The sequence below is a fragment of the Pectobacterium sp. IFB5596 genome (assembly GCF_021432585.1).
In the GTDB taxonomy this organism is placed as follows: Bacteria; Pseudomonadota; Gammaproteobacteria; order Enterobacterales; family Enterobacteriaceae; genus Pectobacterium; species Pectobacterium punjabense.
In genome coordinates, this window is record NZ_LXFY01000032.1 from 173,015 (window position 1) to 218,615 (window position 45,601).

Here is a 45,601-nt window from a genome sequence, read left to right on the forward strand (position 1 = left end):
ATAATTACTCCAGCGAAGATACGTTTGGCTCCACCGGCTTTAAAGCAGGCGGCGAATGGAACTTTGGCATCCAGATGGAAACCTGGTTCTGATGATTGGCTAGCCTTGGCGTCGATGACACGCTAATCGACGCCAAAGAAACGGTATACACAGAGGAATAACATGGATATCAACGCAACTGCCTCCGCGCTCATCCCCTTACTTGGCGGAAAAGAGAATATCGCCAGTGCTGCCCACTGCGCCACTCGCCTGCGTTTAGTGCTGAACGACGACAGTCTGGCAGACAAAAAAGCGATCGAGAACGTTGATGGCGTTAAAGGGTGCTTTCAGAACGCCGGACAAATGCAAATTATTTTCGGTACCGGTCTGGTGAATAAGGTCTACGCTGAATTCATTAAAGCCGCTGGCATCAGTGAATCAAGTAAATCCGAAGCCGCCTCGATCGCCGCGAAAAAGCTTAACCCGCTGCAAAGACTGGCGCGTCTGCTATCGAATATTTTCGTCCCTATCATGCCGGCGATTATCGCTTCCGGCCTGTTGATGGGTCTGCTAGGTATGATCAAGACCTACGGCTGGGTTGATGCCAGCAGTGCGATCTTCGTGATGCTGGATATGTTCAGTTCCGCAGCCTTTATTATCCTGCCTGTTTTGATCGGTTTTACCGCGGCACGGGAATTCGGCGGCAACCCCTATCTGGGCGCAACGCTGGGCGGTATCCTGACGCATCCGGCGCTGACCAATGCCTGGGGCGTCGCAGGGGGCTTCCAGACCATGCATTTCTTCGGCATGGACATCGCCATGATTGGCTATCAGGGCACCGTGTTCCCGGTACTGCTGGCCGTCTGGTTCATGAGCATCGTGGAAAAGCGCCTGCGTAAAATTGTACCCGATGCGCTGGATATCATCGTCACGCCTTTCCTGACGGTCATCATTTCCGGCTTCGTCGCGATGTTGATCATCGGCCCGGCTGGGCGCGCACTGGGCGACGGTATTTCTTTCTTACTCAGTACGTTGATTACTCACGCTGGCTGGTTAGCCGGGTTGCTGTTCGGCGGCCTTTATTCCGCCATCGTCATCACTGGCGTTCATCACAGTTTCCATGCCATTGAAGCTGGGCTACTGGGTAACCCTAGTATCGGCGTCAACTTCCTGCTGCCAATTTGGGCGATGGCGAACGTAGCGCAGGGTGGCGCGTGTCTGGCGGTCTATTTCAAAACGCGTGATGCCAAAACCCGAGCCATTGCCGTTCCCGCAGGGTTGTCTTGTCTGCTGGGCATCACGGAAGCCGCGATATTTGGTATCAACCTGCGCTTCATTAAACCGTTCCTGGCCGCACTGGCTGGCGGTGCGCTCGGTGGCGCGTGGGTGGTCTTCAATCACGTCAATATGACGGCCGTCGGGCTAACCGGTTTTCCGGGGCTGGCCATTGTGCAAGGAGGATCGATGCTTAACTACCTGATTGGGATGTTCATTGCGTTCGGTGCCGCCTTTACCCTGTCCTTATTGCTGAAATATAAAACGGATAGCGAATAATGAAGGAAGTCCACTTATTAAAGCGCATGGCGCACGCCCTGATGTCAGGCCACTCACGGAAACAGGAAGACCCGTATCGCCCGGAATGGCATCTATCCCCGTGCGTAGGCCTACTCAACGATCCGAACGGATTTATTCATCACAAGGGGCGTTACCATCTGTTTTATCAGTGGAACCCTTTGTCTTGTGCCCACGGAGCGAAATTCTGGGGGCACTGGAGCTCCACCGATCTGGTGAACTGGAAGCATGAGCCCGTCGCACTGGTGCCGAGCGAAAGCTATGAAAGCCACGGCTGCTACTCCGGTTCTGCCGTGGTGGATCAAGGGGCAATCATGCTGATGTACACGGGTAACGTGAAATACGACGATGGCTCACGCACCGCGTTTCAATGCATGGCCCGTGAGAATCCTCACGGTGAATATGACAAGTTGGGAGCCGTGCTGACGCTTCCTGACGGCTATACGGGCCACGTTCGCGATCCTAAAGTGTGGCGTCATGACGCTCATTGGTACATGGTACTCGGTGCGCAGGATCTCGATCTTCAGGGAAAAGTCCTGCTCTATCGTTCTACCGACCTGCTGGCATGGGACAAGATCGGCGAGATCGCCGGTTCCCGTTTAGGTGGACTTGGTGATTTTGGCTATATGTGGGAGTGTCCAGACCTCTTCCCGCTGGATGGCAAAGATGTACTGGTTTGCTGCCCACAGGGTGTTCCTGCCGAGGAAGAACGCTACCTGAATACCTTCCAGGCTGGCTATTTTATTGGCTCGCTCGACTACACAAGCGGTGCTTACCCACATCAGGAATTCCACGAACTGGATCTCGGTTTCGAATTTTACGCGCCACAAACCACGCTGAGTGAAGATGGGCGACGCTTGCTATTCGGCTGGATGTCGATTCCTGACGATAATGAGTTTTTTGAACCGACGATCGAATACGGTTGGATTCATACCATGACCTGCCCGCGTGAACTCACACTGCATGGCAACCGCGTTTACCAGCGTCCTGCTCGCGAATTGCAACAGTTGCGCAAGCAGCATTACCGTTGGCAGGGTGTCGCAAACTATGCATCACCGCTCCCCATTAGTCGCGCGGAAGTGCTCGTCACCGTTCAGGGGGAATTCCAGTGCAACCTTGCCTCGCAGATTGTTCTCTGTTGGGACGGTGAACGCGTAACGATGAGCCGACACAACCGTCGCACCGGGGAACCCGAACACCGCTATTGGCGCGGCGATCTAAGTCAATTGCAGATACTGTGCGATCGCTCCAGCGTTGAAATTTTTATCAACGATGGCGAAGCCGTGATGTCTGCACGCTATTTCCCAGAAAGCGAGGCGACGATCACGTTCAGCGGCTCTGGGCGATTAACGCTACAACACTGGCTGTTAGCGCCATGCGTGATAGAATAACTTCCCTTTTTTCTGATAGCAGACCTCGCGGTGAAACCGACTAAACGCATAACAATCAGTGACATCGCCGCGCTGGCCGGTGTATCAAAATCCACCGCCAGTCTGGTGCTTAATGGCCGCAGCAAAGAGTTTCGCGTTTCTGATGAAACCCGAGATCGCATTTTAGCCGTCGCGCACGAGCAGCGTTATCAGCCAAGCATTCACGCACGTTCGCTGCGTTCCTCACGCAGCAACACGCTAGGGCTGGTCGTGCCGGAAATGACCAACTACGGCTTCGCCGTGATTTCCCGCGAGCTGGAGATGCTGTGCCGTGAAGCGGGGTTACAGTTACTGATTGCCTGTACCGACGAAAATGCCAGCCAGGAGATGATGGCGGTCAACAGCCTGGTACAGCGTCAGGTCGATGGCTTGATCGTCGCTTCCAGCCTATTGAGCGATACCGAGTATCAGAAGATTAATCAGCAGTTGCCCGTTATACAATTTGACCGGGTGATTGGTGATTCCACACTGCCAATGGTGATTTCCGAAGCGGTGGAATCCACAGCGGAAATGGTCGAACGTATCGCCCGCCAGCATCGTGATGAATTCTATTTCCTTGGCGGCCAGCCGCGAATTTCCCCGACTCGCCACCGGCTGGAAGGCTTCCAGCTTGGGCTGACGCGAGCCGGTATCGACTGCCAGCCGGAGTGGATTATTCACGGTAGCTACCACCCCAGCGCGGGTTATGAAATGTTTGCTCAGCTGTGTGCAACGCTAGGGCGTCCGCCAAAAGCGCTGTTTGTTGCCGCCTGTGGCCTGATGGAAGGCGTGCTGCGCTATATGAACCAGCATAACCTGATGGAAAGCGGTATCCGGCTGTGCTGTTTTGACGATCACTATCTGTTTGATTGTTTACCGCTGAAGATCGATACCGTGGCACAGGACTGCGAAAATCTGGCACGTAACAGCTTTGAAATGATTACGAGTTTGATTGCACAACAGCCGCTTGAAGAAGATCGACGCTATATCCCCACGCGTATTCACTGGCGTCATCCTGACTCACGGGCATAGGCCAAAGCAGTTCTCAATCCGCACTTCGCCGGTTGTCTCATTGCGAGCGGGTCTATGGCGTCTTCTGCTATTAACACCAAATATTTCCGTCCCGACAGCTTGACCGATCGGGAAGTTAAGGGTTGCATTGATAGCAATAATGCGGAATCATTTTGTCTAAGCATTATGGTCAAGGAAGACGCTAAGGTTCACCTGAATGATAAATAAGGCAATTAATAAAGCACCGCTCAGCCAATCAGCACCCCGCGGCTTTCCTCAATCACCCTGCTTTCAAAGAAAAATTGCAATTTCATCTGTCTTCCTTAAGCAGGATAGTTCCGTGCTACGCAAGGCAGATAGTTGCGATCGAAGAGGGCATCACTTCTTCAAAAATAAACATCACCACATGTAACGCATCACCCCAAGGCGTCTAACGATAGCCCTGATGTGACTGCATAATCACGATACATCACGATCAAAGAAAAGGGAGTTCACATGAACGTTCGCACTATCCGTACACCCGTTAGGCTGGCAGCGTTGATTGCCGCCACCATCGGCTTAGCGGCCTGCGAAGACAAACCCGGCGGAGCAGATGCCCCCGCCCAGTCCGCTTCCACCGCCGCCAACACCGCACCCGCACCGGCGGCGAAACCTCAAGTGGATGCTAATCAGAAACTCAATCTCTACATCCAATGTTTCAACGCCACCCATGAGCGCGCTCACAAAGCGATGGAGCGGTACACATCCTGGGTGAAAGACATGAAGTCAGGCCCTACGGGCAAAGAGCGCGTCATTTACGGCATCTACTCAGTATCGGAATCCAGCCTGAAAAACTGTAACGAACCTCTTATCAACGCAGCCCAAAGCGAGCCCGCCATGCCAGCGCTGGATACCGCTGCCAAGGACTACTCCACAGCCGTCATCACCTGGGGCCAGACGCTACAGGAAGCCTCAACTTACTACAGTCGCGAGAACTATAAAGATGATGCAATGGCACGCGGCAAGGCGATGCACGGCGACATCGTCAAACACTATGCGGCATTCAACACGGCCAGCCGCCAGTTCAATCAGGCTCTGGAAGAAGCCAACGATGAGCGCCAACTGAAGCAACTGGCAGAAATTGAGAAGAGTGAAGGTCGTCAGTTCAATTACTGGTATATGGCTACCATGCTCAGCGCCAAACAGCTGGTGAACATGCTGACGCAGGATAACTTCGACATCAACACCGCCACAGCCCGGCTCAAAGCCTATGAAGACAACGCTGACGCCCTGATCGAACTGGCCAAGCAGCCCGACGCCGCAAAACCCGCAACATGGTCCGTAATGGATTCACCATTGGAAAATTATCGCGTGTCCGCCAAAGAGCGCCTGCGCCGCGTGCGCGATAAAACCCCCTACAGCCAAGGTGAGCGCCTGCTACTGTCCAAGAACTCCGGCTGGATGGTGGATGGCAGCGCCGATAAGCTCATCAAGAACTACAACTCACTGGTGGAAAGCAGCAACCGCCTGCGCTAACTCATGCGAGCACGTTGCATAGAAAGATGACCGCGCGGCGAGTTAACCCTGCCGCGCATCTTGGTGAAGAGTGCGGGAAATAGTGCCTTGGTCGCTTTTTTGCGTGCAGAGCTTGCGGCGTTCTCCAGCATTCGCACGGCAATGACGTCATTCTGAAATAAAAAAAGGAATGCGGTTTGAATCTTCATCCCGCATTCCTTCTTAAAACATCTCTCGTAATCGTTATTTAGCGGCAGCGGTTTCCGCACCCACCAAGCCAACCTTGAGGTAGCCCGCTTTACGCAGCGAATCCATCACGCTCATGATAGTTTCATAATCAACGCTTTTATCCGCCTGAAAGAAGATAGTTGTTTCTTTGTTGGCGCTGGTTTTCGCATCCAACACCTGAGCCAGAGACTGCTCGTTAATCGCCTCTTCCCCCAGAAACATTTGCTTATCTGCTTTTACCGTCAGATAAAGTGGCTTCTCTGGACGCGGCTGCGGTACTGCTGATGATGCTGGCAGATCGACACGAATGTCCACCGTTGCCAGCGGTGCCGCCACCATGAAGATGATCAGCAGAACCAGCATGACGTCAATGAACGGCGTGACGTTGATGTCATGCATTTCACCGTCATCACCCGCGTCCTCCTTCAAATGCATCGCCATGACTTAACCCACCCGCAGTTTATGCGCTGCTGAAGACGCCCGGTTATCGTTGCTGGCGGCAACGTCAAGATCGCGGCTTTGCAACAGCAACACTTGTGCCGCCACATCGCCAACCGTCGCTTTGTAGCCAGCAATCGAACGAGCGAAGACGTTATAGATAACCACCGCAGGAATCGCAGCGACCAGACCAATCGCCGTCGCCAGCAGAGCTTCTGCAATCCCCGGTGCAACCACCGCCAGGTTAGTCGTTTGCGTCTGTGCAATACCGATGAAGCTGTTCATGATGCCCCATACCGTACCGAACAACCCCACAAACGGTGCAACTGCCCCAACCGTTGCCAGATAGCCATTGCCACGTCCCATATGACGCCCGGTAGCCGCCACGCGACGTTCCAGACGAAACGCGGTGCGCTCTTTAATCCCGTTGTTGTCATCCGAACGTGCGGAGAGTTCCAGTTCGTTCTGCGCATCCACCAATAGCTGTTGCGCTACACTGCCTGGTTTGAACGCCTCCGCCGTTTCCAGCGCATCGTCCAGCGTTTTCGCCTGTTCCAGCGCCAGATACTCACGGCGCAGGCGACGTTTTGCGCCAGACATTTCAACGCTTTTACTGAAGAAAATCGCCCAGGTAATCACGGAAGCCAACAGCAAGCCGATCATCACCGTTTTCACCACGGCATCAGCATGCTGGTACATGCCCCAGACGGACAAATCAGTCTTCATCAGGTTATTCGTACCCGGTGCAGCACTGGCCGGAAGCGTGAGCGCGGATGCTGGTGCATCGGTTGTCACGGGGGCAGAAGGGGATGCAGCAGCAGGCTGAGCGGCTGGCGCTGCATTCTCTGTCGATAACGGCGTCGTTGCCGGCGCTGCAAACGCATTTCCACTTAGTCCCGCCGTACACAGCAGGATAACCAGCACGCTACGGGAAAATGCGCTGAACGCACCACGTTTTTTTTGCCAGGTTGATAACACCTGTTGAGTTGTATTACTGACAGCCGTCTTCACGCTGTGCCTCCACCATTCGTTCTGTACAATAACGTGCACATACCCGCAGGTATTAATGCCGCAATAACGCAGCCTGAAATGATACCAAACCCTGAACGAATTGATAGTCGTTCTCATTATTATTTACGCCAGATAACACACTTTTTCTTGCGTTCTGACAGGGTTTTTAGGGGTATTACCTGCATATCGCTGGGAAATGCATAAAAAAATCATGAAACATAGCATCCAGAAATATATCTCAGGAGAGAACCGCAGGTACTCACTTAGAGCACAGCGTTATACCGCTAGGTTTTTGTGATCGACATTAAGTTATCACACCATTTCATGGTGGCTGGCGATAGGTTCAATGAAATGAATAGAAACACAAACACACAATAAGATAAATAAAAACACCGTGTTACGTATATTGAGATTGGGGAAATAGGAACAAAACGCCTATAAAACAGCATTTCATATTAGCTTTTTCTTTTGTGACACGAGTCATTCTACGAAGTTGTATAATAGGTTAGCTTAACTCATAGAGAATGCCGACGCGCACCACGATAATATCCCATACAATGATGCCGTCGTCTCACCACTGTACCACCATAAGTTATTCTATTTTTTCATAGGTTTATTTTTTCAATCACCATTTGATTATCGATAATGTCACCCTACCTCTGGAGATAATTCAATGAAGCTGTCGAAAACATTGATCGGCGTTTGTCTGAGTTCTACTGTACTCCTGATGAGCCAAGCGATTCAGGCGCAACAAATTAAAGCCTCCGATGTTCACCCTGAAGGATATCCGAATGTCGTCGCCGTACAGAAAATGGGAGAGAAATTAAAAGCTGCCACAGGTGGCAGACTGGAAATTAAAACCTTCCCTGGCGGCGTATTAGGTGATGAAAAACAAATGATTGAGCAGGCGCAGCTCGGTGCCATTGATATTATTCGTGTATCAATGACGCCCGTTGCCGCTATTTTACCGGAAATAGAAGTCTTTACGCTGCCCTATATTTTCCGTGATGAAGATCATCTGCATAAAGTACTGGATGGAAAAATCGGGCAGGAAATTGGTGACAAGATTACTCAGAACAGTAAATCAAAATTGGTTTTCCTAGGCTGGATGGACGCGGGAACGCGTAATTTAATCACCAAGCAGCCAGTAGCCAAACCAGAAGACCTCAAAGGCATGAAAATTCGCGTCCAAACCAGTCAGGTCGCTCTCGCAACGCTGAAAGCCATGGGCGCCAACTCCATCGCCATGGGCACCAGTGAAGTCTTTAGCGGCATGCAAACCGGCGTGATTGACGGCACTGAGAATAATCCGCCAACCTATGTCGCACATAACTACATGCCTGTTGCCAAGAATTTCACCTGGAGCCGCCACTTTATTATTCCTGAGCTGTTCCTGTACTCCAAAACCAAATGGGACAAGCTTTCCAAAGAAGATCAGGATCTTATCCTGAAGCTGGCGAAAGAAGCGCAGCAAGAACAGCGCGTGCTGTGGAATGAGTATACTCAGCAATCTCTGGATAAAATGAAGGCCGGTGGCGTTCAATTCCATGAAATTGATACCGAGTACTATTTCAAAGCTACGCAGCCTGTACGCGATCAGTTTGGTGCCAAATATCAGGATCTGATTAAAGCCGTCGCCGATACCCAATAATCAATATCTCATCTCAGCGGATAAATAGCCTGCTATTTATCCGCCACCATGAATAGCCTCATATTAACAATTATCCTTCGCTGCTCATTTAGCGAAGTGAATATAGGTGGCGCAATGGCACAGTCTTATCACTTAAGTATGGATATACTCTATCGTATTGCCATGTGGGTTTCTGGTCTGGCGTTATTAATTATGACGCTAATAATTCCTATCGGCATATTCGCACGTTATGTTTTAAATTCAGCCTTATCCTGGCCAGAACCCATTTCGATTATTTGTATGGTGACGTTTACTTTTGTAGGCGCAGCCGTCAGTTACCGTTCTAGCTCACATATTGCAGTCAGCATGTTTACCGACAGATTGCCAGAATCCGGTAAGAAGATTTGCGCTCACCTGTCGAATATCCTGATGCTCTTAATCAGCCTGTTTATTCTCTATTACAGCACCGTGCTTTGTATGGAATTATGGGAACAGCCCGTCGCAGAATTTCCATTATTAACCGCGGGTGAAAGTTATTTGCCGCTGCCTATCGGCTCGTTCATCACCGTGCTCTTCATCATCGAAAAAATGTTTTTCGGCCCGCAGGATAAACGCCCTGTGGTCATGCTTGGCAGTTCTTAATTCGGAGCCAATACCATGGATGCATTTATTCTTGTTGCCACGCTGGCTGTGCTGCTTGCGGTCGGCGTTCCTGTCGCCTACGCGGTAGGGTTGAGCGCGATTGTTGGCGCTTTCTGGATCGATCTGCCGCTTGAGGCAGTCATGATTCAGATTACCAACGGCGTGAACAAATTTTCGCTGCTGGCGATTCCCTTCTTTATTCTGGCTGGGGCCATTATGGCCGAAGGTGGCATCGCCCGCAGGCTGGTCAGCTTCGCGTATATTTTTGTCGGCTTTATTCGCGGCGGCTTATCGCTCGTTAACATCGTCGCATCGACATTTTTCGGTGCAATATCCGGCTCTTCGGTGGCAGATACGGCTTCAATCGGTTCAGTGATGATCCCGGAAATGGAGAAGAAGGGCTACCCACGCGACTTCTCTGCCGCCGTCACTGCCAGCGGCTCCGTACAGGCGATTCTGACACCACCCAGCCACAACTCTGTCATCTACTCGCTGGCAACCGGTGGTACGGTTTCGATCGCCTCACTGTTTATCGCAGGAATTCTGCCCGGCCTGCTGCTCAGTCTGACCTTGATGGTAATGTGCGTCGGTTTCGCGCATCGACGAGGCTACCCGAAAGGCGAGCGCGTACCGTTCCGTCAGGCGCTGAAAATCTTTGTCGATACCCTGTGGGGGTTGATGACCGTGGTCATCATCATGGGCGGTATTCTGTCCGGTATTTTTACCGCGACCGAATCTGCGGCCATTGCCTGCCTGTGGTCCTTCTTCGTGACCATGTTTATCTATAAAGACTATAAATGGTCAGAACTGCCCAAGCTGATGTACCGCACGGTAAAAACCGTCACGATCGTCATGATCCTGATCGGTTTCGCTGCCGCATTCGGTGCCATCATGACCTATATGCAGTTGCCCGCCCGCATTACCGAGTTTTTCACTTCCATTTCGGATAACAAGTACGTCATCCTGATGTGGATTAACATCATGCTGCTGCTAGTCGGTACGCTGATGGACATGGCGCCGCTGATCCTGATCCTGACCCCCGTACTGCTGCCTGTCGCTCACTCACTCGGCATCGATCCAGTACATTTTGGTATGATCATGCTGGTTAACCTCGGGATCGGCCTGATTACACCGCCGGTAGGGTCGGTACTTTTCGTCGCCAGTGCAGTCAGTAAACAGAAGATAGAGCAAGTCGTTAAAGCGATGCTGCCCTTCTACTGCGGACTTTTCTTTGTACTGATGCTCGTCACCTATATTCCGGCTATCTCGCTCTGGCTGCCCAAATTCTTTGGCGTCCATACGGGGTAATTCCCCCCCAATCGCGCCATGTTCTTCGTAGCAATGCAGAAGAACCTGGCGCTTTTCTTACCTGAAATATTTTCACCTACCTCCAAGCTTATCCCATCAAAATTGATGAAAGCCCCTTTCGCTGCGGGAATGTCAGCGATAGAGAACATTTTTCCGTGATGACAAAAGCCACCCACACGCCGCTCCAGCCGTGATAACGTAGACCTCACAAATCGAATTCGAATAAATCCCATTATGCTCCGCGATTCCCATGCGCTCACTGCTGGGAATGAGCTGGCGTATTACGTCATTCAGCAGGACTGAACAGAAAAGGTGATAGTGGCTATGACAAGCAAAAAAACGGCAACCGCGTTAGTCGCCGCAGGACGCAGCAAGAAATTCACCCATGGCTCCGTAAACCCCGTTATTCAGCGCGCCTCTTCTCTGGTATTCGATACCGTACAGGATAAGAAACACGCCACCATTAACCGAGCCAAGGGGGCGCTATTCTATGGTCGCCGAGGCACGTTGACCCATTTCTCGTTTCAGGAAGCGATGGTGGAACTGGAAGGCGGCGCAGGCTGTGCGTTGTACCCTTGTGGTGCCGCCGCTATCTCTAACGCGATCCTCTCTTTCGTTGCGGCAGGCGATCACATTCTGGTTACAGAGTCAGCCTATGAACCCACACAGGATTTCTGCACGAAAGTGCTCAGCAAGCTGAACGTCAGCACCACCTATTTCGATCCGCTCATTGGTGCCGGGATTGCCGAGCTAATCCAGCCGAATACCAAAGTGGTCTTTCTTGAATCGCCGGGCTCTATCACCATGGAAGTCCACGATGTGCCAGCTATTGTCCAAGCCGTGCGCCGTATCAATCCCGAAATCGTTGTCATGATTGATAACACCTGGGCTGCGGGCATTTTATTCAAAGCGTTCGACTTCGATATTGATATCTCGATTCAGGCCGGTACGAAATATATCGTCGGCCATTCCGATGCCATGATCGGTACGGCTGTCGCTAACGAACGCTGTTGGGCGCAACTGCGCGAGCATTCTTACCTGATGGGACAAATGGTGGATGCCGATACCGCCTACGTCGCCAGCCGTGGTCTGCGTACATTGGGCGTCAGGCTCAAACAACATCAGGAAAGCAGCATCCGCATTGCGAAATGGCTGGCGGAACGGCCAGAAGTCGCCGTCGTTAATCACCCCGCGTTACCAGGGTGCAAAGGACATGCGTTCTATGTACGTGATTTTAACGGTTGCAACGGTTTGTTCTCCTTTGTGTTAAAAGAGAAATTAAGCAAAGAAACGTTGGCGCACTATCTGGACCATTTTGAGCACTTCAGCATGGCGTATTCCTGGGGTGGCTTTGAGTCTCTGATTCTGGCAAACCAGCCGGAAGAACTGGCAGCGCTCCGCCCAGTGAGTGGGGTAGACTTTACCGGCACACTTATCCGGTTACATATTGGACTTGAAGACAGCGACGATCTGATCGACGATCTGGCCGCGGGTTTCAGCAGGCTACGTGCCTAGCACGCTCAGCGTTGTCGGGCGATAGGAAACAAATTACAGGAAGTGTGACGGCCATAAAACCGCCGCGTCTTGATTTCCCCTGCGGCGCGGTGGGTAATGCGTTATGATAATCATGAGTCAACGCTTACCAAAAACGCGTTACCTTAACCAAAATTTAGCATTAAGCCTTGCCGTATTATCACAATACGACAAGGCGTTTGCCCCATATCGACTTTAGGGCTTGATAGACACTTGATAGACAATAGATTTCAGGTAACTCAGCGTTTCATCGCCGCAGCCTGGGAAATAGTGAATATCGTCACTGGCGGGAAGTAATATGAGTGTGGTTCACGACATTATTCAGGCGCTCTGGCAGCAGGATTTTAGTGCATTGGCCGATCCCCACGTCATTTGGGTGATTTACGGCATTCTGTTCACGACGCTGTTTCTGGAGAACGGCCTGCTACCTGCCTCTTTTCTGCCCGGCGATAGCCTGCTGCTGCTCACCGGAGCCATGATTGCCAAAGGCGTGATGAGCTTTTTCCCCACGATGATTCTGCTTACCATCGCCGCCAGTCTCGGCTGCTGGCTCAGCTATCTTCAGGGCCGCTGGCTGAGCGATACCCGATTGGTAAAAGGCTGGCTGTTACAGCTCCCTGCACATTATCACCAACGTGCGCATCATCTATTTCACCGTCACGGCCTGATGGCGCTGCTGGTTGGTCGTTTTTTAGCGTTTATCCGCACGCTGCTGCCAACAATGGCGGGGATTTCCGGGTTAAACAATACGCGTTTTCAAATTTTCAACTGGCTCAGCGGGCTGCTGTGGGTCGGTGGAATTGTCACGCTCGGCTATGCACTTAGCCACATTCCGCTGGTCAAACGCTATGAGGATCAGGTGATGACCGCACTGATCCTGCTGCCGATTATTTTACTGGTCAGCGGCCTGATCGGCATGGCTGTTGTGGTATGGCGTAAAAAGCGCACCGTCGCCTAATCGGGTAACCGTGCGATTTATTACCGTATTCCGCTTTCCTCAACCACCATATTACTGGCCTTTAATCTCGCCACTTCATCACCCGGCGTCGCGCCAAAGTAGCGTTTAAATTCCCGGCTAAACTGCGACGCACTCTCATATCCGACGCGAGCGGCTGCAACGCCCGCTCTCAGGCCATCGTTGAGCATCATCCCCCGTGCTTTATGTAAGCGGTAGGATTTCAGGTACTGCAACGGCGATGTGTTGGTGACCGCCTTGAAGTTATGATGAAACGCAGAGACGCTCATGTTCACCTCGGCGGCCAGCTGTTCCACATTCAGGCTATCGGCGTAGTGATTCTCAATGCGTCGCAGCGCTTTAGTGATTTGGCTGAAGTGCGTGTGCCGATTCACCAACGCCTGCAATGCCGAACCGCTTTCGCCACAGAGCATATGGTAGATAATCTCGCGCACAATCGTCGGACCCAGTACTCGAGCATCACGTGGGTTATTCATCGCATCCAGCAGTCGCTCAACGGCACACAGAATCTCATCGGTCAGCGGTGCGCTATTCACTCCGCACGAGCAGGAACAGGGGCGGATCGCGCTGTCATCATCACCGATGTCGATCAGCAAATCCTGAAGCATTTGGATATCGATGCGGATTGCCATCCCCACTAGCGGGTTCTCAACGCTGGCTATCGTTTCACATTCGAACGGCAGTGGAACGGTCATCAACAGATAATTTTCCGCGTCGTACTGGAACGTTTTTCCGCCCAGATAGCCAATCTTTTTCCCTTCGAAAATGATGACAATCGTCGGCTCATACATCACCGGTACTCGCGGATGGTGCTGTTCCGTATACAGAATTTTGACCTGAGGCACGAGAGAAGGCGTGACCCAGCTTTTGGCTGAACAGCGTATGGCCTGTTGCACGATGCGTTGCCGCGCGGTGAGTAGCTGTTCTGTTTGCTTCTGAACGATTTGTTTCTGAACGATTTGTTTCTGAACTTTTTGTTTCTGAACAAGCCGCTCGCATTGGCTCTCCGTCGACATGCCCTCGCCTTTCGTCAACACGCCTTGGTTTTCAATCAACACGCCTTGGTCTTCAATCAACATAGTGTTATCTCACTACCGTTATTTTTTCCTGTCTGAAGCCTTTCTCCTGACAGTAGAAATAAAATGACACACCCGTGAATTATTATCACCCTTTTCTCCTGTATTTTGTAGAAATAGGCAATAACCAAACAGGAATGTGCATTGAACGTCTTCCCTGGGTTGATGACAATAGTGAGCATACATTTGCCCACTATTACTCGGGAAAAGACATGAATAAAACGATTGAACTGTTTACGTCACATCGCAGCGAACGTAGCTATCTTGATAAACCCATTCCCGATGACGTACTGGATGCCATTGTTCAATCCGCCCATCTGGCACCAACGTCCGTGAACTCTCAGCAAGTGTCTCTCATCATCACCCGCGACCCAGAACGCAAGGCACGCATTGCCGAACTGGCTGGCGGACAACCGTGGATTGCCAAAGCCCCCGTATTTATTACCGTAGTGCTAGATATGCACAAAACGCAGGTCGGGATTGCCATGAGCGGAAAACAGCAACACGCACATGAAAGCATAGAAAGCCTGATCGCAGGTACAACCGATGTCGGCATCGCGCTTGGCACGTTGATGGCAGCCGCCCGCTCATTTGGGCTGGGTATCGTCCCGATTGGCGGTATTCGTCGTGAGCCGCAGGCAATGATCGACTTTCTGGCGCTTCCTGAATTGACGTTCCCCGTCGCAGGCGTCGCTATCGGCTATGTCGATACTCCCGCATACCAGAAGCCACGCCTGCCGCTGAATTCATTCCGCCATGATGAAACCTATCATCAGGATGTTCTGCCTGCGGCGATTGAGCAATATAACCACACGCTGGTGACACACTGGCAGGAAACCGGCCGCGCAGACGGCGATAACTGGGGGGATAACACCGCCAGCTACTACCAACACATCTACTTCCCGAAAGTCTTACCCGCAATCCTTCAACAGGGCTTTAAACTGGAAAAATAACCTATGCTAAATTTCACACTCCACACCCCGACCAAAATTCTGTTTGGCGAAGGCCAGATTGCTGAATTAGGCAAAGAAATCCCTGCCGATGCCCGTATTCTCATCACTTACGGCGGCGGCAGCGTGAAGCATAATGGCGTGCTGGATCAGGTCTATCGCGCATTAGAAGGCCGCAACGTACGCGAATTTTCCGGCATTGAACCCAACCCGACGTATGAAACGCTAATGAAAGCTGTCGAGGTTGTTCGTGCAGAGAAGATTGATTTCTTGCTGGCGGTTGGCGGTGGCTCTGTGGTTGATGGCACAAAATTTATCGCGGCTGCCGCAGACTATCAGGCTGCGCAAGACCCGTGGCATATTCTGCAAACCGGCGGTGCGGAAATCGATCGCGGCATCGCGATGGCAGCGGTACTCACTCTGCCAGCGACCGGTTCAGAATCCAACAATGGCGCGGTCATCACCCGTAAATCAACCAACGATAAGCTCGCCTTCCGCTCGCGATACACGCAGCCGCTCTTCGCCGTACTCGATCCGGTGGTGACTTACACCCTGCCCGCTCGCCAAATTGCGAACGGCGTGGTCGATGCATTCGTTCATACCGTTGAGCAGTATCTGACGTATTCCGTCGATGCCAAAGTACAGGATCGTTTTGCGGAAGGCTTGCTGCTGACGCTGGTTGAAGAAGGCCCGCGTGCGCTGGCTGAACCGGAAAACTACAAGGTTAGAGCCAATGTGATGTGGAGCGCCACCATGGCACTGAACGGCCTGATTGGCGCAGGCGTGCCGCAGGACTGGTCAACCCACATGCTGGGGCACGAATTAACGGCGCTGCACGGCCTCGACCATGCCCAGACGCTGGCTATCGTCCTGCCCGCCATGCTGACAGCAAGGAGAGCCCAGAAGCGTGACAAACTGCTGCAATACGCCGAGCGCGTCTGGAACCTGCGCGACGGTAGCGAAGACCAGCGCATCGACGGTGCGATTGCCGCTACGCGTGATTTCTTCGAGACAATGGGCGTGCCGACCCGCTTCTCTGACTATCAATTGGATGGCAGTTCCATTCCGACGCTGGTTGCCAAACTCAACGAGCACGGCCTAACCGCATTAGGCGAACACCGTGACATCACGCTGGAAGAAAGCCAGAAGATTTACGAAGCGGCGCGTTAAGCCTCTTAGTCCTCAATAATTCGAGTTACAGGAGAACACGCTATCGTTTAAATCACATATCCCCCCTCAATGCTGTGTCTGTTAAGGGGAGCCGCTCAGCTAATACCGATCGCTTAAGCCTGTTATGAGGGGAAACACAGGGGAAGGTTCCCGCAGGGAGGCTTCACCCCTGTGGTCACCCCGTGTATCTCGATGCTTAAACGATCTGCATGAAGCCAATCGGCTCCCTTTATCATCCGACCACACATAGCCAGCGAATTTTTCTACTAAACTGAAACCATATGCCTGTTCCTGCGAGGGATCACGTTCCCCTCTGTCCGTGATATGAACAGGTCGCCCATCCAGTTAAGCCTATGATACGTTTATGGATTAACGGATATAAAAGGAGAATGAGATGACGCAACCGAAAGTGAAGCTGGCGGACGGCAATATCATGCCCCAGTTGGGCCTTGGGGTCTGGCGAGCAAGCAGTGAGGACACGGTGACCGCCGTGACTGAAGCATTGTCCATCGGTTATCGGGCGATCGATACCGCCGCGATTTATAAGAACGAGGAAGCGGTCGGTCAGGCGCTGAGTTCCGCAAATCTACCGCGTGAAGAGGTGTTCATCACCACCAAACTCTGGAATGGCGATCACACCGATCCCCAAAAGGCGCTGGAAGAAAGTCTGCGGAAGCTTCGGTTAGACTACGTCGATCTCTACCTGATTCACTGGCCATTACCGCAACAGAATACTTTCGTAGATGCCTGGCGCGGGCTCATCAAGCTTCAGGAACAAGGTCTGGCGAAAAGCATCGGCGTCAGTAATTTCCATATCCACCATTTACAGCGGTTAAAAGAAGAAACGGGCGTCTTGCCTGTCATCGATCAGGTCGAACTGCACCCGCTTCTTCAGCAAAAACAGCTCCACGCTTGGAATGCCACACACCATATTCAGACTGAATCCTGGAGCCCGCTGGCGCAGGGTGGCGAAGGGGTCTTTGATCACCCGATTATCCGCAAACTGGCGATGAAATACGGGAAAACACCGGCACAGATTGTGATCCGCTGGCATCTGGACAGTGGGTTGGTGGTGATCCCTAAATCGGTGACACCTGCACGTATCAAGGAAAACTTCGAGGTGTTCGATTTCCGTCTGGATAAAGACGAGCTGGGTGAAATTGCCAAGCTGGACAGTGGAAAACGCCTGGGTTCAGATCCTGACGAACCGAGAAACGACTAGCCCGTCTTTGATGCCAGCATTCCCCCTGCTGGCATTTTTTCTCTAGTCAGCAAACTGAATCTCATACACATCGCTACGGCAATGTGCCTCGCTATATTCCAGCAATTCACCCTGTTCGTTGTAAACATGCAGTTGGCAATACAGCACAGGAGCGCCCGCTACGATACCAAGACGTTCGGCAACCTCTTCTGCGCAGGGCATTGCTTTAAAGCGATAGCGTTTTTTGTCCGGCGTGATCCCACGCGCCACCCAATATTGATAGAGAGACTGCTCAAGCGTCTCGGGGTCGGGTAAAAATTTTTGCGGTATCCAGGTCGTTTCCAGCGAGACGGGCTCGCCATTGCTGAGCCGGACGCGTCGCAGATAGGTCACGGCCTCGCCTTCCGGCAGAGACATTTTCGCGGCGATTGCAGCGGGAGGAACCTGTATTACCTTCTCCAGCCAGAGGCTGCCAGCAACACCGCCTTGCTTCAGCACCAGTGCGGTGAACCCTTCGTCTTCAGCACTCAACGCATAATTAAGCCGTTGGGCAACGCGAGTCCCAACCCCCTGCTGGCGAACAATCATCCCCTTCTCTTCCAGCAACGACAAAGATCGGGAAACCGTGACTCTCGATAATCCCAACTGTTGCGCAATCAATCTTTCCGCAGGTAAGAACTGGCCTGATAACGTCTTCCGGCGGCCGATTTCTGATTCAAGCAACGACGCAAGCTGCATATAGCGGGGGGCCGACGACGCCCCAGCAAGCTGATCCCTGACCCAAAGCAGTAATTCCCGCATAGCACAGCCTTTTCAATAACGCAGCATTCTGGCTACGTATGAGTTAAAACAGAAGTGAACCTGATTCCATGACGCCACGAAATACTCTGATTCTGAATTTGTTGTAATAAAAAATATTTTTATGACGCGTTAAACCCAGTATCCGAATCCGAAATATTCCCTTAGTACAGAGCAACATCACTCTATAAGGTATCGTCCGCACAGCTCCGCATCTTTAATTTTGGTGTGTCTGAATAGAAGTGGATCACATTAAGAAACAAACGAGGGTGGGTGATATTGCCGTTACATCCGTAACGGCGAAGGATTGTTGGCAGGATAGAGACTCACATCGCCGTCTGTACGATAAGCTGTCCCGTCGAGCCGCGATCGGCCAGCTCCAGCGTCTGGCTGTAATAGAGGAAAGGGAACGCCATTGAGGAAGGCTGCATGAAATACACCAGCAGTTCGACATCGTTATCCACCCATACCGTATCTTTCCAGCCGCTGTCTTCCACCGCGGGTGGGCGACCATTCGCGCTGCGCACCAGAAACTTGACGCCCTGAATGTGGAAAGCCTGCGGCGTGTCGGCGTGGATAATCCAGCGTTCACAGCGGCCAAGCTGAGTTTGCACATCGGCACGCGTCATGTCCCACATCGCGCCGTTGATGCCGGGCAGACTGTCACCCAGACGGAATTCACGCGTGCGACTGATGCTACCTTCAATGATGTTGTCGGCCAGCAAACGCATCGGTAGGTTGTCTGTGACTAATGGCAACAGCCCCGTCGGTTTAAGCGTAACAATTTGGGTGGAAATCAGGATACTGGAAGGCTCAAACAAGCCGCGCAGGCGATCCATAATCCCAGCTGATTCACCTGCCGTCAGCGTGACATCTTCGCCTTGAGACATATCGACCAGTATTTCACGTCGTTCTCCGGGCGCGAGCGACAGTTGGTTCACCGCCATTGGCGCGGGCAACAGCCCTTGATCGCTGGCGATCACATGCATCGCTCGGCCATCACTGAGTCGCATTACGTAACGCCGGGAGTTCGACGCGTTCAACAATCTCAGGCGAACCCAGCCGCGAGAAACTTCAACAAAGGGGTTTTGGACGCCATTGACTAACAGCGAGTCACCGACGAACCCACCATTAGAAGGTGGGTTATAGAGAGGGACGCCAAAGTTATCCAGTCGTTTATCCTGAATAATCAAGGGGAAATCATCGACACCGTAGTGATTAGGCAGAGGCAGAGATTTGCTGGTGCTGTCTTCCACCAACCACAGCCCTGCCAATCCATTATAAATATGGGGTGCCATGCGGTTCGGTGTATTCGCATGATACCAGCAGGTCGCCGCTGGTTGACGAACCGGCAACACCGGTGACCAATCGGTTCCTGGAGAAATAATGCGAGCCGCCCCGCCCATCAACGGCCCTGGCACCTGCAACCCACCAATCGTCATCGCGACAGGCTCATTCAGGCGATTGCTGTAAATTAGCTTAACATCATCGCCGTCATAGACTCGCACCGTCGGCCCTAAATAACGGCCGTTAATTCCCCAAATGGACGTCTTACGATCGCCAGAAAATGCCCAATGAGCACGCTGCATCGTCAGAAAAAGCGGCTGGCCTCGGCGCGACTCCAGTAATGGAGGTATCGGCAATGCGATGGGATTCCCACTGGCTTTCGCTGCTAGTGGCGTCATACCCGCACATAACGCAAGGCCCGATGCCTGAATAAACTGACGTCGGCTGAGTGACATAATGACTCCGTAAATCCAATAAACCGTAAGCAAAGTTTATCTTCCGATTCGTTCTTGAATAGACAATCGGAAGAAATAATCGAGTAACTCGGTGGGATAATTTTATTTTTTGTCTGCTGCTTCGCGCGCCGCGACTTCCGCATCCAGTTCCGCAATCTTGGCCGCCATCACATCATGGCAATGTGCAGCCAGCTCGCGAACCTGCTCTTTGGTATATGCGCGGGTATCGATGGGTGGCAACATTTCTACGATAACGAGTCCGTTATTCCAGCGGTTCAACTTCACCTTATTACTGGTCGTAGAAACGCAAATCGGCACAACCGGCACTTCTGCGCTAATCGCGGCATGAAAAGCACCGGTCTTGAATGGCATCAGGCCACGCCCACGGCTGCGTGTCCCTTCAGGGAACATCCAGATAGAGGTATTACGCTCTTTAATATGCTTCACGACCTGAGCGATGGTGCCATGCGCTTTGGCACGATTTTCACGATCAATCAGCAAGTTACCCGTCAACCAGTAGAGGGGTCCAAAGAACGGAATCCACAGCAGACTTTTTTTACCGACGGTGACAGTACGAGGCTGAACCGCGCTGGAAACCGTCACCATATCGTAATTATTCTGATGATTCGCGATATAGATGCAATTGCCATAATGCGCCGCTTCTTCCGGTATCCGCATTTCTACTTTCAGGCCAAACACCACGGACAAGCGGCCAAAAAGACGACCGAAAGTTGCCACATGACGGGGATTTCGAGGGCTGAACAGACAGTAAAACAAGCCAAAAATACAGATCAAAATCGAAAATATGACAACAACAAAAAAACGCAAAATGGATAACATAGCAACCTCATTAGCCAACAGCCGCCGCTAGTATAGCGATTCCGCGCGAAAACACACGGTGATTCAATTTGCTGCGGGATAGCAACCGGAAACCAAAGAAAGGCGGTAAACACCGCCTTTCTACATGCACAATGACAATAGGGAGGCGTTATTCTTCGCTGCTGCCAGTATCGGCCTGCTGCGGCGCATCCACCTCAATCCGATCGATGCGTTGCAGCCCACGCAGTAGCGTACCTTTCCGTCCACGCTCGCCCTGATACTTCTGAAGCTCGTTTGGACGCAGCACCAGCTTACGCTTACCGAAATACAGCGTGACGGAAGCCTGTGGTGGCAGCAGATACAGCCAGGTCAGACGGTCTTTACCTTCCGCAAAGTCAGCAGAAGAGATGGACACGATCTTGTTGCCCTTCCCTTTCGACAACTGTGGCAAATCAGAGACAGGGAACAGCAGCATTCTGCCTGCGGCAGTGATCGCCATCAGCAGGTTATCTTCTCCTTTGATCTCGATCGGTGCTAATGCCTTCGCATTATCCGGCAGCGTAATAATCGCTTTGCCTGCGCGGTTGCGTGCGACCAGATCGTTGAAGGTACAGACAAATCCATAGCCCGCGTCCGACGCCATCAGCAACGGCTGATCGTCTGCGGCCATCAGCACCTGTTCAATCGTCGCGCCCGGTGGCGGCGTGAGTTTGCCCGTTAACGGCTCGCCCTGACCGCGTGCGGAAGGCAGCGTGATCGGGTCCAGCGCGTAGCTACGGCCGGTGGAGTCAATAAACACTACGGGTTGATTGCTCTTGCCTTTCGCAACGGCGCGGAAACTATCGCCCGCTTTATAGCTCAGCCCAGTAGGATCGATGTCATGCCCTTTGGCACTGCGTACCCAGCCCATTTCCGACAACACAATGGTAACGGGTTCTGACGGCACAAAGTCATGCTCGCTCATCGCCTTCGCTTCGCCGCGTTCATGCAGCGGCGAACGACGATCGTCGCCATAGGCTTGCGCATCTGCCTGAATTTCTTTCTTAATCAGATTGCTGAGCTTACGTTCTGACGCCAGCAGCGCTTGAAGTTGATCGCGCTCTTTGGCCAAATCGTCCTGCTCACCGCGAATTTTCATCTCTTCCAGCTTGGCCAAGTGACGTAATTTCAGTTCCAGGATCGCTTCAGCCTGAGTTTCACTCAGGCTGAACTGGCGCATCAGTACGGGCTTCGGCTCGTCTTCCGTGCGGATGATATGAATCACTTCATCAATGTTCAGGAACGCAATCAGCAAGCCTTCAAGGATATGCAGGCGCTTGAGCACTTTTTCCAGACGGTAGTTCAATCGGCGACACACGGTGTCGCGACGGAATACCAGCCATTCGCTCAGGATCTCAACCAGCCCTTTCACGCTAGGACGACCATCCAGACCGATCATGTTCATGTTAACGCGATAGCTCTTTTCCAGATCGGTAGTGGCGAACAGATGATTCATCACCTGATCCATATCGATACGGTTCGAGCGTGGCACCAGCACCAGACGAGTTGGGTTCTCGTGATCGGATTCATCACGCAGGTCTTCCACCATCGGCAGCTTCTTCGCGCGCATCTGGCTGGCAATCTGTTCCAACACTTTGGCACCAGAAACCTGATGCGGCAGTGCGGTAATCACCACATCACCGTCTTCTTTCTTCCAGACCGCACGCATCCGCACCGAGCCACGGCCATTCTGGTAGAGTTTGCGCACTTCATCGCGTGGCGTAATGATTTCAGCTTCCGTCGGGAAATCCGGCCCCTGTACATGTTGGAGCAAATCGTCCAGCGAGGCCTTCGGGTTTTCCAGCAGCATGACGGCTGCCGCAGCAACTTCACGCACGTTGTGCGGCGGGATATCCGTTGCCATCCCGACAGCGATCCCGGTGGTGCCGTTCAGCAGAATATTCGGCAGACGTGCAGGCAGCATCTTCGGCTCTTGCATCGTGCCATCAAAATTCGGGGTGTAATCGACCGTTCCCTGCCCTAACTCTGACAGCAGCACTTCCGCGTATTTGGACAACCGCGATTCCGTATAACGCATGGCGGCGAACGATTTCGGATCGTCCGGTGCCCCCCAGTTTCCCTGACCATCCACCAGCGGATAGCGGTAAGAGAACGGCTGCGCCATCAGCACCATCGCCTCATAACAGGCACTGTCGCCGTGCGGGTGGTATTTACCCAGCACGTCACCCACGGTACGGGCGGATTTTTTAAATTTGGCGCTGGCATTCAGCCCCAGCTCGGACATCGCATACACAATGCGACGCTGCACAGGTTTCAGGCCATCGCCAATAAACGGCAATGCCCTGTCCATGATGACGTACATGGAATAATTCAGATATGCATTTTCGGTAAACGTGCGCAGCGCAAGGCTTTCTGCGCCGTCATGAGTCATCTCACTCATTTATCTCATTTCCCTCACATCGCGGCGCGATGGTTACGCTTTCCGGCACGCCATAGTGGCGGTATGTTTGGCGGGAATAGTACCTTATCTGATGAGGTGATGTCACAGGGAACAGTTAGCAGGAAACTGCGTCACAGGAAACGATGTTGTTCTCAGAAAACCCTCGCGCCAGGCGATGGCCGGTGTGAATCCAACGCTACCGAAGCAGGCGGCTAGCAGTAATGGTGGACGCTCGGATGATCGGCAGTAATCGTCTCGCCATAGACGGATATTGACGGTTGGTTTGGTCGCAGCATGGGTTTCCCCTTCCGGCCAAGCAGAATGCGCTCAACAGCGACCTCAAAAGACGCCCCTTCAAACCAGAATGCCTCATGTATAAAGCTCATCCCGTAGCAGGCACCCGCGCTATCCATCAGCAAGGCAGCGTGCGAATGATGAGTCTCACCAATGAGAATCAGCGTCGTATTCAGAATACCTTGCCACTCAAGTAGCGTTTCATCCTCCTGCAAATCTACGCTGCTGCCAAAAATAATATCACCACTGGCGCACTCTTCCCCTGCGCCGCACTGCCCGACCGTCAACCCGCTGAACGCGTGCAGGATGTCAGCGGCCGGATGATTCTCTGGCACAAACGGCGGGATTGGTTGCGGTTCGACATGCGGCCAGCCTGACGCGTGAAACAGTGGAAAAACAGATTGGGGTATTTCAATAAACATCGTTAGTCACCTTGCATCATAGGATCGCCGTACTGCGACGCTAAACATAGTGAAATCAGCACGAACATCACTCGTGTTAGCGATGCCGTTCTTCATTCTTTCCATAGATAGCAATCACGTGGCAAGCATGAAACGTAACCGTCTGACCGCATTGCACACAGTCGCTTCCCGTAGGCTCGTTATCTAAAACCCCTTCGTAAAACGCTGGGTGCTTTTTCGTCACGTTGACCCACATTCTTTCTACTGAAAGATCGTCAGAGCCCGCCGTTTCCTCCATCCGGAAGATCAACTTAACAAAATCTCCGGGTTCCAGCGATTCACGCATTGCTTTGGCCGGAATCCAGAACGAATCTGGGTATTCGCGGTTAATCGCTTCGCCATCGTCCAGCTCGTAGCGATCGGTTTCGTAAGTCGGTAATTTCATTACACCTCATTGATACATCACGCAGACACAGCCTGCTTTAGAGTTTGCTAGCCGACAAACCGTTTCATTAAGAATTATTCATCATCATTGCCGCAACAAACGATAATGATTAACATATTGATAATAATTATCATTACCACATGATAATTAATGTTATTCGCCGTTTTGCATTTCCCTTGCAGACGTTAGCTACCAGCACGCCATGTTTCCTCAACGCCGCTGGCCAGAACAACCTTATAGCAGAGTATCATTATGTTAATTAACAAGAATTTAAATAAAATTCTTCTCACCGGCATCTTGACTGGCGTCGCGCTGAACAGCATGGCAGCGGATAGCACCACAGGCAACAACGCACTCAACGTGAAGAAGCAAGACAATCCAGCGGCTAAAACGGAACCGACGGGTGACGTCATGACTGTGCACGCACCTGAAGTTGAGAAAAAAGCGGGCTCATCAGTTGCAATCACAGCCAATGACATGCAGAAAAATGGCGGTAACGATTTTGGCACCATCATGCGTTACCAGCCGTTAATCAGCGCAACGGGCTCCAGCGGCGGTAGCAATACGGGGAAAAGTGGCTTCGACCGCGGTGGCTACACGGGCTACAACATTCGCGGGATAGAAAGCAACCGTGTTGCGATCGATACCGATGGCATCGCTCTGCCTAATGCAACAGGTCGTAGCTACGCCAGCCGCGCCGGATTCAATACGTTCGGTATGGGACGCGACTATATCGATCCTTACCTGTACAGCCGCGTTGATATTGAGTCAGGCGTCACCTCCGCAGAAAATACCATCAGCGCACTCGGAGGCAGCGTCTCATTTCGACCAAAATCTGCCGATGATTATCTGAAAGCGGGTAAGCAAGACTACTTCGGTCTTCAGAGTGACTTCGACTCTGCCAACCATGGTTGGCATAACGGCATCACCGCCGCAGGCGGGGATGCCGAACTGCGCGGCATTGTCGTACTCAGCCGTCGTGACGGCCAGCAAACGCGCAATAACAGCGACGAGATCGCCGCTTACCCTGCCAACTGGCACTCTAACGCCATTTTGGCGTCCGGTATTTGGCAGGCCAACGACGAGCATCAACTCACCGGTACGCTGGATTATTATCATAAAACCAACCACACCCATTACGATTACTGGGGTAACTTGCCAAGCGGCAACAATACCATTTACGGCACGGCGCAACAGAGCAGCGAGACACGCCGTTGGAGCGCCAGCCTGAAAGATCGCTGGACGCCCGTTAACAACACGCTGGTTGATCTGGTTGATAGCCGCATTTACTTCCAAAACAGCGAATCACACGACAATACCTGGTTACCAGCGACAACAGGAATGGCGGCAGCCGATAGCCACCGCGTCTATTCTGATTACAATGTAAAAACGTACGGCTTCGATACCCACCTGGTGAAAAGCTGGGATCGTCACGAGTTTAGCTGGGGTCTCAATGCCAGCCAAACCAAGACAGAGCGTCCATTCAGGCAATCGCCTAACCAAACGGGTGCGAATAATATCATGCAGCCAGAAGCCGATAGCGACAGCTACACCGTCGGCGGCTTCGTGCAAGATACTATCTCTTGGGATCTGGCCGGGCACGCCTTCTCGGTTGTTCCAGCCGTGCGCGCCGTCCACCAGCGTACCAAACCGACCAATACGGTTCGCCTGAGCGGTGACGGTAGTGTCATCAGTGAATCCGATGTCAACAGACTGTACGGCAAAGCCAACAGCGATACGCAAATTCTGCCTTCACTGAGTTTCCTCTACGACATCACCCCAACGCTGACAACCTATTTGCAGTACCGCCGCGGCGCACAGTTCCCCGATGCCAGCCAGCTTTATGGCAGCACCAATCTTGACGCCAACTATGCCGGACCGTTTCAATATGCCTTTATCGGTAATAGCGACCTCAAAACAGAAACCAGTAACAACGTAGAATGGGGATTAAAAGGCGAAGCAACGGAGGGAATCACATTCCGTACGGCGCTGTTCTACAACACGTATAAGAATTTTATCGCCAATACCCGCTACCGCCGTGCTGCTAACCCCGATAAATTTACCAATGTGCCAAACAATATCAATACGATATTTCAGGCAGAAAATCGTGATAAAGCCTACATCTACGGCGGTGAAGTCAGCAGCAAAATACAGTTAGGCACCTAGTTCCCAGCGGTTGATGGGCTCAGCACCACGCTGGCGTTTGGTTATACCAAAGGCCAATCGCAGTCCCGCTACCTTGGCGACCGCTATGTCGATCTCGACAGCGTAGCCCCGATGAAAGCGGTTGTTGGCATCGCCTATGACGATCCTTCACAGCGCTACGGTGCCGCTCTGACGTCAACCTTCCAGAAAGGGAAGCAGGCGCAGGATACCAATCGTCAAAACTACACCAATGCTGGCACAGCAATCACCGCTTCGACTGCCGAATATATGCGGATTCCCGGCTATGGCATGGTGGATCTAACCGCCTACTATCGCGTGACCAAAGACGTGAAAATCAGCGGTGGCGTGTATAACCTGACGGACCGTAAATACTGGGATTACCTGAGCAGCCGTCAGATCGAAACCGATGACCGACAAGGGCAATACGATCGCGCGCTGTCTACCGCGCCCGGCCGTTCCTTCCAGCTTGGTGTGAATGTGGACTTCTAATCGGCACGATGCGCTGATTTACTGAAATAAGGCGATGTTCAGTTCGGGCATCGCTACCTTATCAGGCAAGAAAGCGCACCACGGCTTTCTTGCTTTTTTTATTTCCCCTCGCTCTGACTTGCTCATATTCTTATTTTCACTGCATTTTTTAACGAAACAATTAATATGCAGGTGAGATCACAATTATTACCCATGATAGCGTGATCGCGATCCCAATTAATATCCACTCAACACCCTGTTTTATTTTTGTCCTATTCGGCGGACAGCATTTAGTATTGTCCCTATCGACTATCACGACTAGATTAATCACTACAGCACGCTATTTAAATAAATGCACAGAAAAATAAAACAGGGAATCATTTAGAAAAAATTATCAATTCGATGAGCATCAGAAAATCTAAATACGCATGAGGGTAATATGATGCAGCCACTCACCTCCCGTCAGAACCGTTTATTGAAATATCTGTTACAACACCAGGGATATGTAACGGTTAAAGATATTGCACAGTACCTCGATGTGTCGGAAAAAACCGTCTATCGTGATATGCAATTTGTCGAAGCCTTCCTTTCTGTCTGGAATATTTATCCAGACAAAAAGGTTGGTGCGGGAATCATGTTAACCACGGATGACGATCGACACCGCGCATTGCTGGAACAGCAAATTGTCGTGGACGACGGGGATACCGATGCGCTGATCAACAATGCACGTCGCGTCAAAATTGCCTCGCAGCTGTTAAGTGACACGCCTCATGAAACGTCTATCAGCAAGCTGTCAGAACGCTATTTTATCAGCAGCGCCTCTATCGTTAACGACCTGAAAATCATCGAAAGCTGGCTACATCCACTGGGGCTGACGCTGGTGCGCAGCCAGAGTGGCACGCACATTGAAGGCAGTGAAAATCAGGTACGTCAGGCAATGGCCTCGCTCATTAATGACGTCATGCACCACAAAGAACCCGGCCCGCTAAGCCATTCTCGTCTCGACCCCGGCAGCTATAAAGCGCTGATTAACTATTTCGGCGAAGAAGACGTGTCCTTCGTCGAATCGCTGTTACAGGGCATGGAAAGACAGCTTTCTTATCCGCTCGGTGAGCCCTATTACATCAATATTTTCACGCATACCTTAATTATGATGCACCGTATTGTGCAGGGAAAAGCGTTAATGATGGCGGAAGAATCCGTTCATCAGCAGATTGATAATCGTATATTCTCCATCGCTCAAAATATGGTGAGCCAAATAGAGCAGCGAGTCGAGAGCACGCTACCTTCGGATGAAGTCTGGTTTATTTACCAATATATTATTTCTTCCGGCATTGTGATGGAGGAACGGGCGAATAACCAACTGTTTCGCTATCAATTCTCTAACGGTGAATCGCGCAGAATCACGCGCGCATTGACGCAGATATTTTCTGATTTAATTAATATCGATTTGCGCTCGGATAAGTTATTACATGAGGGATTACTTATTCACATCAAGCCGTTGCTTAACCGTTTAAAGTACCAAATACATATTCGAAACCCGTTATTAGACGATATAAAAAATGAATTTATCGATATTTATGACATGACTCAGCAGGCAATGAGCGAAGTCTGTCAGCGGTTCCAATTAAAACCGGTCGCTGAGGATGAAATTGGCTATCTGACCATTCATTTTCAAGCCGCGCTGGAACGCAAAATTGCCCATAAACGTATTCTGGTGGTGTGTTCCAGCGGCGTAGGAACATCACATCTATTAAAAAATCGTATCCTGCGTGCATTTCCTGACTGGATTATTGTTGGCGTGATCTCTGCCAGTAATATGCAGACGTTTTGCCAACAGGAAGAGATTGAGTTGATTATTTCTACGATTCATCTGGAAGAGCAACACATTCCTGTCGTCTATGTTTCCGCCTTTTTTAACGACGATGACATTAAGCGTGTTACCGAAAAAGTTATCGCTAATCAGCTGCATCAGGCCGTCCCTCACTGATTCTCGGCCTAACGTTAATTTTTCAAATTTATAGATGAGGTGTGATAAATGGATATCAATAAAATATTGAATGCCAATCGCGTGAAGCTCAATATGTCCGCGACTAATAAAGATGAAGCCATTAATGAATTAACCGATCTGCTGTATGCCGATGGTGCCATTACCAATAAACAAGATTTTATTCACGATGTCTGGTTACGTGAAGCGGAAGGGTCAACCGGTTTTGAAAACCATATTGCGATCCCTCATGGGAAATCCTCCGCCGTAAAACAGACCACGCTCGCGATTGGCCGCACCCGTCAGGATATTCCGTGGGAAACGCTGGACGGTAGCCAGGTTCGCTGCATTATTCTTTTTGCCGTGCGTCTGGAAGATCAGAACACGACACATATTCGCCTGCTGTCTCAGGTTGCCAGTGCGCTGGCCGATGATGAGGTGATTGCTCAACTGCTGGACGAATCCGATCCCCATAAAATTATTCGGCTGTTTAGTCAGTATGCAGAAACAGCGCCAGTCACTCCGACATAAAACGAGGCTCAAAATGAATATTGTTTGTGTTGCCGCCTGCACGGCAGGCATTGCGCATACTTATATCGCACGCGAGAAACTCATTAAGGGTGCCAACGCCTTAAATTACACTATCAAAGTAGAAACTCAGGGAACTATTGGTACAGAGAATGAATTAACGCCTGATGAAATAGCCGCAGCCGATGTCGTTATTCTGGCCATCGATATAAAAATAACAGGCGAAGAGCGATTTAAAGGTAAGCCTATTGTTCGGGTAAAAACGGAGGTCGTTATTAAATCTCCGATTAAATTTCTGGAAAAAGTCGCTAGTTCTTTAGCGGGTGCCTGAATATCTCAATTTCGGGGTAATAATTATGAACACCAGAAAAATCACCGTTGGACAGGAAATAAAGCGGCATCTTCTTACCGGTATTTCCTGGATGATCCCGCTCATTGTCGCCGCCGGGATCTGTATTGCCCTCGGGCAGGTTATCGGCGGCCCGGACGTCGGCAAGCAAACCGGCAGTATTGCGTGGATGCTCAATCAGATCGGCGGCTGGGGAATGGGGTTGATTGTGCCGCTGATCAGCGCCGCGATCGCTTACTCCATTGCCGACCGCCCCGGCTTCGCTCCCGGCCTGATCGTAGGTTTTATCTGCGGTCAGATTCAAACCGGCTTTATCGGCGGTATTCTCGGCGGCTTCTTAGTCGGCTACACCGTGCTACTGCTGCGTCGCTACATCAAACTACCCACCTCGATGCAGGGGCTGATGCCCGTCATGATCCTGCCGCTGCTCAGCACCATTATCGCCGGGCTGCTGATGATGACGTTTATCGGCCAGCCCATCGTCTGGCTGCAAAAAGCGCTGATTCATCTACTGGAATCCATGCAGGGCGGCTCGAAATTCCTGATGGGGGCGATTTTGGGGGCGATGGCAACCTTCGATTTCGGCGGACCGGTGAACAAAACGATGTCGCTCTTCGCGGACGGCATGCTGGTCGATGGTATCTACGGACCTGAAGCCGTCAAATTTGTCGGCTCAATGATTCCGCCCTTCGGCATCACGCTGTCCTTCCTGCTAACCCGCTACAAATACACCCGCGCAGAAAAAGAGGCGTTGAAAGCCGCCTTCCCGATGGGGATCTGCATGATTACCGAAGGGGTGATCCCGATTGCCGCACGTGACCTGTTCAGAGTCGTTGCCAGTTGCGTCGTTGCCTCCGCTATCGCGGGCGGACTCATCATGGTCTGGGGCGTGGAGGCACCCGTGCCACACGGCGGCATGTTTGTCGTCCCGCTGTTTACCAAACCGCTGATGTTCTGTCTGGCGCTCGGTATCGGCACGGTCATCTGCGGCGTAATGCTATCGCTGATTAAGAAACGCGTGACGCAGGCAGATGAAGAGTTCGACGACGTTGACGACAGCAACGTGCGTGACGAAGACATTAAATTCACTCTCGAATAACAGGAGCCGCCATGTATGCCGCAATGAAAGCCCTCATTGATGACGCGTATCAACGGCAGTATGCCGTGCTCGCCATCAACTGTTTCAACCTGGAGACTGCGCGTGCGGCCATTGCCGCCGCCGAGCAACAGCGTGCGCCGCTGATCCTGAATGTGTATCAGGGTCACAGCGCACACTTTCCGCCGCATCTCGCGGTGCCGCTGGCTAAAGCGCTGGCCGAACAAGCCACCGTTCCCGTGGCGCTCAGCCTGGATCACGGTACAGCATTCAGCCTGATTGGTCAGGCGTTCCGCGCCGGTTTTACCGGACTGATGATCGATGCCTCCAGCCATCCGCTGGCGGAAAACATCCAGCGCACACAGCAGGTAGTTGCCATCGCCACAACTGCTGGCGTCTGTGTGGAAGGTGAACTGGGTCATATCGCCGACGCGCCGGTCTACGACCAAGAGGACGCCGCGGTGAAAATGACACAGGTGGAAGACGTCGTTCCCTTTATCCGCCAAACCGGTATCGACCTGCTTGCCGTGTCGGTCGGCACCGCCCACGGTATGTATCCGCCGGGTGTGACGCCACGAATTGATTTTGAGCGTCTGGAAGCATTGCATCGGGAATCCACGGTGCCGCTGGCGCTACACGGCGGTAGCGGCACCAAGGCCGATGACATTCGCCGCGTCAGCCGTCACGGCGTCGCCAAAATCAACGTCGGCGCGGCCGTTTTTGAGGCAGGAAAAACGGCGTTGCAGCAGGCACTACATCAGCACCCAACGGCGGAGCTGTCCGACTTACTGGCAATAATGGAGTCCGCCTGCCGCGACGTGGTCGTCGATTATCTTGGTTGGTCAGGTTCAGCCAACCAAGCCTGACCGTTAGCCCTTTACTCACTTTCGCATCAGTGGTTTTCCACTGGTACAGGAACGCTTTGCCCTTTATCCGACAGAGGAGAGACATAACATGTTGATTTCAATGACTGATATCCTGAGACCCACGCGTGAACACCGTTTCGCTATTGGCGCGTTTAACGTCGCCGATAGCTGCTTTATCCGCGCCGTAGTGGAAGAAGCCGAAGCAACGAATACTCCCGCCATTATTTCTATTCACCCGAGCGAGCTGGAATTCGTGACCGATGAGTTCTTCGCCTATGTGCGAGAAAGAACGCTGCGCAGCCCCGTACCGTTTGTCATCCACCTCGATCATGGCGCCTCGATCGCACACGTTTTGCGTGCCATTCAGTGCGGGTTTACCTCCGTCATGATCGACGGATCGCTGCTGCCTTATGAGGAGAACGTGGCGCTCACCACGGAAGTGGTGAAACTGGCGCACGCCGTTGGCGTTTCCGTAGAGGGGGAGTTAGGCACGATTGGTGACACCGGCACCACGATAGAAGGCGGCGTCAGCAAAGTGATCTACACCGACCCCGAACAGGCGGAAGATTTCGTCAACCGGACGGGCGTTGATACGTTAGCCGTCGCCATCGGCACGGCGCACGGCATTTACCCCAAAGACCTGAAGCCAGAGCTGCAAATGCATATCCTGCGGGATATTTCGCAGCGGGTTTCGATTCCGCTTGTCCTGCATGGCGGTTCAGCCAACCCGGACGCCGAAATTGCCGAAGCGGTGACGCTTGGCGTGGGCAAAATCAATATCTCCAGCGACATGAAATTCGCCTATTTCCAGAAAGCGCGAGAAATCCTCAGTCGTGAAACCTGGTGGGACCCTAATGCCATCTACCCGGAACCGATTAAGGCGGCAAAAGAGGTGATTCGCTATAAAATGGCGCTCTTCGGCTCCACGGGAAAAGCCAGTTTATATCGATAGATACGCCACACGATCTGCACAAGGCAAGGGAGGATTCTCTTGCCTTTTCCTCCGACCACATTATTTCAATAGAACACTATCCTGCTTCTGATTGTTGATATTCAGTCAACAGTGTTATGCACGATCGCCCATTTTTCTGCACGAATCTCTCCTCTAGACTACGCCCAACCTCTTCGTTGATAACCTATTCGAGAACAGACCTATGCAGAACACATTGCTGATTAACGCGGGCAAATCGTTCGCCCATTCCAAAGGCGAATTGAACCATACCCTTACTGAGGTCGCCGCCAGTTTCCTGCGCGATAAAGGTCACGACGTCCGTGTGACGGTCGTGGACAACGGCTATGATATTGAACAGGAAATTCAGAACTACCTGTGGGCCGATACCATCATTTATCAGATGCCGGGTTGGTGGATGGATACGCCGTGGATCTTGAAGAAATACATCGATGACGTGTTTACCGCCGGTCACGGCTCGCTTTACGCCAGCGATGGCCGCAGCCGTTCGGATGCCAGCAAGAAATACGGTTCTGGTGGGCTATTACAAGGCCGCAAATATATGCTGTCTCTGACGTGGAATGCGCCGCTGGAAGCCTTTGACGATCCCGATCAGTTCTTCCACGGTGTCGGGGTGGACGGAGTTTATCTGCCGTTCCACAAAGCTAACCAGTTTATCGGGCTATCCCCGCTGCCGACCTTCATCTGCAATGATGTGATAAAGGCACCGGACGTCCCTGCTTATCTTGCAAACTACCGTCAGCATCTGGACGAACTCTTTGCCTAATCGGTGATTTACGCGCTTCGGTACCGCTGTGAATCACGCTTCACAGCGGGTTTTCCGTGAGCTTCTCGCTCATAAAATCAAGAAAACAGCTAATACGTGCCGCCAGTTGGCTATTGCGATAATACACCGCATAAACTGGCAGACTGGCTTCCACCGTTTCCTCGGTAAGGATCGGCACCAGTCGCCCCGCCGCCAAATCGTCCCGAATCAGGAAGGTAGACATACGCACAATCCCTTCGCCTCGTAGCGCAAGCTGGCGCAATATCTCACCATTTGATGCCAACAGCGCTGGCGTAATGGGATAAAAGTCCTGAAGCCCATGCCGAAGCGGCCAGTGGTTCAGCGACTCTACCTGAGTAAACCCCAGGCAAAGATGGTCAGCGAGTGACTCGACCGTCGTGGGTGTTCCGTGCTGTTGCAGATACTCAGGACTGGCGACAATGCGCAGTTTGCTTGATCCGAGCGGCCGCGCATGAATGGTGGAGTCTTTAAGCGTACCAATGCGAATGGCGATATCGATATGCTGTTCCAGCAGATCGATGATGAAATCATCCGTGTTGAGTTCAAGAATGATTTTTGGATAGCGGCGGCGAAATTCCGGCACCAGAGGTACAATCACATGCTGTATAAATGCGGAAGCCGAGTTGATCCGTAACCGCCCGCTCGGCTGCTCATGACGCAGCAACACCTGCTCTTCGGCATGCTCTACGGCGTGAATCACACCACGGGCGTGTTCAAGAAACATCGTGCCTTCTTCGGAAAGCGAGAGACGTCGCGTGGTGCGATGCAACAGCGTCGTCCCCAGCTTGTCCTCCAGACGCCGCAACGCCCGGCTGATCCCCGATGTGGTTTGCCCAAGCTGTTCCGCTGCCGCCGTGATCGAGCCCGTTTCGATCACAACGACAAAAGCCTGAAGTTCCTCAAGCGTGACTTTCATACGCGAATATACCTGCCGTCGATGAGGTACCTGAGCAAGGCGTTATACTTCGATCTCCGCCTTGTCACCCTTCTCTTGCAGCCAGTTGCGACGATCTTCCGAGCGTTTCTTCGCCAGCAGCATATCCATCATCGCCATCGTCTGATCCATATCCTCGTCGTTGATGGTCAACTGCACCAGACGACGAGTGTTCGGGTCCAGCGTGGTTTCACGCAGCTGCAACGGATTCATTTCACCCAGACCTTTAAAGCGCTGTACGTTAGGCTTGCCTCTCTTGCGCTTAAGCTGTTCCAGCACGCCCGCTTTTTCCTCTTCGTCTAGCGCGTAGTAAACTTCTTTGCCCAGATCGATACGGTACAACGGCGGCATGGCGACATAAACGTGTCCGCCCTGAACCAGCGCCCGGAAATGGCGGACAAACAGCGCGCACAGCAGCGTCGCGATGTGCAAACCATCGGAGTCCGCATCCGCCAGAATACAGATCTTACCGTAACGCAGTTGGCTGAGATCGGTGCTATCGGGATCGATACCGATCGCGACTGAGATATCGTGTACTTCCTGCGAAGCCAGCACCTCATCGGAGGAGACTTCCCAGGTATTCAGGATCTTACCTTTCAGCGGCATGATCGCCTGGAATTCACGTTCGCGCGCCTGTTTCGCCGATCCGCCTGCCGAATCCCCTTCGACCAGGAACAGTTCCGTCCGGTTGAGATCCTGCGAGGTACAATCCGCCAGCTTGCCCGGCAACGCCGGCCCGCTAGTCAGCTTTTTACGCACGACTTTTTTGGCAGCACGCATACGGCGCTGAGCGCTGGAAATTGCTAGCTCAGCCAGCTGTTCCGCAGCCTGCACGTTCTGATTCAGCCACAGGCTGAATGCGTCTTTCACAACGCCAGACACGAACGCAGCACATTGGCGGGAGGACAGGCGCTCTTTAGTCTGCCCGGCAAACTGCGGCTCCTGCATTTTTACCGACAGCACGTAGGCACAGCGTTCCCAGATATCATCTGCGCTCAGCTTCACACCGCGCGGCAAAATATTACGGAATTCGCAGAATTCACGCATCGCATCCAGCAGCCCCTGACGCAGGCCGTTCACGTGCGTCCCGCCCATTGGTGTCGGAATAAGGTTGACGTAGCTTTCCGTCAGCAGTTCACCGCCTTCCGGCAGCCAGAGCAGCGCCCAGTCTACGGCTTCAGTCTCGCCGGTAATCGAGCCCAGAAACGGTTTTTCTGGCAGCGTGATCAGGCCATTTACCGCCTCGCACAGGTAGTCGTTCAGACCATCCTGATAACACCAGCGCTGTTCGGTATTATTAACTTTATCTTTGAAGATGATTTCCACACCGGGGCATAAGACCGCTTTGGCCTTCAGCAGGTGCGTCAAACGGGATACGGAAAAACGGGGGCTGTCGAAGAATGTCTCATCCGGCCAGAAATGCACACGCGTACCGGTGTTACGACGTCCACAAGTCCCCGTTACGGTGAGTTCCTGTACTTTATCGCCGTTTGCAAACGCGATGTCATACACCTGGCCGTCACGCTTAACGGTGACTTCAACACGGGTAGACAGGGCGTTCACCACGGAAATCCCTACGCCGTGCAAACCGCCCGAAAACTGATAGTTTTTACCAGAAAATTTGCCACCCGCATGCAGACGACACAAGATCAACTCAACGGCGGGCACGCCCTCTTCCGGGTGGATATCCACCGGCATCCCACGGCCATCATCAATGACTTCCAGCGACTGATCGGCGTGCAGAATCACATCAATACGGCGCGCATGGCCCGCCAGCGCTTCATCAACGCTGTTATCTATGACCTCTTGTCCCAGATGGTTAGGACGCGTGGTATCGGTGTACATTCCCGGACGACGGCGCACCGGTTCCAGTCCGCTGAGTACTTCAATCGCATCAGCGTTATAACTTGATTGAGCCATAGTTTGCGTTAATTCTTTGAGTTCAGTGAATGGTGTTTAACAAACCGCTTTCGGCGGTTCGTTTTTCAATGCATATGCGGCGGTTCAGTCTGTCGTGAGCCCTAAAAAATTCACAATCGGTGTGAAAAAGTGCTCAAATCCAACAAAGGCATGATTGCCCCCTGACTCCACAGTTTGACGGCAGGCCGTGTAATACGCGACTGCCTGACGATAGTCCAGAACCTCATCCCCCGTCTGCAACAGCAGCCAGAGCAAATCCGGCGATTCCAGCCGGTCAACCTGCATGACCTTCAGATCGTACACGTGCCGAGACTCTAGCACATATTGTTCGCCGGTGTAGGGGTTCTGGTATTCACCCAGATGGTCCAGCAACAGTTCAAACGGCTTCACCGCAGGATTCACCACCACGGCAGGCAGCATAAAACACTGGGATAGCCAAGTGGCATAATAACCACCGAGGGAAGAACCAACAATGCCCACCGGACGCCCCGCCCGCTCCATAATCAACGATTCCATCATCTCGGCGGCCTCCGCCGGATAAGGCGGAAGCTGTGGAATCACCATGTCAATTTCAGGATGCTGCTCTGCCAGCCACGTTTTCAGCGCCGTGGCTTTCGCCGACTGTGGCGTACTGTTGAAGCCATGAAGATAAAGAAGCGTAGGCATTAGTAACCGTCCGAATCCATATCAGGCAGGAATTCGCTGCCCGACAGGCGATAGACTTCAGTTTCCAGACGACCATCCGGCAGCAGATCCAAATAGCGCCATCCCGGAGCCACGTCATCAATAGTGAAATTAGTACAGTGCGGTTTGAACTGTACGCAGGTCGACGGCGTTGCCAGCAAACGTCGACCATGCCAGTCAAAATCCATCTCCTGATGAATATGCCCACACAGCACGGTGTTCACCTTCGGATAGCGATCCAGTACCGCAGACAGATTATGGGCGTTGCGCAAGCTGTGTTGATCGAGCCAGGTACAGCCGGAAGGATGAGGATGATGGTGCAGCAGCAGTAACGTAAAGCGGTCAGGCTGACTTTTCAGGCTACGCTCCAGCCATTCAAGCTGGTATTCACTCAGTTCACCGTGTGGGACGCCGAACACTTGGCTATCCAATAAGATGATCTGCCATTTGTCGCCCAGCAGTACATGCTTGGACGGCGCAATACCGGCATCAGCCAGCGCATCGACCATCGCGGGTTGGAAATCGTGGTTACCCGGAAGCCACACGCAAGGGGCTGGGATCTGCGCAATCCCGCGAGAGAAATGGTGATAGGCTTGCAGCGTATGATCCTGCGCCAAATCGCCCGTCGCCACAATCAAATCAAACGCATCCTGCCGAACCTTGATGGCATTCAGCACAGCGTGATAGCTACGATAGGTGTTGATACCCAGCAAGGTTTCATGCTCGCCCGCAAAAAGATGGGTATCTGTTATTTGTAAAATCCTGACTCTGGCGCCACTCGCCACAGGCAGTGTCAACAGGCTTTCCAAATGGTGTCCTTGGTTACGTAAATCTGTCTCTACCCGTCATCTTTCAAATTGCAGAGTACGTTGGTTTCCCTTATGGCTCGACGGCCACTTTCCTGCACATTGAAATCTATTGGGTATCAAAAACCGGTATCGACATCGAACCATACGCCAAACAATACTTTAGCCAATCAGCAAGAAACTGATTAATTTGATGCTTTTCGTCACGTTGGTGTAACTTCTTATTAGGATAATCATAACGTGCTTTGAAGCGAAAGATCTGCTGGCTGGCACACACTTCCGCAACCAACGCGTCATGATACAGCCTAACGCTCATCATTGGCAGACTCCAATAGCTGACAGCAGGTGCCGTCTGCTTAATCTCAACCAATGACGTATAGCGAGTAGATTCAAGAATCGTCAGTTGATAGACCGCATTATTGACGTGATAAACCGCGATTTCACCAACTTCATCAATTTTTGGCAGCAAACGCCGTAATTGCATGAAGTTAGTTTCACATAGCCTCATCATGGCTGGGAAATCCGGGGTATAACGTTTCATCAATTCAATCCACCCACGTACGTTTCAGTTCTTCATGGTGCAACGCTAACCATTGCAAGGCAATGACAGATGCAGCGTTATCAACGATACCGTCCTCAACCCATTGATAACTTTGTTCTCGGCTCACCACATGCACGCGGATATCTTCGTTTTCTTCCGCCAGACCGTGAATCCCTTTCGCCGTACGTGTATCCACTTCGCCCACCATCACGGCCAGACGTTCACTGGTACCACCGGGACTGGCAAGATAGTTGATTATCGGTCGGCAGCGGCCAACCCTTAATCCTGCTTCTTCTTCCGCTTCACGCCGTGCCACCTCTTCGTGACTTTCTCCTGGCTCAATCATGCCAGCCACCAGCTCAAACAGCCAGGGAGACGCACTGGTGTCATAGGCCGCAATACGAATCTGTTCTATCAGAACCACTTCATCCCGTACCGGATCGTAAGGCAGCAGCACGACGGCGTGACCACGCTCTAAGATCTCACGACTGACTTCACCGCTCATACCGCCATTAAACAGGCGATGGCGGAAACGGTAACGCTCCAGCGAAAAAAAACCGTCATACAGTTTTTCACGTGCAATAATTTCTACATCATCTTTGGTGAAAGTAACGGGGCCGGACACGGAAGACACCATAGCTGCACTCCTGTAACAAGTATTCATGGAATCCGGTATTGTAGGGCGGAACCCACTGTCATTATACTCATCATTGTTTTTGAGCATTTATTAGGCGTGACGTCAGCGAAACCGAGGGTTATACCCGCACACCGCATCGCTTTTCGGTATCTTACTGAACAACAAAACGTCGCACTGAATCACCCAAAGGGTCAATTTACCTGACCTTTCGGACGTATTGCGCTGAAAGATGGCACGTTCAGCTACCTTATCCTATTGGCAGATTCTGATAGAATCGACAATTATTCGTCTACAGACAGCGCTACCATAGCGAGATTGCTGCACAACAAGGAATGCAAATGAAGAAATTGCTCCCTCTTCTTATTGGTCTGAGCCTGGGTGGTTTTAGCGCCATGAGTCAGGCGGAAAACCTGTTACAGGTCTACCAGCAGGCAAAAAGCACCAACCCAGATTTACGCAGCTCTGCGGCAACGCGTGAAGCCGCGTTTGAAAAAATCAACGAAGCTCGCAGCCCGTTACTGCCGCAGTTGGGGATCAACGCGGGTTATACCTATAACAAGGGCTACCGTGACAGTAATGGCGTCAACAGCAATGAGAAAAGCGCGTCATTACAACTGACCCAGACGCTGTTCGACATGTCCAAATGGCGTGCGCTGACGCTGCAAGAAAAACAAGCCGGTATCGAAGACGTCGTGTACCAGACGGCACAGCAAAATCTGATGCTGAACACGGCGACCGCCTATTTCAATGTGCTGCGCGCGATTGACTCTTTGTCCTATATCAGCGCTCAGAAACAGGCAATTTATCGTCAGCTAGACCAAACGACGCAGCGCTTCAACGTGGGTCTGGTTGCGATTACCGACGTCCAGAACGCCCGTGCGCAGTATGACAGCGTGCTGGCTAATGAGGTTCTGACGCGTAATACGCTGGACAACGCACTGGAATCACTGCGCCAGATTACCGGCAATTTCTATCCGCAGTTAGCGGGTCTGAACATCGAGCGTTTTTCGACTCAGAAACCTGAAGCCGTCAACAATCTGTTGAAAGAAGCGGAAAGCCGCAACTTGAACCTGTTGTCCGCACGTTTAAGCCAGGATTTGGCTCGTGAGCAAATTCGCTCATCCGAAACGGGCTATATGCCGACACTGGATCTCACCGCATCGACGGGTGTGAGCGATACCCGCTATTCAGGCTCAAGAACGCAGAGTGGTAATTCGTTTAACGATTCAGACGCTGGACAGCACCGAGTGGGTATCAACTTTACGCTTCCGCTGTACAACGGCGGTATCACCAACTCTCAGGTGAAGCAGGCACAGCACCGCTATGTCAGCTCCAGTGAGCTGCTGGAAAGTGCGCACCGTTCTGTGATCCAAGTTGTTCGTTCATCGTTCAACAACATCTCTGCTTCCATTAGCAGCATCAACGCTTACAAACAGGCTGAAGTGTCTGCACAAAGCTCTCTGGATGCAATGGAAGCGGGCTATCAGGTAGGAACACGTACCATCGTTGACGTCCTGGATGCCACCACCACGTTGTATAACGCCAAACAGCAACTCTCTAGCGCACGTTATGATTATCTGATCAACCAGTTAAACATTAAATCCGCTCAGGGCACGCTGAATGAAAACGATCTGCAAGCGTTGAATGCGTCACTGGGTCAACCAGTATCAACCACGCCTACCGTAACGGACAACAGTGCCCCGCAGACGACGACTGCCTCAACGCAGCGTTAATCCGTAGCGGCGCTAGCCACTATCCGATACAAGGGGGAACCACCGTTCCCCCTTTTTCATGCCTACGCTTTCCCCACAGAAGAAGGTGACTGCACCGGAATGCTGAAGTTGTCACGTACGCTATAAAGCGAAACGTCGCACAACAGAGTGTATAACAACGTAAAGAGTCCGCTCGTTGCGGCCATTCATACCATTGGCGCTTTAAATTCAGGCAACGTTCCCCTATTCTTAGCGACACATATTTGTCATTAATCGTGACACTTTGCTCTGGGATAAACACAATGAAACGTACAAAAAATATTAATCAGGAAACGTTCCGCAAGGAATGGCGAACGTACCGTCTGGCACCTGTTGCCTTAGCCGTCAGCGCTGTATTTTTCCTCGCGGGCTGCGAACAAACCGATGAAACCGTCTCCCTCTACCAGAATGCGGATGACTGTTCGTCAGCTAACCCGTCAATGGCTGCCCAATGCACCACCGCATACAATAATGCATTAAAAGAAGCGGAAAAAACGGCACCCAAATATGCGACAAAAGAAGATTGCGTAGCAGAATTCGGTGAAGCACAGTGTACCCAAGCCCCTGCACAGGCAGGTATGGCAGCAGAATCGCAACAGGGCGGTGGGATGTCCTGGATGCCGCTGATGGCGGGTTACATGATGGGTCGAATGATGAGTGGCGGGGCTGGTTTCACACAGCAGCCGTTGTTCAGTTCAAAATCCCCCACTAGCCCGGCTAACGGCAAATTCGTTGATGCTGCTGGCAAAAACTACGGCAACGCGACGACAGGCCGTACCATGACGGTGCCTAAAACCGCACTCGCACCAAAGCCTGCAACGACATCCACCATTACGCGCGGTGGTTTTGGTGAAACCGTCGCCAAGCAAACCAGCATGCAGCGTAGCAGCGCTAGTTCAAACTCCAGCTCTTCCCGCAGTATGGGCGGCTGAGGACGTATCGAATGAAGCGGATAGATATTACTGCGCGTCCTGACTGGCAGGAAAAAGCGACCGAGTTTGGTTTTCGTTTTCACACCATGTACGGCGAGCCCTACTGGAGCGAAGAGGCTTACTACCAGTTCACGCTGGCTCAAATAGAAGAGCTGGAAGAAACGACAGCAGAACTGCACCAAATGTGTCTGCAAGTGGTGGAAAAAGTCGTCAGCAGCGACACGCTGCTCACCAAATTCCGCATTCCCAAACACACCTGGGAATTCGTCAGACACTCATGGCGTACCCATCAGCCTTCGCTGTATTCACGTCTCGATTTGGCCTATGACGGCAAATCCCCAGCCAAGCTGCTGGAAAACAATGCGGATACACCGACGTCGTTGTACGAAGCCGCTTTTTTCCAATGGCTCTGGCTGGAAGATCAAATCAACGCTGGGAAGTTGCCGCAGAATTCAGACCAGTACAACAGCATTCAGGAAAAGCTGATTGAACGTTTTGAGGAGCTGAAGCTGAATCACGGCTTTGGCTTGCTGCACTTCGCTTGCTGTCAGGATACGGAAGAAGATCGCGGTACGGTGCAATATCTTCAGGACTGTGCGCTGGAAGCAGGCCTGCCGAGCGAATTTCTGTACATTGAAGAAATCGGTCTCGGTGAAAAAGGTCAGTTTACCGATCCCGAAAATCAGATAATTAGTAACCTGTTCAAGCTGTATCCGTGGGAATTCATGCTGCGCGAAATGTTTTCCACCAAGCTGGAAGATGCTGGCGTACGCTGGCTGGAGCCCGCCTGGAAAAGCATCATTTCCAATAAAGCGCTACTGCCGATGCTGTGGGAAATGTTCCCCAATCACCCCAACCTGCTTCCCGCCTACTTTGCGGAAGATGAACACCCCGAGCTAGACAGCTACGTCATCAAGCCACTGTTTTCACGTGAAGGGGCGAACATCCAAATCATCGAAAACGGGAAAGAGATAGCATCAGCCGACGGCCCTTATGGCGAAGAAGGCATGATTATCCAGCAGTATCACCCGCTACCGAAATTTGGCGACAGCTATACGCTAATTGGCAGTTGGCTGGTAGACGATCAGCCTTGCGGTATCGGCGTACGTGAAGATCGCGCGCTGATCACTCAGGATCTCTCGCGCTTCTATCCGCATACCATTCTGGATTAAGCACTTCCCGCAGGTGGCGTATCCTACGCTACCTGCGTATTCTTCTATGTGTTCTTTCGTTTAAAAAGAATCAATTCCGCCTAACATGTTAATTACGTTTTCCTGAATTACTCGGCTTGTTTTAAATAGGAAGAACCAATAAAGGGACATCATGAAAAAAACACTCTTAACGGCATTACTCTTTTGTTTTGCGCCTCATCTACCTGTCCATGCCGCGGAACCCGCATCGGGAAAATCACCTAATTCCTCTCTGGCGCAAGAAATCTCGAATGAAGAAGCCGCACTCAAGGTGCTAAGGGACAAAGCTGAACAAGGTGATAAAGAAGCGCAAACACAGCTTACCCGGAAGCTTTTGCGCAGCAGTTGGCCGCTTTATCGCACAGAAGGTATCGAGCGGTTGAAAATCGAGGCTGATGCTAACGATGCCCCCGCTCAGTTTTTACTCGCTAAAGCCTACCTAAACCAACGCAACGGCGATCACTATGATCCCAAATCCGGTGTGGCTTACCTGAAAAAATCAGCAGAATCGGGCTTCGCACCGGCACAACTCTTATTATCTGTCGTGCTAGCCAAACACACTGAGCTCCCAAGAGACTATGTACAGTCCGCTGAATGGGCGAAGAAAGTGCTCAACAACCCTCAAGCAGATGAGAAATTAACAAGCGGCGCAAACAAAATGCTGGCGTTCATAGAAGATGAACAAAAGAAAAAATAGTCGCGTTTGATAATACGCAAAGGGGATCCGAACCGATCCCCTTGCAAATTCGATCTTACCCCACCTGCACCGACAGCATACTTAGCGATCCCATTTCAAGCCCATCGACGGGAATACTAATCGCTTCTTTGCCGTCCCAGCTTCCCAGCACATAGAGCAGCGGGAAATAGTGATCGGGTGTCGGGTTGGATAATGCGGCACCGTCATGCTGCATAAAATTAACCAGCGGATGATCGTTGCCCTGATAGGCCAGGTTATCACGCACAAATTGATTGAATGATATCGCCCACGGATATGCCTCCGCGTCGCCATCCCATTTCACCATCCGCAGGTTATGCACCACGTTGCCGCTCGCGACAATCATAATGCCTTCATCACGCAGTGCCGCCAGCTTGCGCCCTAGCTCGTAGTGATACTCAGCAGGCTGCGTGCCGTCTACGCTCAGTTGCACAACGGGAATATCCGCATTCGGGTACATCTTGATCAGCACGCCCCAGGAACCATGATCCAAACCCCATTGGCTGTGATCGGCGGTAACGGGATGCGGAGCCAGCACCTGCTGGATTCTCGCCGCTAACTCAGGTGAGCCGGGAGCTGGATACTGTGTATCAAACAGCGCCTTCGGGAAGCCACCAAAGTCATGAATGGTGCGTGGATTTTCCATCGCCGTCACGGCTGTACCACGGGTATACCAGTGGGCAGAAACCGCAATAATCGCCTTCGGACGTGGTAGCGTCTCACCCAGCGTTTGCCATGCCTGAGTATACGCATTGCTTTCCAACACGTTCATCGGGCTACCATGGCCGAGGAACAGTGCAGGCATCCGGGAAGTGTTGTTCATAGTCATATCCTCTGAAAGATGTCAGCGAACGTGCTAGCCGCACGCAATGACGTTACTTTACGCGCTTTATGACACAGAAAAAGTCAGAGTTATGTGATGAAGTACATCAATTAATTTGAAAGGCATGGCACACGGCAAGAAAAACTACCGACAAGGGATGGGACTCGCAAAAGACCAGATTAAGCAGAGCGACCTTTCGTATCAGAATAAATCTGGCTACCTTCGCGCTTTCCAACTCCCATAACCATCACAGTAATGGCCTCATCCTGGACCAAATACACCAGCCTGTAGCCAGCGGACCTAAGTTTAATTTTATACTGGTCTTTACGGCCATGAAGCTGGGCTGAAGGAACACGAGGGTTTTCCAAACGCTCAACCAGCTTTTTCTTGAACTGTTCCCGGACAGGATGCCCTAGCTTTTTCCATTCCTTCATTGCAGAAGGCACAAATTTTAACTTATAGATCATCGAGCGAAATCTCTTCCGCGTCAGCTAGCTCTGACATCCGATCATCAACGGTACGCCCCAGCTCTGCATCTTCAGCCAGTTCCATTAAATAGGCGAATACAGCAGGAGGCACACAGTAGAACGCCGGCTCATTCCGGTTCAGTATAGCGATAGTTTCACCTTCAGCAGCCCGAACCGTCCCCATCGGGTCACGTTTCAACTCAGTAATACTGGCGGCTGTGTTAGTTAGGATGTTGAAAGCCATAATTTCATTCACTCAATTCGGTTAGTCAAAGGCGACTTAAACACACTAATAATAGCACTTTTAAAAGCACTCATTATAGTATTTCCTAAGCATCACTTCACACTGACCGTTGAGCCGCTTTCTTTCATAAAAAGCGTCGTGGACAGTCATTCATCTTGCCTGCCCCATAAAGC

General features: G+C 51.9%; 42 protein-coding genes and 2 pseudogenes (1 of these 44 only partly in view). 25 read left to right on the top strand and 19 right to left on the bottom strand.

Annotation, left to right across the window (positions count from 1 at the left end; all coding sequences use genetic code 11):
• From A6301_RS20660 to A6301_RS20680, 5 genes and pseudogenes are all read left to right on the top strand, one after another.
• A pseudogene (locus A6301_RS20660) lies at positions 1 to 92 on the top strand (carbohydrate porin); it begins 1,433 nt to the left of the window's first position.
• Positions 93 to 162: 70 nt separating this feature from the next.
• Positions 163 to 1,533: a sucrose-specific PTS transporter subunit IIBC gene (locus A6301_RS20665; protein WP_234258636.1), complete on the top strand. Its 1,371-nt coding sequence runs from the start codon at positions 163 to 165 to the stop codon at positions 1,531 to 1,533.
• A complete protein-coding gene (locus A6301_RS20670) occupies positions 1,533 to 2,942 on the top strand; it encodes a sucrose-6-phosphate hydrolase (RefSeq protein ID WP_234258637.1) in 1,410 nt (469 codons plus the stop codon). Before A6301_RS20665 ends, A6301_RS20670 begins: the two co-directional genes overlap by 1 nt.
• Before the next feature lie 30 nt (positions 2,943 to 2,972).
• Positions 2,973 to 3,992 (top strand): LacI family DNA-binding transcriptional regulator, encoded by a 1,020-nt coding sequence (locus tag A6301_RS20675; RefSeq protein ID WP_107170944.1) that lies wholly within the window; start codon positions 2,973 to 2,975, stop codon positions 3,990 to 3,992.
• Positions 3,993 to 4,466: 474 nt separating this feature from the next.
• The gene (locus A6301_RS20680; RefSeq protein ID WP_234258638.1) at positions 4,467 to 5,486 is read left to right on the top strand and encodes a YiiG family protein; all 1,020 of its coding nucleotides are present in this window, start codon (positions 4,467 to 4,469) and stop codon (positions 5,484 to 5,486) included.
• Here the strand turns inward: A6301_RS20680 and A6301_RS20685 are convergent.
• Genes A6301_RS20685 through exbB form a run of 3 tightly spaced genes read right to left on the bottom strand, consistent with a single transcriptional unit; the run spans position 5,483 to position 7,142 of the window.
• Positions 5,483 to 5,674 carry a hypothetical protein gene (locus A6301_RS20685; RefSeq protein WP_234258639.1) on the bottom strand — a complete coding sequence of 64 codons (192 nt, stop codon included), beginning with the start codon at positions 5,672 to 5,674 and terminating at the stop codon, positions 5,483 to 5,485. The genes A6301_RS20680 and A6301_RS20685 overlap by 4 nt on opposite strands.
• A 34-nt stretch (positions 5,675 to 5,708) precedes the next feature.
• Positions 5,709 to 6,134, bottom strand: coding sequence for a TonB system transport protein ExbD (gene exbD, locus A6301_RS20690; protein WP_107170941.1), 426 nt, complete (start codon positions 6,132 to 6,134; stop codon positions 5,709 to 5,711).
• A 3-nt stretch (positions 6,135 to 6,137) separates the two neighbouring features.
• The gene (gene exbB, locus A6301_RS20695) at positions 6,138 to 7,142 is read right to left on the bottom strand and encodes a tol-pal system-associated acyl-CoA thioesterase (protein WP_107170940.1); all 1,005 of its coding nucleotides are present in this window, start codon (positions 7,140 to 7,142) and stop codon (positions 6,138 to 6,140) included.
• Between the two features lie 673 nt (positions 7,143 to 7,815).
• Here exbB and A6301_RS20700 point away from each other — a divergent pair.
• The 5 genes from A6301_RS20700 (at position 7,816) to A6301_RS20720 (ending at position 13,213) form a co-directional block, all read left to right on the top strand.
• The gene (locus A6301_RS20700; RefSeq protein ID WP_234258640.1) at positions 7,816 to 8,793 is read left to right on the top strand and encodes a TRAP transporter substrate-binding protein; all 978 of its coding nucleotides are present in this window, start codon (positions 7,816 to 7,818) and stop codon (positions 8,791 to 8,793) included.
• A gap of 114 nt (positions 8,794 to 8,907) precedes the next feature.
• Complete coding sequence (locus A6301_RS20705) at positions 8,908 to 9,414, top strand: TRAP transporter small permease (RefSeq protein ID WP_107170938.1); 507 nt, start codon at positions 8,908 to 8,910, stop codon at positions 9,412 to 9,414.
• A gap of 15 nt (positions 9,415 to 9,429) precedes the next feature.
• Positions 9,430 to 10,722, top strand: a complete 1,293-nt coding sequence (locus A6301_RS20710) for a TRAP transporter large permease (protein WP_014698566.1) — start codon at positions 9,430 to 9,432, stop codon at positions 10,720 to 10,722.
• A gap of 324 nt (positions 10,723 to 11,046) precedes the next feature.
• Complete coding sequence (gene metC / locus A6301_RS20715; RefSeq protein WP_107170936.1) at positions 11,047 to 12,237, top strand: cystathionine beta-lyase; 1,191 nt, start codon at positions 11,047 to 11,049, stop codon at positions 12,235 to 12,237.
• A gap of 316 nt (positions 12,238 to 12,553) precedes the next feature.
• The gene (locus tag A6301_RS20720; protein WP_107170935.1) at positions 12,554 to 13,213 is read left to right on the top strand and encodes a DedA family protein; all 660 of its coding nucleotides are present in this window, start codon (positions 12,554 to 12,556) and stop codon (positions 13,211 to 13,213) included.
• 20 nt (positions 13,214 to 13,233) lie between these two features.
• Here the strand turns inward: A6301_RS20720 and A6301_RS20725 are convergent, their stop codons facing one another.
• Positions 13,234 to 14,247 carry an AraC family transcriptional regulator gene (locus tag A6301_RS20725; RefSeq protein WP_234258654.1) on the bottom strand — a complete coding sequence of 338 codons (1,014 nt, stop codon included), beginning with the start codon at positions 14,245 to 14,247 and terminating at the stop codon, positions 13,234 to 13,236.
• A gap of 272 nt (positions 14,248 to 14,519) precedes the next feature.
• On the opposite strand from A6301_RS20725, the gene A6301_RS20730 reads away from it, so the two are divergent.
• From A6301_RS20730 to dkgA, 3 genes are all read left to right on the top strand, one after another.
• Positions 14,520 to 15,260 (top strand): NADPH-dependent oxidoreductase, encoded by a 741-nt coding sequence (locus A6301_RS20730; protein ID WP_234258641.1) that lies wholly within the window; start codon positions 14,520 to 14,522, stop codon positions 15,258 to 15,260.
• 3 nt (positions 15,261 to 15,263) lie between these two features.
• The gene (gene yqhD, locus A6301_RS20735) at positions 15,264 to 16,427 is read left to right on the top strand and encodes an alcohol dehydrogenase (protein ID WP_107170932.1); all 1,164 of its coding nucleotides are present in this window, start codon (positions 15,264 to 15,266) and stop codon (positions 16,425 to 16,427) included.
• Positions 16,428 to 16,821: 394 nt separating this feature from the next.
• A complete protein-coding gene (dkgA, locus tag A6301_RS20740; protein ID WP_205540797.1) occupies positions 16,822 to 17,649 on the top strand; it encodes a 2,5-didehydrogluconate reductase DkgA in 828 nt (275 codons plus the stop codon).
• A gap of 42 nt (positions 17,650 to 17,691) precedes the next feature.
• Here the strand turns inward: dkgA and A6301_RS20745 are convergent, their stop codons facing one another.
• The 6 genes from A6301_RS20745 to A6301_RS20770 all read right to left on the bottom strand — a co-directional run bounded on the left by A6301_RS20745 (position 17,692) and on the right by A6301_RS20770 (position 24,567).
• Complete coding sequence (locus A6301_RS20745; RefSeq protein ID WP_234258642.1) at positions 17,692 to 18,429, bottom strand: GntR family transcriptional regulator; 738 nt, start codon at positions 18,427 to 18,429, stop codon at positions 17,692 to 17,694.
• 323 nt (positions 18,430 to 18,752) lie between these two features.
• Positions 18,753 to 20,168: a cell division protein FtsP gene (ftsP, locus tag A6301_RS20750; RefSeq protein ID WP_107170929.1), complete on the bottom strand. Its 1,416-nt coding sequence runs from the start codon at positions 20,166 to 20,168 to the stop codon at positions 18,753 to 18,755.
• Between the two features lie 102 nt (positions 20,169 to 20,270).
• Entirely contained in the window at positions 20,271 to 21,008 is a 738-nt protein-coding gene (locus A6301_RS20755) for a 1-acylglycerol-3-phosphate O-acyltransferase (protein ID WP_234258643.1), read from the bottom strand.
• A 148-nt stretch (positions 21,009 to 21,156) separates the two neighbouring features.
• Positions 21,157 to 23,427, bottom strand: coding sequence for a DNA topoisomerase IV subunit A (parC, locus tag A6301_RS20760; RefSeq protein ID WP_205540795.1), 2,271 nt, complete (start codon positions 23,425 to 23,427; stop codon positions 21,157 to 21,159).
• Between the two features lie 212 nt (positions 23,428 to 23,639).
• On the bottom strand, positions 23,640 to 24,143 hold the full coding sequence (locus tag A6301_RS20765; protein ID WP_234258644.1) for an SUKH-3 domain-containing protein: 504 nt from the start codon (positions 24,141 to 24,143) through the stop codon (positions 23,640 to 23,642).
• Positions 24,144 to 24,219: 76 nt separating this feature from the next.
• Positions 24,220 to 24,567, bottom strand: coding sequence for a DUF2314 domain-containing protein (locus A6301_RS20770; RefSeq protein WP_234258645.1), 348 nt, complete (start codon positions 24,565 to 24,567; stop codon positions 24,220 to 24,222).
• Between the two features lie 252 nt (positions 24,568 to 24,819).
• Here A6301_RS20770 and A6301_RS20775 point away from each other — a divergent pair.
• The 8 genes and pseudogenes from A6301_RS20775 to A6301_RS20810 all read left to right on the top strand — a co-directional run bounded on the left by A6301_RS20775 (position 24,820) and on the right by A6301_RS20810 (position 33,763).
• A pseudogene (locus tag A6301_RS20775) lies at positions 24,820 to 27,222 on the top strand (TonB-dependent receptor domain-containing protein).
• A gap of 418 nt (positions 27,223 to 27,640) precedes the next feature.
• Complete coding sequence (locus A6301_RS20780) at positions 27,641 to 29,191, top strand: transcription antiterminator (protein ID WP_234258646.1); 1,551 nt, start codon at positions 27,641 to 27,643, stop codon at positions 29,189 to 29,191.
• A gap of 48 nt (positions 29,192 to 29,239) precedes the next feature.
• The gene (locus tag A6301_RS20785; protein WP_010280230.1) at positions 29,240 to 29,719 is read left to right on the top strand and encodes a PTS sugar transporter subunit IIA; all 480 of its coding nucleotides are present in this window, start codon (positions 29,240 to 29,242) and stop codon (positions 29,717 to 29,719) included.
• Positions 29,720 to 29,732: 13 nt separating this feature from the next.
• Positions 29,733 to 30,047: a PTS fructose transporter subunit IIB gene (locus A6301_RS20790; RefSeq protein ID WP_039462704.1), complete on the top strand. Its 315-nt coding sequence runs from the start codon at positions 29,733 to 29,735 to the stop codon at positions 30,045 to 30,047.
• Positions 30,048 to 30,072: 25 nt separating this feature from the next.
• Positions 30,073 to 31,164, top strand: a complete 1,092-nt coding sequence (locus A6301_RS20795) for a PTS fructose transporter subunit IIC (RefSeq protein ID WP_107170922.1) — start codon at positions 30,073 to 30,075, stop codon at positions 31,162 to 31,164.
• An 11-nt stretch (positions 31,165 to 31,175) separates the two neighbouring features.
• Positions 31,176 to 32,027 (top strand): class II fructose-bisphosphate aldolase, encoded by an 852-nt coding sequence (locus A6301_RS20800; RefSeq protein ID WP_234258647.1) that lies wholly within the window; start codon positions 31,176 to 31,178, stop codon positions 32,025 to 32,027.
• Between the two features lie 88 nt (positions 32,028 to 32,115).
• Complete coding sequence (locus A6301_RS20805) at positions 32,116 to 32,979, top strand: ketose-bisphosphate aldolase (RefSeq protein WP_107170920.1); 864 nt, start codon at positions 32,116 to 32,118, stop codon at positions 32,977 to 32,979.
• A 202-nt stretch (positions 32,980 to 33,181) separates the two neighbouring features.
• On the top strand, positions 33,182 to 33,763 hold the full coding sequence (locus tag A6301_RS20810) for an NAD(P)H-dependent oxidoreductase (protein ID WP_107170919.1): 582 nt from the start codon (positions 33,182 to 33,184) through the stop codon (positions 33,761 to 33,763).
• A gap of 40 nt (positions 33,764 to 33,803) precedes the next feature.
• Here A6301_RS20810 and A6301_RS20815 read toward each other — a convergent pair whose 3' ends face one another.
• From A6301_RS20815 to nudF, 6 genes are all read right to left on the bottom strand, one after another.
• Entirely contained in the window at positions 33,804 to 34,700 is an 897-nt protein-coding gene (locus A6301_RS20815) for a LysR family transcriptional regulator (RefSeq protein ID WP_205540788.1), read from the bottom strand.
• A gap of 42 nt (positions 34,701 to 34,742) precedes the next feature.
• On the bottom strand, positions 34,743 to 36,638 hold the full coding sequence (parE, locus tag A6301_RS20820; RefSeq protein WP_205540787.1) for a DNA topoisomerase IV subunit B: 1,896 nt from the start codon (positions 36,636 to 36,638) through the stop codon (positions 34,743 to 34,745).
• Positions 36,639 to 36,722: 84 nt separating this feature from the next.
• Positions 36,723 to 37,304, bottom strand: a complete 582-nt coding sequence (yqiA, locus tag A6301_RS20825; protein ID WP_010297435.1) for an esterase YqiA — start codon at positions 37,302 to 37,304, stop codon at positions 36,723 to 36,725.
• Positions 37,304 to 38,131, bottom strand: a complete 828-nt coding sequence (cpdA, locus tag A6301_RS20830; RefSeq protein WP_107170916.1) for a 3',5'-cyclic-AMP phosphodiesterase — start codon at positions 38,129 to 38,131, stop codon at positions 37,304 to 37,306. The genes yqiA and cpdA overlap by 1 nt, the downstream gene beginning before the upstream one ends.
• A gap of 106 nt (positions 38,132 to 38,237) precedes the next feature.
• Entirely contained in the window at positions 38,238 to 38,672 is a 435-nt protein-coding gene (locus A6301_RS20835) for a DUF1249 family protein (protein WP_069704158.1), read from the bottom strand.
• Between the two features lies 1 nt (position 38,673).
• Positions 38,674 to 39,306, bottom strand: a complete 633-nt coding sequence (nudF, locus tag A6301_RS20840; RefSeq protein ID WP_107170915.1) for an ADP-ribose diphosphatase — start codon at positions 39,304 to 39,306, stop codon at positions 38,674 to 38,676.
• Between the two features lie 338 nt (positions 39,307 to 39,644).
• On the opposite strand from nudF, the gene tolC reads away from it, so the two are divergent.
• The 4 genes from tolC to A6301_RS20860 all read left to right on the top strand — a co-directional run bounded on the left by tolC (position 39,645) and on the right by A6301_RS20860 (position 43,876).
• On the top strand, positions 39,645 to 41,039 hold the full coding sequence (gene tolC / locus A6301_RS20845; protein WP_205540785.1) for an outer membrane channel protein TolC: 1,395 nt from the start codon (positions 39,645 to 39,647) through the stop codon (positions 41,037 to 41,039).
• Between the two features lie 281 nt (positions 41,040 to 41,320).
• Positions 41,321 to 41,989 (top strand): DUF1190 family protein, encoded by a 669-nt coding sequence (locus tag A6301_RS20850; protein ID WP_107170913.1) that lies wholly within the window; start codon positions 41,321 to 41,323, stop codon positions 41,987 to 41,989.
• Between the two features lie 11 nt (positions 41,990 to 42,000).
• On the top strand, positions 42,001 to 43,161 hold the full coding sequence (locus A6301_RS20855; protein WP_107170912.1) for a glutathionylspermidine synthase family protein: 1,161 nt from the start codon (positions 42,001 to 42,003) through the stop codon (positions 43,159 to 43,161).
• Positions 43,162 to 43,312: 151 nt separating this feature from the next.
• Positions 43,313 to 43,876, top strand: coding sequence for a tetratricopeptide repeat protein (locus tag A6301_RS20860; RefSeq protein ID WP_234258648.1), 564 nt, complete (start codon positions 43,313 to 43,315; stop codon positions 43,874 to 43,876).
• A gap of 55 nt (positions 43,877 to 43,931) precedes the next feature.
• Here the strand turns inward: A6301_RS20860 and ygiD are convergent, their stop codons facing one another.
• From ygiD to A6301_RS20875, 3 genes are all read right to left on the bottom strand, one after another.
• Positions 43,932 to 44,717 carry a 4,5-DOPA dioxygenase extradiol gene (gene ygiD / locus A6301_RS20865; RefSeq protein WP_205540782.1) on the bottom strand — a complete coding sequence of 262 codons (786 nt, stop codon included), beginning with the start codon at positions 44,715 to 44,717 and terminating at the stop codon, positions 43,932 to 43,934.
• Between the two features lie 179 nt (positions 44,718 to 44,896).
• Entirely contained in the window at positions 44,897 to 45,184 is a 288-nt protein-coding gene (locus tag A6301_RS20870) for a type II toxin-antitoxin system RelE/ParE family toxin (RefSeq protein WP_107170910.1), read from the bottom strand.
• Positions 45,174 to 45,428 carry a type II toxin-antitoxin system Phd/YefM family antitoxin gene (locus tag A6301_RS20875; RefSeq protein ID WP_039282788.1) on the bottom strand — a complete coding sequence of 85 codons (255 nt, stop codon included), beginning with the start codon at positions 45,426 to 45,428 and terminating at the stop codon, positions 45,174 to 45,176. Before A6301_RS20875 ends, A6301_RS20870 begins: the two co-directional genes overlap by 11 nt.
• Positions 45,429 to 45,601: the final 173 nt, after the last annotated feature.

Bases quoted from the DNA above. Each gene is read 5' to 3' on its own strand.
- A6301_RS20665 (WP_234258636.1), top strand. From the start codon at position 163: ATGGATATCAACGCAACTGCCTCCGCGCTCATCCCCTTACTTGGCGGA.
- A6301_RS20670 (WP_234258637.1), top strand. From the start codon at position 1,533: ATGAAGGAAGTCCACTTATTAAAGCGCATGGCGCACGCCCTGATGTCA.
- A6301_RS20680 (WP_234258638.1), top strand. From the start codon at position 4,467: ATGAACGTTCGCACTATCCGTACACCCGTTAGGCTGGCAGCGTTGATT.
- A6301_RS20685 (WP_234258639.1), bottom strand. From the start codon at position 5,674: ATGAAGATTCAAACCGCATTCCTTTTTTTATTTCAGAATGACGTCATT.
- exbD (WP_107170941.1), bottom strand. From the start codon at position 6,134: ATGGCGATGCATTTGAAGGAGGACGCGGGTGATGACGGTGAAATGCAT.
- A6301_RS20700 (WP_234258640.1), top strand. From the start codon at position 7,816: ATGAAGCTGTCGAAAACATTGATCGGCGTTTGTCTGAGTTCTACTGTA.
- A6301_RS20705 (WP_107170938.1), top strand. From the start codon at position 8,908: ATGGCACAGTCTTATCACTTAAGTATGGATATACTCTATCGTATTGCC.
- A6301_RS20710 (WP_014698566.1), top strand. From the start codon at position 9,430: ATGGATGCATTTATTCTTGTTGCCACGCTGGCTGTGCTGCTTGCGGTC.
- metC (WP_107170936.1), top strand. From the start codon at position 11,047: ATGACAAGCAAAAAAACGGCAACCGCGTTAGTCGCCGCAGGACGCAGC.
- A6301_RS20720 (WP_107170935.1), top strand. From the start codon at position 12,554: ATGAGTGTGGTTCACGACATTATTCAGGCGCTCTGGCAGCAGGATTTT.
- A6301_RS20725 (WP_234258654.1), bottom strand. From the start codon at position 14,247: ATGTCGACGGAGAGCCAATGCGAGCGGCTTGTTCAGAAACAAAAAGTT.
- A6301_RS20730 (WP_234258641.1), top strand. From the start codon at position 14,520: ATGAATAAAACGATTGAACTGTTTACGTCACATCGCAGCGAACGTAGC.
- yqhD (WP_107170932.1), top strand. From the start codon at position 15,264: ATGCTAAATTTCACACTCCACACCCCGACCAAAATTCTGTTTGGCGAA.
- dkgA (WP_205540797.1), top strand. From the start codon at position 16,822: ATGACGCAACCGAAAGTGAAGCTGGCGGACGGCAATATCATGCCCCAG.
- A6301_RS20745 (WP_234258642.1), bottom strand. From the start codon at position 18,429: ATGCGGGAATTACTGCTTTGGGTCAGGGATCAGCTTGCTGGGGCGTCG.
- ftsP (WP_107170929.1), bottom strand. From the start codon at position 20,168: ATGTCACTCAGCCGACGTCAGTTTATTCAGGCATCGGGCCTTGCGTTA.
- A6301_RS20755 (WP_234258643.1), bottom strand. From the start codon at position 21,008: ATGTTATCCATTTTGCGTTTTTTTGTTGTTGTCATATTTTCGATTTTG.
- parC (WP_205540795.1), bottom strand. From the start codon at position 23,427: ATGAGTGAGATGACTCATGACGGCGCAGAAAGCCTTGCGCTGCGCACG.
- A6301_RS20765 (WP_234258644.1), bottom strand. From the start codon at position 24,143: ATGTTTATTGAAATACCCCAATCTGTTTTTCCACTGTTTCACGCGTCA.
- A6301_RS20770 (WP_234258645.1), bottom strand. From the start codon at position 24,567: ATGAAATTACCGACTTACGAAACCGATCGCTACGAGCTGGACGATGGC.
- A6301_RS20780 (WP_234258646.1), top strand. From the start codon at position 27,641: ATGATGCAGCCACTCACCTCCCGTCAGAACCGTTTATTGAAATATCTG.
- A6301_RS20785 (WP_010280230.1), top strand. From the start codon at position 29,240: ATGGATATCAATAAAATATTGAATGCCAATCGCGTGAAGCTCAATATG.
- A6301_RS20790 (WP_039462704.1), top strand. From the start codon at position 29,733: ATGAATATTGTTTGTGTTGCCGCCTGCACGGCAGGCATTGCGCATACT.
- A6301_RS20795 (WP_107170922.1), top strand. From the start codon at position 30,073: ATGAACACCAGAAAAATCACCGTTGGACAGGAAATAAAGCGGCATCTT.
- A6301_RS20800 (WP_234258647.1), top strand. From the start codon at position 31,176: ATGTATGCCGCAATGAAAGCCCTCATTGATGACGCGTATCAACGGCAG.
- A6301_RS20805 (WP_107170920.1), top strand. From the start codon at position 32,116: ATGTTGATTTCAATGACTGATATCCTGAGACCCACGCGTGAACACCGT.
- A6301_RS20810 (WP_107170919.1), top strand. From the start codon at position 33,182: ATGCAGAACACATTGCTGATTAACGCGGGCAAATCGTTCGCCCATTCC.
- A6301_RS20815 (WP_205540788.1), bottom strand. From the start codon at position 34,700: ATGAAAGTCACGCTTGAGGAACTTCAGGCTTTTGTCGTTGTGATCGAA.
- parE (WP_205540787.1), bottom strand. From the start codon at position 36,638: ATGGCTCAATCAAGTTATAACGCTGATGCGATTGAAGTACTCAGCGGA.
- yqiA (WP_010297435.1), bottom strand. From the start codon at position 37,304: ATGCCTACGCTTCTTTATCTTCATGGCTTCAACAGTACGCCACAGTCG.
- nudF (WP_107170915.1), bottom strand. From the start codon at position 39,306: ATGGTGTCTTCCGTGTCCGGCCCCGTTACTTTCACCAAAGATGATGTA.
- tolC (WP_205540785.1), top strand. From the start codon at position 39,645: ATGAAGAAATTGCTCCCTCTTCTTATTGGTCTGAGCCTGGGTGGTTTT.
- A6301_RS20850 (WP_107170913.1), top strand. From the start codon at position 41,321: ATGAAACGTACAAAAAATATTAATCAGGAAACGTTCCGCAAGGAATGG.
- A6301_RS20855 (WP_107170912.1), top strand. From the start codon at position 42,001: ATGAAGCGGATAGATATTACTGCGCGTCCTGACTGGCAGGAAAAAGCG.
- A6301_RS20860 (WP_234258648.1), top strand. From the start codon at position 43,313: ATGAAAAAAACACTCTTAACGGCATTACTCTTTTGTTTTGCGCCTCAT.
- ygiD (WP_205540782.1), bottom strand. From the start codon at position 44,717: ATGAACAACACTTCCCGGATGCCTGCACTGTTCCTCGGCCATGGTAGC.
- A6301_RS20870 (WP_107170910.1), bottom strand. From the start codon at position 45,184: ATGATCTATAAGTTAAAATTTGTGCCTTCTGCAATGAAGGAATGGAAA.
- A6301_RS20875 (WP_039282788.1), bottom strand. From the start codon at position 45,428: ATGGCTTTCAACATCCTAACTAACACAGCCGCCAGTATTACTGAGTTG.